At 56.0% G+C, this 41351-nt stretch carries 39 protein-coding genes and 2 pseudogenes (1 of these 41 only partly in view); 11 read left to right on the top strand and 30 right to left on the bottom strand.

The genetic code is table 11. The annotated features are described in order from the left end of the window. Positions 1-216: 216 nt before the first annotated feature. From QRN38_RS07310 to QRN38_RS07255, 11 genes and pseudogenes are all read right to left on the bottom strand, one after another. Positions 217-552: a hypothetical protein gene (locus QRN38_RS07310; protein WP_147466078.1), complete on the bottom strand. Its 336-nt coding sequence runs from the start codon at positions 550-552 to the stop codon at positions 217-219. An 88-nt stretch (positions 553-640) separates the two neighbouring features. After that, positions 641-892: a hypothetical protein gene (locus QRN38_RS07305; RefSeq protein WP_147466079.1), complete on the bottom strand. Its 252-nt coding sequence runs from the start codon at positions 890-892 to the stop codon at positions 641-643. Between the two features lie 566 nt (positions 893-1458). Further along, on the bottom strand, positions 1459-2775 hold the full coding sequence (locus QRN38_RS07300) for a zonular occludens toxin domain-containing protein (protein WP_057418010.1): 1317 nt from the start codon (positions 2773-2775) through the stop codon (positions 1459-1461). Position 2776: 1 nt separating this feature from the next. Next, on the bottom strand, positions 2777-3136 hold the full coding sequence (locus QRN38_RS07295) for a DUF2523 family protein (protein WP_081025360.1): 360 nt from the start codon (positions 3134-3136) through the stop codon (positions 2777-2779). Positions 3137-3143: 7 nt separating this feature from the next. Further along, entirely contained in the window at positions 3144-4418 is a 1275-nt protein-coding gene (locus QRN38_RS07290) for a hypothetical protein (protein WP_159420715.1), read from the bottom strand. A gap of 122 nt (positions 4419-4540) precedes the next feature. Next, positions 4541-4780, bottom strand: coding sequence for a major capsid protein (locus QRN38_RS07285; protein WP_057418012.1), 240 nt, complete (start codon positions 4778-4780; stop codon positions 4541-4543). 262 nt (positions 4781-5042) lie between these two features. Beyond that, complete coding sequence (locus QRN38_RS07280) at positions 5043-5336, bottom strand: propanediol utilization protein (RefSeq protein ID WP_081025361.1); 294 nt, start codon at positions 5334-5336, stop codon at positions 5043-5045. Positions 5337-5693: 357 nt separating this feature from the next. Continuing rightward, the gene (locus QRN38_RS07275; RefSeq protein ID WP_057418014.1) at positions 5694-5924 is read right to left on the bottom strand and encodes a hypothetical protein; all 231 of its coding nucleotides are present in this window, start codon (positions 5922-5924) and stop codon (positions 5694-5696) included. Further along, positions 5921-7048 carry a phage/plasmid replication domain-containing protein gene (locus tag QRN38_RS07270; RefSeq protein ID WP_057418015.1) on the bottom strand — a complete coding sequence of 376 codons (1128 nt, stop codon included), beginning with the start codon at positions 7046-7048 and terminating at the stop codon, positions 5921-5923. Before QRN38_RS07270 ends, QRN38_RS07275 begins: the two co-directional genes overlap by 4 nt. Positions 7049-7830: 782 nt before the next feature. After that, complete coding sequence (locus QRN38_RS07260; protein ID WP_044308059.1) at positions 7831-8088, bottom strand: hypothetical protein; 258 nt, start codon at positions 8086-8088, stop codon at positions 7831-7833. 321 nt (positions 8089-8409) lie between these two features. Then, positions 8410-8913: pseudogene (locus QRN38_RS07255) on the bottom strand (SDR family oxidoreductase); the annotation flags it as partial. 234 nt (positions 8914-9147) lie between these two features. On the opposite strand from QRN38_RS07255, the pseudogene QRN38_RS07250 reads away from it, so the two are divergent. The 5 genes and pseudogenes from QRN38_RS07250 to QRN38_RS07230 all read left to right on the top strand — a co-directional run. Continuing rightward, a pseudogene (locus tag QRN38_RS07250) lies at positions 9148-9249 on the top strand (4-amino-4-deoxy-L-arabinose-phospho-UDP flippase); the annotation flags it as partial. Positions 9250-9275: 26 nt separating this feature from the next. Continuing rightward, a complete protein-coding gene (locus QRN38_RS07245) occupies positions 9276-9491 on the top strand; it encodes a DMT family transporter (RefSeq protein ID WP_057418016.1) in 216 nt (71 codons plus the stop codon). After that, positions 9469-10863 carry a UDP-glucose dehydrogenase family protein gene (locus QRN38_RS07240; RefSeq protein ID WP_057418017.1) on the top strand — a complete coding sequence of 465 codons (1395 nt, stop codon included), beginning with the start codon at positions 9469-9471 and terminating at the stop codon, positions 10861-10863. Before QRN38_RS07245 ends, QRN38_RS07240 begins: the two co-directional genes overlap by 23 nt. Positions 10864-11171: 308 nt before the next feature. Continuing rightward, on the top strand, positions 11172-12002 hold the full coding sequence (locus QRN38_RS07235) for a phosphatase PAP2 family protein (RefSeq protein WP_057418018.1): 831 nt from the start codon (positions 11172-11174) through the stop codon (positions 12000-12002). 253 nt (positions 12003-12255) lie between these two features. After that, positions 12256-14652: a ricin-type beta-trefoil lectin domain protein gene (locus QRN38_RS07230; RefSeq protein ID WP_057418019.1), complete on the top strand. Its 2397-nt coding sequence runs from the start codon at positions 12256-12258 to the stop codon at positions 14650-14652. A gap of 227 nt (positions 14653-14879) precedes the next feature. Here the strand turns inward: QRN38_RS07230 and QRN38_RS07225 are convergent, their stop codons facing one another. The 5 genes from QRN38_RS07225 to QRN38_RS07205 form a co-directional block, all read right to left on the bottom strand. Continuing rightward, positions 14880-15899 (bottom strand): hypothetical protein, encoded by a 1020-nt coding sequence (locus QRN38_RS07225; protein ID WP_057418020.1) that lies wholly within the window; start codon positions 15897-15899, stop codon positions 14880-14882. A 320-nt stretch (positions 15900-16219) separates the two neighbouring features. Then, positions 16220-17824: a blue light-activated sensor histidine kinase gene (locus QRN38_RS07220; RefSeq protein ID WP_007243883.1), complete on the bottom strand. Its 1605-nt coding sequence runs from the start codon at positions 17822-17824 to the stop codon at positions 16220-16222. A gap of 141 nt (positions 17825-17965) precedes the next feature. Continuing rightward, complete coding sequence (locus tag QRN38_RS07215) at positions 17966-19108, bottom strand: hypothetical protein (protein WP_057418021.1); 1143 nt, start codon at positions 19106-19108, stop codon at positions 17966-17968. 2 nt (positions 19109-19110) lie between these two features. Then, positions 19111-20292: a UDP-galactopyranose mutase gene (gene glf / locus QRN38_RS07210; RefSeq protein ID WP_007243881.1), complete on the bottom strand. Its 1182-nt coding sequence runs from the start codon at positions 20290-20292 to the stop codon at positions 19111-19113. Further along, positions 20280-21464: a glycosyltransferase family 1 protein gene (locus tag QRN38_RS07205; protein ID WP_057418022.1), complete on the bottom strand. Its 1185-nt coding sequence runs from the start codon at positions 21462-21464 to the stop codon at positions 20280-20282. Before QRN38_RS07205 ends, glf begins: the two co-directional genes overlap by 13 nt. A 399-nt stretch (positions 21465-21863) precedes the next feature. Here QRN38_RS07205 and galE point away from each other — a divergent pair, with 399 nt between their 5' ends. Beyond that, entirely contained in the window at positions 21864-22892 is a 1029-nt protein-coding gene (galE, locus tag QRN38_RS07200) for a UDP-glucose 4-epimerase GalE (RefSeq protein ID WP_057418023.1), read from the top strand. A 20-nt stretch (positions 22893-22912) separates the two neighbouring features. Here the strand turns inward: galE and QRN38_RS07195 are convergent, their stop codons facing one another. Both QRN38_RS07195 and QRN38_RS07190 read right to left on the bottom strand, forming a co-directional pair. Beyond that, complete coding sequence (locus QRN38_RS07195) at positions 22913-23461, bottom strand: cupin domain-containing protein (RefSeq protein WP_005764330.1); 549 nt, start codon at positions 23459-23461, stop codon at positions 22913-22915. Between the two features lie 112 nt (positions 23462-23573). Beyond that, on the bottom strand, positions 23574-24338 hold the full coding sequence (locus QRN38_RS07190) for a gamma-glutamyl-gamma-aminobutyrate hydrolase family protein (protein ID WP_007243878.1): 765 nt from the start codon (positions 24336-24338) through the stop codon (positions 23574-23576). A gap of 127 nt (positions 24339-24465) precedes the next feature. Here QRN38_RS07190 and QRN38_RS07185 point away from each other — a divergent pair, with 127 nt between their 5' ends. The 3 genes from QRN38_RS07185 (at position 24466) to QRN38_RS07175 (ending at position 27600) form a co-directional block, all read left to right on the top strand. Beyond that, a complete protein-coding gene (locus QRN38_RS07185) occupies positions 24466-25368 on the top strand; it encodes a LysR family transcriptional regulator (RefSeq protein WP_057418024.1) in 903 nt (300 codons plus the stop codon). A gap of 147 nt (positions 25369-25515) precedes the next feature. Then, on the top strand, positions 25516-26580 hold the full coding sequence (locus QRN38_RS07180; RefSeq protein WP_057418025.1) for a Rieske 2Fe-2S domain-containing protein: 1065 nt from the start codon (positions 25516-25518) through the stop codon (positions 26578-26580). Between the two features lie 69 nt (positions 26581-26649). Next, positions 26650-27600 carry a PDR/VanB family oxidoreductase gene (locus QRN38_RS07175; RefSeq protein ID WP_007243875.1) on the top strand — a complete coding sequence of 317 codons (951 nt, stop codon included), beginning with the start codon at positions 26650-26652 and terminating at the stop codon, positions 27598-27600. Here QRN38_RS07175 and QRN38_RS07170 read toward each other — a convergent pair whose 3' ends face one another. The 4 genes from QRN38_RS07170 to QRN38_RS07155 all read right to left on the bottom strand — a co-directional run bounded on the left by QRN38_RS07170 (position 27601) and on the right by QRN38_RS07155 (position 32392). After that, positions 27601-28311: a GntR family transcriptional regulator gene (locus tag QRN38_RS07170; RefSeq protein WP_003379548.1), complete on the bottom strand. Its 711-nt coding sequence runs from the start codon at positions 28309-28311 to the stop codon at positions 27601-27603. A 75-nt stretch (positions 28312-28386) separates the two neighbouring features. Continuing rightward, entirely contained in the window at positions 28387-30357 is a 1971-nt protein-coding gene (locus QRN38_RS07165) for a putative bifunctional diguanylate cyclase/phosphodiesterase (RefSeq protein ID WP_024667109.1), read from the bottom strand. A gap of 303 nt (positions 30358-30660) precedes the next feature. Beyond that, entirely contained in the window at positions 30661-31353 is a 693-nt protein-coding gene (locus QRN38_RS07160) for a hypothetical protein (protein ID WP_044390054.1), read from the bottom strand. A gap of 139 nt (positions 31354-31492) precedes the next feature. Further along, positions 31493-32392, bottom strand: coding sequence for a LysR family transcriptional regulator (locus QRN38_RS07155; RefSeq protein ID WP_057418026.1), 900 nt, complete (start codon positions 32390-32392; stop codon positions 31493-31495). 144 nt (positions 32393-32536) lie between these two features. Between QRN38_RS07155 and QRN38_RS07150 the strand changes: the two genes are divergently transcribed. Further along, positions 32537-33880, top strand: coding sequence for an MFS transporter (locus QRN38_RS07150; protein ID WP_174518902.1), 1344 nt, complete (start codon positions 32537-32539; stop codon positions 33878-33880). Between the two features lie 19 nt (positions 33881-33899). Then, the gene (locus tag QRN38_RS07145; RefSeq protein WP_057418028.1) at positions 33900-35174 is read left to right on the top strand and encodes a glucarate dehydratase family protein; all 1275 of its coding nucleotides are present in this window, start codon (positions 33900-33902) and stop codon (positions 35172-35174) included. A 55-nt stretch (positions 35175-35229) separates the two neighbouring features. Here the strand turns inward: QRN38_RS07145 and QRN38_RS07140 are convergent, their stop codons facing one another. The 8 genes from QRN38_RS07140 to QRN38_RS07105 form a co-directional block, all read right to left on the bottom strand. Continuing rightward, entirely contained in the window at positions 35230-36063 is an 834-nt protein-coding gene (locus tag QRN38_RS07140) for an ABC transporter substrate-binding protein (protein ID WP_003379555.1), read from the bottom strand. A 63-nt stretch (positions 36064-36126) separates the two neighbouring features. Beyond that, on the bottom strand, positions 36127-36855 hold the full coding sequence (locus tag QRN38_RS07135; protein ID WP_003379556.1) for an amino acid ABC transporter ATP-binding protein: 729 nt from the start codon (positions 36853-36855) through the stop codon (positions 36127-36129). A 19-nt stretch (positions 36856-36874) separates the two neighbouring features. Then, a complete protein-coding gene (locus tag QRN38_RS07130; RefSeq protein ID WP_005764305.1) occupies positions 36875-37618 on the bottom strand; it encodes an amino acid ABC transporter permease in 744 nt (247 codons plus the stop codon). Positions 37619-37624: 6 nt separating this feature from the next. Continuing rightward, positions 37625-38326: an amino acid ABC transporter permease gene (locus QRN38_RS07125; protein WP_057418029.1), complete on the bottom strand. Its 702-nt coding sequence runs from the start codon at positions 38324-38326 to the stop codon at positions 37625-37627. Positions 38327-38447: 121 nt separating this feature from the next. Further along, entirely contained in the window at positions 38448-39200 is a 753-nt protein-coding gene (locus tag QRN38_RS07120) for an SDR family oxidoreductase (RefSeq protein WP_007243865.1), read from the bottom strand. A 130-nt stretch (positions 39201-39330) separates the two neighbouring features. Further along, positions 39331-40101 (bottom strand): LamB/YcsF family protein, encoded by a 771-nt coding sequence (locus tag QRN38_RS07115; protein WP_024667116.1) that lies wholly within the window; start codon positions 40099-40101, stop codon positions 39331-39333. 4 nt (positions 40102-40105) lie between these two features. Then, positions 40106-40513 (bottom strand): acetyl-CoA carboxylase biotin carboxyl carrier protein, encoded by a 408-nt coding sequence (locus QRN38_RS07110; RefSeq protein WP_005764299.1) that lies wholly within the window; start codon positions 40511-40513, stop codon positions 40106-40108. Beyond that, on the bottom strand, positions 40513-41351 hold the 3' portion of the coding sequence (locus QRN38_RS07105) for a 5-oxoprolinase subunit C family protein (protein WP_054096697.1). It continues 133 nt past the right edge of the window; the window shows 839 of its 972 coding nt (coding positions 134-972); its start codon lies off the right edge, out of view; its stop codon occupies positions 40513-40515. Before QRN38_RS07105 ends, QRN38_RS07110 begins: the two co-directional genes overlap by 1 nt.

Here is a 41351-nt window from a genome sequence, read left to right as displayed (position 1 = left end):
TCGATTCTGGCCGTTGGCCGCAAGTACCATAACGTCCACACATTATGCGTACCTACGGATACGCCTATGGAGACTTAGCGGCATGGTCTGCCTCGTATCCGCTCCGCGCTCTGAACCGAGCCGCTTGTCGCGGCGACGAGGCTTCAGAAAAGAAAAAGACAGAGGATTTAGATTGAATTTGACCATTAGCTGCGTCATGGCAACGACAAAAAACCATCAAGAAAATACGGCAAGAACCGTAAGTGCTGACACAGGAACATATTCATCATCTGAGCCATCCTTAGCCCTAAGGAGCAACTGAGACTCTATGCCATAACCTACGGCCCCCACTTGAAAGCCGATAACGACAGCCTCATACGATAGAAGCTGAGATGAGTATTCCTGCTCATGCTGGACGTAGACGTGCCTGCCGAGCAAAGCGGCAGGATCCAGACCTACGAAGGGAGAAAATGAACATGATATTTTTTCATTTTGAAGGGCAGAAATCAGAGCATGAGGCAATGAAGCAAACCCTGCAAAGGTAGGTGTTTCTGTAGAATAGATATTAGCCATTTTGATCCTCTCTCGATCAGGATGGTGAGCAGATAAGGGGAGTTGGCGCTCCCCTGATCTGCATTTAATCGGCAGAATTGCCGAAATATTAAAGAAGCTCTCCAGCAATAACAGAAGCGCGCATGTAACGTTTAAGTTCGCGAGAAACATTAGAATCGTGCTGCTTACAAATCTTTTCAAACTCTGCTTTAAGTCCAGAGTTGAGCTTGAAATTAAGAGTTGTATCTAAATCATCACCAATGGATTCAATACGCTTGTGTGCGGTTAAGCTTGAGCGATCATTACCTATTCGAGCAGAACGCTGCCGCAAATCAGCAATGCGGTCATTCTCTGAATTCATAACACACCTAGTAGTTACTGAGTAATTAAGCGGAAATTACACGACAGAAAGGTAGGTGTCAAGTAACTACCAAAGATATACCAAGAAGAAAGCCAAAGTGGAAGATAGGCACTTGATTCTAAAAGGAAAATAAAAAGGAAATCCGCAATACTGCGGAGATCCGCATGAAAGTGGGGGTGTAACAGCACCCCCACCCTGCCGGCCTGCGATCGCCAAGGCCGAAGCGACAAATCAGAACCAGGTGCTGCAGCAAGATGGAGTCGCCCAGGAGAGGCAGTGCTGCAAGGAAATTGCCTCCGGGACCCGACAACCGACTGTGCTGTGCGTTATGGGTCCGTTGCGGTAAAGCTGAGTGATCATGGCGCGAAGTGATCCTGAGGGGGGTCTCAGAGCCTCACACGCGATCAGAAGAGGGGTTGCCACGCATAATTGACGTTATGGGTAAATCGAACACCGGGGGGGCTGCGCAATCGTCCCGGTGATCGATTCTGGCCGTTGGCCGCAAGTACCATAACGTCCACACATTATGCGTACCTACGGATACACATCCTGCGTCGTTATGCTGATCAATTGATCGTGCGCGCTGTGCGGCTGCTGTCAGAAACCACGGTGAAACTGGCGCCTTTCGAGGCTGGCGTTTGTGTACCTGGGGTTGATGTGGACGAATGAACGGATGAAGGATTGGGTCCAGCGGCGGCGGCTCGTCGCTCTGCACCGAGCCACTTCTCGCCACCGCCGCTGGACGAAGAGCCAAGACAGGCAACGGTACGTTGCTCACCACGGTAATGCAGTTCAGCCACGCAGCCGCCATGTGGAAAAATGGCGTAGCCGGCCGAGAGCATGTCACGACTGGTCTGAGTAAAAGAGCGGTCGCCTTTAGATAGCTCGAAAACGAATATGGTGCCGCGAGTCTCACTAGTGATACTTCCCTTAATGACTATCTCATAACTTCCAAAAGGATCAGAAGTTACGCTAGGAAGTGGCACAACTTGCTTATTAGGTAAAATATCAGAAGCCACGTTAGGAGCTTTAGCAGGACCTTGAGAAACAGGAGCTTGAGAAACCGGCGCAACGGGCTTAGGAGATCCCACAGATAGCGGATTGCTGAAAGCACTAGCGCCGTTACGCCAGTAAATAGTGCCGAAAATAGCAACCAATACTCCGAGGAGAATAACAACGCGAGGCGATGCGAGCGCGTTTTTGCCCGCCATGGTGTCTCGATGTTGGCCGGTTGCTGTTGAGTCGTAGAGCTTGAAGACTCGTTTGTCAATTTTTCTGAGTGCAACGATGTTTGATCCATCTGTAGGCGCCCTATTCTCTTGAGCTGAATGCATGGCCTCCTTGTAGTCTTTGGCGACAAGGAACTTAAGCCACTTACCAAGCAACATCAGGTTGGAGTGCTGATAGGCGGCCTCAGAGGTCTGACGAATATCGGTGTGAACATACTTGATATTTGGAGTAGTTAGAATGATGTCCCAGTTCCAGTGGCGATGGCGTGTCCAGGCATCGAGAAAGTTCATAGGCCGATCAGCAGCCTTGGCAGCATCCATGCCACCGGGGAAATCAAAGCGGTCGAGAACCTTATCTGTCCACTTTTGAGGGAACAGGGTTTGTGCCTCATCGAAGATCATAAAGGCGTTTCGAGGCACCCAATGGAACCAAGTTCTAATGCGTTCCATGCCTTCTTGGGACTCGTGATCGATGTATAAAAGATCAAAAGTATCAGGAAGATCAGGAAACAAGCTGTGGAACTTTTCACTAGACATACCTCGGATATTAGTGACGATCATTCGACCGGCCTTGGCAGCAGGAACGGCGTCATCCCAAACAGCACCGGAAGTTTTGTATGAGCCATTAGGGCCGTGATGAATTTTGATAGCCATGTTAATTGGCTCCGGGAATAAACTTCATTGCCCAGCGAGCTGGGATAGCGGAAAAGATCATGGTTAAACCTTGAGGTATCTTGAAGAATGCAAGGGTAGATTGAATATCACCGGGGATACTTCCCCATGCAGATTTTACAAGTGCAACCACCCCGCTCTCTTCTGATATCTCTTTAACGACAGTATAAGCAATGTCAAGCATGATGACTTTGAATTGCAAGTAAGAATAGATAAGCGCTTTCGTTATGATAACGAGAGCATCCTTAAAGAACTGATAAATACCACTGGCCATGAAGTCCCAGATGTACTGGAAGAAGGTATTAGCACTATCAAGCCATGAAGCCAACCACGAAAGATCCATAAATCACCTATGCAAAGACAATAAATAGGGCGATAACAGCACACATAAATAGAACTGCTTGGGCTATCCAGTCAAGAGAGCCAGAGTATTTGTCAAGACAGAAACTTATACTTTTGCCGAGAACAGTAACCGAAGGTGGGCAGTAAAGACTTCCACCACCACCAAGAGAAAGATCACCAATAGGCGAAAATACACTTTTGAGCTTGTCTAAACCGTCCTTGATCTCATCTTTAGAATCGTCGATTTTCTTCTGCCATTTTTCATCCTCACCATCTAAAGAGCCTTGTTCGGGGGCTTTAAGCTTGGTTGTCGAGGGGCCATCACCTTCACCACAGTCGGAAGTACAAGTTCCATTACCACCGCCGCCAGTGCCAGAGCCGCTACCAGAACCAGAACCAGACCCAGAACCGCTACCTGATCCAGAACCGGTACCACTACCAGAGCCTGAAACAGTGCCAGAACCAGAACCACTACCTGAACCTGAACCAGAACCGCTGCCAGAGCCTGAGCCTGAGCCAGTACCAGAGCCGGAACCCGAACCAGAGCCAGAGCCGTTACCAGTACCTGTACCACCGCCTGAGCCGGTACCAGAGCCGGAACCAGTACCCGTGCCAGTGCCCGAATCTGATCCAGATCCAGTGCCAGGCGTAGGAGTAGTGCCAGTATCACCGCCAGAGCCAGTGCCGGTATCGGGGGATGGATTAGGAGCCGGGGCTTCATAGAGATCACCTGTAATAGTTACATCAGCAGTGCAGGTAAAACCTGCACCAGAGCCAGAGGCGCGACAGATTGCAACACCAGAAATACTTGTAGAACAACCACCTATATCAGGTGCTTGAGGAGTATCTCCAGATTGAGTCCAAGAGTAAGAAGAACTAACAGCACCCTTTGCATCTATACACTTCTGAGCAGGTGAAACATCACATATACCTGTAACAGAGTTATATGTTCCTGATTCGCAGGAGCTACCATATCGAATAAAATTAAATATAAATGGACGAGTTTGCGTTCCATCACCAACCAAAACAGTGACAGAACATGAACCAGAGGCAGAGGAACCGTCAGAAGAGGTGGTAACACCAATAGACTGTATAGTGAATGTATTATTAGCTCCTAAATATGAAGTGGAAGCCAACGCAATACAAGCTTGAGATGGAGTTGGGCGCTGGGTGTTATTATCGCCCCAAGTAAAGGAATAAGAAGGTAAAGAAAACAAAAATAGTAGTGAAAAAACAAATAGACGATAAAAAGGAATTCTAATAAATTTATAATGTATGAACATAAAAAAGCCCCGCAAACAGAAAGTAAACGGGGCGGAAGTCAAAGATATTCAGCGCACCGGATACCTGAAACCAGTGCGCTGGCCATAAGAACACCGACCAGCGCAGACCAGATCAAGGCTGATTAAACCTTACGGACGAGAGCGATGATGACACCGACAACGGCCAGGGCGCAGACAACACCGACAACAGTGCCACCAACGCTCTCACCGCCAGTCTGAGCGGTAGCCAGTGCAGCATTGGCATCAGCAGCAACGTCTGCGAAAGCAGCAGAGCCGATAAATGCTGTGACTGCGCCAGTGATGCCAACAACGGCGCGACGGAAAGATGGAACGGAACGGAACTTGGCAATTGCTTGTTTCATTGTGTTAACTCCGGCGAATTTTTCGCACTATAGAAATGATTAAGCCAGCAGAAAAGCCGACGATAAACAGCATTATGGTTCCCCAGAAAAACTGGAGGAATACGTCAGTGTCAAAGCCACCGTTAATAAGCAAATCAAGTTGAGCTTGCTGTTCAGGTGTTACAACATAAGTTTCCGACCAAGTCTGAGAGTCGCACGAAGTCACGCCTTCTGACGAAGTGGAAAAACGACTGCATACTAAAACTGACTGAGTCGGCACTTATTAACCCGCCTTATTCATTGCGGCTGAAAGAGGCGGAATATTCTTACGACGACCTTGACGAGGATCACAGGTGAACTCAAGACGGCCATCACGAACATCGGCAATGACATCGCACTCGTAAGTACCGGGCTGAGGAACTTCGGCCGGTGTGGAGGCATAGAAGTCAGTCTTCTGTGGATACGGAATGTGAGGCAAATGAACGAATGCCTGAAACATCGTATAAGGCTTTTGAGACTTGGCAGCAACGCCAGAACGCTGAATGCCGGTTACTTCGATAAGTAGTGTCATGGACATGGTAGAGCCCCTTACAGTGTAGGCAGCCGAGAACTTAGGCTCGGATTGCGATATGCCCAGCTGGGCGGAATTAGATTTGGTAAACGGCGAAACGTGAGAAACTGGCGCTTGGCTATTTGAGACTTGACCTGCTCAGCTGATGCAGCCTGTAGAAACAGACGCATAAGCGAGCTAGCGAAAGCACTATCATCAATGTTGCCAGAGTTAAAATTAGCAATCTCAGCCTCGACTGAATAACGAAGAATCTGGTATTGAGACTTGTCCATTATTTATCCACCATCAGATAAATGCAGATGACAACAATAAGTATCACAAAGAATAGAGCCAGTGGCGCATTAAAAGAGAGAGAAAAACGCATTAATAACCCATCCATTCAGCCATTGAGTAAGTGCCTTTTTCTTGGCGCTCTAAAAACCAGATTTTCTCAGGTTTAACGCCCTGTTCTTTCCTAACTTCGATAACAGCGAGTGTTTCAGTAACTTGCTGGGCGAGGACAGGGTTCATAAACTCACGAACGTGACGCTGATGATCGAACATGCGACGTTGCCCAGGTGAAAGCTGAATGCCTTGAAGGCTTACAGTCTTCATGCTGCAACCTGCAAATGGTTGGCGCGCTTATACCAATGCGGAACAGACAGGGACGACTTTTCAACCTCGCGACACTGACGAACAAAAACGGGGGCAAATCGACTGGTATCACATGCATTACGTATGTTAATGCCAATACGATTAAGCTTTGCAGCATGCTCATTAACTTGGCGCTTCTTGAAGTCAAATTGAGCACCATGCATCCACTCAAGTGCATAGCTTGCAGTTGTTCGGGCAGAACGAAGGGAATCGACAACGTTCTCAGCAATAAGCTGCTGGCTGATACTGGCTATGTCCATTGCAGTCACCTTTAACTTTTCGTCTATTCTTAAAAACTCTCGATGGAGTTGACCAAAACGGCCTTCATCAAACATGCCCCAATAACAGAGGCGCTCACGCTGGAGATATTCACTTTTAAGTTCCTGCTCTAATCGAACTACGCCTTGTTCAGAGCAATAATCACGGACTTGTAATACATAGGCATACTCTGGAGAGGAGTCACCATATAGGCGTTTAGTTTTCGGAATTAAATTCTGATCAAGTTCAAATGTCTTGTCATAGGCCTTTCGATACTGGAGACGACCGCCCTGACCATTACCCTTTGGAGTCCAAGATACTGTCCTGCCATTTGGATAAAGAAAACCAATGGAATGGCCTATACGCTGGCTAGAAACACCACGCAAGTAAGCGAGAACATTGCCACTACCAAGAGCAAAGTTAGTTGTCAGGTCAATACGTTCAATCTTTGTTCCGTCGGCAACGAGATCGCCAGACTTAGCGCCTGAGACGCCCTGACGCAACTCAACGCGAGTGCAACGGGTGAAAGGAGGAAGCCCGTACTCACGCAAAAGTGCGTTATAGACGGCAATACATTGGTCGATGGATGTGAAACCGAAAAGATTGTCAAGACGCCCTACTCTGCTTGGATTGCCCTCAACACGGACTTTTCGACCCTGCACATGAATAGTGACTGAGGTGGAATGACTTGCCTCGTGCTTAAAACGAGGTTGACGGGTGCTGAGGACCTCATTGGTGTTGGCGTCAATGGTGAGAGTGAAGACGTCGCAGACGACAGGCAAGTCGTGGTCGTGCTCCTGTGAAACTGAAAGCCAGTCGATCATCATGCAGAACGTCCTTACACATGCACACAAGTAACATATGACGCGAATGTACACATGTGGAACTGCACACGTCAATACATGTCAACGTGCACACATGTATTATCTGGAGGAAATTTGATGAACGGTGAAGGCATGGCCACAAACGTAAGACTGACGACAGCCGAACAGGAGGCTATTCGTCAAAAAGCTATAGAATTCAATAAGTTACTGATAAAGCAGGGTAAGCAGCCGCTACGAGATAGCGAATTGGTGCATAAAATCCTAGAAATATCAGTACCTTGCGCAAGGCTCACAGAGAGCGGAGACGTGATAATCGAGTGCAAGTGATGTGAAGAATTGCGGAGAACCGCATGAAAGTGGGGGTGTAACAGCACCCCCACCCTCGCCGCTCCAAAATCGCAAAAGGGCACACAGCATGGCAGACGCAAAATCGGTACGAATGTACGCAATCGGAGAAACGCTCTCAGAGGAGCTTTGGGAGTCGCCGCAAGATAATGTTCTGCGCAGGTTCGGGCAGGAGCTGATGAGCTTGAGCGGGATCTGCGTGCATTGCGGTGGCGAAGACGACGAATGCCAGGCTTGCGGTGGATCTGGAATCAGACGCGCCTGAGGGAGTGCTGCAAGTACGAGCCTCCGGGACCTGACCACCGAGGGGCTGTGAGTTATGGGTCCGTTGCGGTAAAGCAGAGTAATCAGTGATGGGATGGTGAAGCAAAGGAACGGTACCAAATCCGCTCCTGGGCAACGACCTCGAGACGCCGATCGGAAAAATCAGTGGTACCAAATCAATCAAGCAGATCTAGCTGGCCGGTTTTCTCAAGCAGAAGCGCGGCAGCAGATCGAGCACCTTCGATAACAGCTCTAAGGCGTGATACTTCATCCTTGAGTTGATCAATCTCAAGAACAGCCAAAGCATTAGCGGTGACGTACATGCCATAACACTCAGCGGCATGAGCATAGGCCTTAGCGCCGGTATTCTTGCTGGTAAGTGATTTGAGCTTTTCAACGAAGTCAGAATCAGCATCAGTGATTTTGATGAGCATTTTGGTACCACTCCAGTTAACCAGGTGAAGATCCTGGGCGAGTTAATGGTACCAAATCGTCTCGATAGAAAAAGTAGTTTGGTACCAAAAAAAGCGCCGGCTGTCGCACCAGGAGAAGCACAATGGTACCGATACGCATAATTGACGTTATGGCTAAATCGAACACCGGGGCTTCGCAATGATCCCGGCGATCGATTCTGGCCGTTGGCCGCAAGTACCATAACGTCCACACATTATGCGTAACAAGGTGTTACCAATTCAGAGCGCACCCCAGACGAATTTCAACTGGTACATCACATCACCTACGACACCGTTCTTGACTTACACCTGAGCGAAACCACCATCCACGAACCTTTCACTGCCTGTCATGAAACTGCTCTCATCTGACGTCAGAAATAATACTGCTGCGGCGACTTTCTCTGAACGCCCCATGCGCCCTGACGGCAGTTGCCCGACCATCGCATTGATGACTGCATCACGCGGGCCTGTACCTGCAAACGCAAGGTCCAGGCCTGGCGTCGAGACGGGTTCGGGTGAACGTACGTTGACGCGAATGCCGGTGCCTTTCAGGTCAAGGGCCCAGCTTCTGGCGAAGTTACGCAGCGCTGCCTTCGTGACGCTGTAGATGCTGGATGCATGAGTACCCATTGCCGCGGTTGTCGAGCCACAGAGCCACCACTGCGCATCAGCGGCAGCGCCTTTGGTACAGTAAACAGAGTACCTTTCACGTTGACACCAAAGGTACGATAAAGGATTCCTCGGTAATTGATCCGAGCGGCTGGAAATCACGAGGCCGGCGTTGGCGAACAGAATATCGATCCGGCCAAGCGAAAGTCGCATGATGACCGCTCCCTTGGTTAATCAGTAACATTAGGATTGACAGAAGCATATCCCCTGCCCTCTATATATAGCTACCCTGCTATAACTCAACTAAAGAGACATTTAGTTGAGTTATATTCAAACGCCCTGAAAGCCCGATATTTTAATCCCCTCACCTACGCACCCACCGCTGCAGCCTGACACATAACCCTCGACGTAACACACGCCATGTCAGCCTGGTTGCTGGGTCACAATGTTTTCAAAGAGCCGGTCGACACCCACCACTGGCTGGGCGTCACGCTTATTCTTGTTGGTTTGCTCCTGTTGGGACAGCAGGCATGACCCGCCGCTGCGCGACGATATGCGCCATGGCCAGCGTTGGGCTGGTCAGCTCGGCGCAACGGGGCATGGGCTGGAACATGACCCGCCTGCCCTCACCCGCGCAACTTTTCCATGAGACGTTCATGGTATCGAAAACTGTGGGTGTCACGCTGATCGTGGCAGGTGTCTTGACCATCAACCTGCGACGCATCCACAACCCACCACTTCAGGATTTTTCCCATGAAAATCAGCGTTTTCGGTAGCGGATACGTAGGCCTGGTACAAGCAACCGTACTTGCCGAAGTCGGCCACGACGTTGTCTGCATGGACATTGATCGAGCCAAAATCGACCAGCTGCGCCTGGGTCAGGTGCATATTTACGAACCGGGGCTGGCCAACCTGGTGCGTGAAAACCTCGATCACAAACGCTTGCTCTTCACCACTGACGAGCAACTGGCGGTAGAGTATGCCGATGTGCTGTTCATTGCCGTAGGGACACCCTCCAGAGAGGACGGATCGGCTGATCTGAGCGGCTTTTTTGCGGTGGGTGAAGCCATCGCTCGACATCGCTGTGAGCCGCTGATCATCGTCGAGAAGTCCACCGTGCCGGTCGGCAGTGGTGACGCCTTGCGGGGGCATATCGACAAGGCGCTGCGTCAGGCTGGCCGGCTGTTGCAGTTCGATGTGGTGTCCAACCCGGAGTTTCTCAAGGAAGGGTCGGCCGTCAACGATTGCCGACGCCCGGACCGCATCGTCATCGGCTGTGACAATGAAGCGGTGCGCAAAGTCATGCGCGAGCTGTATGCACCCTTCAACCGCAACCATGACCGGATCATGTTCATGGACCTGCGCAGCGCCGAACTGACCAAGTACGCTGCAAACTGCATGCTGGCGACCAAGATCAGCTTCATCAACCAGATCGCCGAACTGGCCGAGCACCTCGGCGCGGACGTCGAGTCTGTGCGTTTGGGCATCGGGGCCGACTCACGCATCGGTTACGACTTCATTTATCCCGGTTGCGGTTATGGCGGTTCGTGCTTTGGCAAGGACATCCGCGCGTTGATCCACAGCGCCAAAGAGGCCAACTGCTCGAATGATCTGCTGTCGGTGGTCGAGGCGATCAACGAGCGGCAAAAGAACAAACTGTTTGAAAGGGTCAACGCGTTCTACCAAGGCGACCTGCGGGGCAAGACTTTTGCGTTGTGGGGGCTGGCGTTCAAACCCAACACCGACGATATGCGCGATGCGCCAAGCCGGGTGCTCATGGAAGCACTCTGGGACGCTGGCGCGACCATTCGGGCATTTGACCCCGAAGCCATGCAGGAAACCCAGCGCATCTACGGTCATCGCAAGGACCTGGTTCTGATGGGCACACCAGAATCGACGCTCAACGACGCCGATGCACTGATCATCTGCACCGAATGGCAGCAATTCAAGGCGCCAGACTTCGAGCTGATCCAGCAGCGCCTGGGCGCGCCGGTGATTTTCGATGGGCGTAATCTGTATGACACCGAACGGCTGGCAAAACACGGCTTCCACTACTTCCCTATCGGGCGTGGTGAGTCCTGCGACCTCCCGATCCCGCAGAAACAATGGATGCCTTACAAGCCGCAGGTTAGCAGCCAGGTCGTATAGCGAGTTATCAGTTGCTCGTGGCCACGGGAGCCTGATTGACGCAATAGTAGATCCGCTCGCCGACCTTGACGCTGTCCACGATGCGCAGCGGTGAGTTTGGCGGCGCTGTCTTTTGTCGGCGACAAGGTTGATCAGCGGAACGTTGTTGCCTGGTCAACAAGACGTGAAAAAAATGCCCAACCTGAATGAAATGGTTTTCATGATTGTCCCGCTAGAAATCGACCAGGCTGCTACGTATATTCAGTCTCGCAAACGGCTTTAACACCGCGAACTGAACTCACAACGCAAACGACGATGGAATAAAAAGAGTGCACAGCGAAAAATCAGGATTTTATGCGTGGAACTTTGGCTTGCCGATTGCAATAGCGCTGTTGACCTTTGTCGTTTTCGACCTTACCTCGCTCGACGTAGCCATCAGCAACTGGCTTTATTACCCGCTCCAGGTATTTCCGTTTGAGCACGATCGCCTGTTTGAAAACCTGACCCACCGATGGCCGCGAATCATTCCGGACTGGACCGGAGAAGCCGCAGTGATCGGACTGGTGTTGTCCTTCATCTGGCCATTACTGAAACCCGGGCGCAACGACCGAATGATCGGTCTGCTTGAAACGGTTCGGGTAGCTCCCCTGCTGCGCTTCACCGCCGGCCATCGCCGCGACCTTTTGTTTATCGTGGTGTCCTTCGCTGTGATCACCGGCATGATCCACTTTTTCAAAAGCCATACGAGCATCTACTGTCCGGTGGAAACCACACTGTATGGCGGCACAATGGAGAAAAAGGAGTGGTTCGAAAACTTCAGCCTGTTCCATGAGGCAGGCGCAGGTCGATGCTGGCCCGGAGGTCATGCTTCAGGTGGGTTTACCATGGTGGCGCTGTACTTTGTTGCGCGTCGTTATCGTTGGCGACATGCAAAAGCGATTCTTTATGCATCAACGGTATTAGGGGCTGTCTACGGAACGACACGAGTGGTTCAGGGCTGGCACTTCATGTCGCATACGTTCTGGGCCGGCGTGATTGTCTGGCTGAGCGCCCTGCTTGTTGCGCTGGCTTTTTATGGCTGGCGGCAATTGGCGCAACCGCTGGATATGGCGACTGCACATGAGAAAAGCTTGGCAAAAAAGTCACCTGTGAGCACCTGACCTGGCGCAGATCCACAGTGGCCGAAGACGCGTCCGACATTTCGGATGCGACCAGTAATCGGGCAAAACTAAATCGCTTCGCAGGTCTACTAATCTCACAGATAAGCCAACCTGGCGCAGGTCATGCCCAAGCATGACCTGACCGGTTGGCCAATCCTGTGTTAACCGCGAACTTTTTTTCAGGAATAGTTTTAGAGCACACAAACTACAGACGGCGCAAGGGATGCGCCAACACCACGCAACAGGGAGAGTTATGAAAACAATGCCGGCTTTCACGTACGTGTTTTTCCTCGGTTTCTTTCATTCAAACGCCTTCTCTGCAGAGATGAACCCTTATGAGAAGATTATCAGCACTGCGTCAGGTGAGCAGGTCTGTTTAACGCTGGACAGTGAGTCAAATGCTGTGTCACTGCTGAAATGCGTTAACACTGATCATCAACAATGGATCTTTGTGTCAGAAGGATCCATGTCGTATATAAAAAACAAGGCGCTAGGCGGATCGGCACAACCAATGTGTTTGTCGGCGTCGAACCCAAGTAGCGTCAGCATGAAAACCTGCGCCAGCGCCAACAGCAACGACTATGAATCCTTGCGACTCTGGAGCAGGGACGGTGACAATCCCAGCTTGTTATCAAATCAATACATCAAGGATTTAGGGTTTGATAACTATCTGCTCAGCAACGGAAGCGAGCAGTTGGTGTTTGGCAAGGCAGAGGCGGCTTTGTCGAAATGGACAATCACTCAACCTCTTTACGAAGAGATCATCAGCACAGTGAGTGGCCTCGACACCTGTTTAACGGTGGCGGGTGACATGACCAGCGTGGTACTGCAAAAGTGCCTGGGCAGGGACAGCCAGCAATGGACGTTTACGCCAGAGGGGACAAGGCTGTATATAAAAAACAAATTGCTGGCCAGCTCAGTGCCAGAAATGTGTTTGTTTGCTGCGAACTCAAACAGTGTGAAAATGGCAACGTGTGACAGCGTTGACGGCAGCGACTATCAGACCAAACGACTATGGAACAGGGACGGTAACGCACCCAGCGTGCTGTCGAACAAATATATCAGTGATCTGGGAAAGGCTAACTACCTGCAAATCAATGCCAGCGAGCAGTTGATATTTGGCAGCAAAGAGCAACGCTCGGCGAGCTGGGGTATCGCCAAGCGCTATGGGTACATCAGGAACGTTGAAAAAGGGCAGGAAACTTGCCTCGCGTTGTCTGCTGATGAAGTCAATGTCGAGTTTTCTCCCTGCAAGAGTGTGGCCGGACAAGATTGGCGAATGTCCATGATCGCACCGGGATATGATAAATTGACCAATCGCGCGCTGCTTGATAGGGATGCAGAAAAGTGCTTAGGGCCAGACAGTAAAATAATCAATTGTCAAGGCACTGGGTACACTTCGCAACGCTCCTGGAGCTACAGCAGGAACTTTGTTCCGCCCGCAGAAGGTTTTACCCTGGCCAATAAGTATCGCAACGACCTTGTGGTTGATAATGAGGTTCTGGGCTTTTCAGGCAATACTGTTCAGATGGTGCCGGAATCACGGTCGAATGCGGTGACGTGGAACTTTGAACTGGCGATACCTAAAATCCCCAGACGCCCCGTCGTAGGCGACAGAAAAGTTCTCCTGCTGCATACCCAATACAGTGACAGACCCGAAACCGACTTCGTCGAGGTTCAGCGAGGTTTTTTTGGAAGTCCAAATGATAACTATTCATTCATCAACGCGGTTCACCGCGCCTCTGATAACAACCTGCATTTTACAGGCGATGCAGTGACCGGTCTTGACCTGGGTCCAAGACCTTCGGATTGCCCGTCAACTGAACTGAGGAACAAAGCGATAGACCTCGCACGGGCTAAAGGATTCGACAGTAATAACTACGATTATGTCGCCTTCGAGATTCCCTCTACTTCGTGCTCCTGGGTTGGCCTTGCTGCGGTACCGGGCTGGTGGGCCATGGGAAATAATACGGGACACAAGCCGTGGATGTGGCAACACGAATTTGGCCATAGTCTCGGCGGCCCGCACGCAAAATCGCTGGAACGCTGCCCGTATGACAATCGAGAAGTGGTGCAAATCGGTGGCAGCGGGTGCGCAGTCACCGCCGCGGGCGATCCATCGGATACCCTTAATGGCGGAGGCTCACGCCTTTACCCCATTCCTTATCTGTACTACGCAGGCTGGCTCACTGATGAGCAATTCCCTGAAGTGATAAAAAATGGCACCTATGAAATTGCACCCTTGTTTAGAAAAGCCAATGCCACAGTTGTCAGAGGTTTACGCCTGTTTCGTAGCGATGGCAGTTACCTTACTCTGGAATTGCGCAAGCCTTCACCGGGCTTTGAAAACTGGCCAACTGATGATCCATTCGTCAATGGCGTGATTGTGAGAATCGCACGATTTAGCGTTAACTCCGTTTCCAACACGCTCGTGGACACAACGCCAACAGGCATACATGGCATGAAAGACGCCCCCTTGCAGCCAGGTGCGTCGGCAGATGACGTGTTATCAGGGAAGCGAATCACCGTTAGCCATATCGATGACTCAGGGGCTACCGTCGAGATCAGCGATATTCCAAGTAGCTTGCTTTTTGAACGCTCCCCTGTTGAGCGGCCGGTACAGCAGGACGAGCAGGTGGTGGAAGATTAAGGGTCTGCAGGATTGAAACTTTAATCAGAACTGTCCACTGCATCGGCATTCAATGTGCGCCATAGACCTCCTCTACTGCACGATGAGATCGTATGGCGCGCTTGACACTTTATTGCCACTCAACGCTTGCTGCATCAGCCCTGTACATCGTGAAATAAAAACGGGGAGCGATAGACACTCCCCGTTTTTTATATTCAGCTCAAGTCTCACTGCATTGCATCAGAGCATCAGATCGCAGCAACAACCTTGGCTGGCGGCTGAGTACGACGACCCAGTACACCTGCACCGGCCGCTACCAGACCCGAAATCACCAGAGTAATCAGCAGAATCCACGCACCTTGCGAAACACGCTTGGCAGTGACTTCAGCCGCTTCACGTGCTTTTTGTTCAGCCTGAGCTTTCAGTTCCTGATACTTGGCATAAGCCTGACGATAGCTGGCTTGAGCCTGATCAACGATCTGATTGGCTTCAGCATCAGTCTTGTTGCCGCGTGCCTTGATCAGGTTAACCAGCGCCTGACGGTCAGCAGCGTCCCAAGCCTGGTCGCCTTTGGCTTTGATGCGATCCATCAGGCCGCCCAACTGCTCGTCGGCTTGCTGAGGGTTCTGTGCGCTTTGTTTAGCCGTGTTTTGTGCGTCCTGCTGGGTAGCCTGGGCTTCCTGCTTGACGTTGTCCGGGTTCAACTCGGCTTTACCGGTCTGACGCATGGCGGTTTCGATTTCACCCTGAATATCGTCCAGGTTGAAGTCGATGCCCTGTGCACGCAGTTGGTCCTGGATCTTGCTGCCCACTGCCGGAGCAACCTGAGCGATGCCGCTGCCCAGCGCCGACATGCCGCTGCCTGCCAGATTAAGACCGCCGCGCACCACACCGGTGACTGCGCTGGAGACCAGGTACACAGTGATGAGCGATACCGTCGCCCAGACCAGCAGGCCATGGAATGCACCTTCGCGTTGAGCCAGACGACCTGCAGCCCAACCGCCAACGAACAGCGAAATCACCGAGCTGACAACCACCCAGATACCAGCGCCTGTACCAATACCGGACAACGGATTGGCTTCTTGCATCGGATCAATGCTGGCGCTGCCAATGGCAGTGCCTAAAAGGTTAAGCAAAAGCGAAACAACCATGGCCAGTACAGCACCGGCCAGAATCGCACTCCAGGAGATTCGTTTAAGCAGCGGTGCCGTCGCATGAGTTTCTTGATACACGGGAGCACCGGGGGCGATACGGTCGTCTCTAATCATAATAATAGTCCTTTGATCATTGGCAGTTGACGCTAAATTGTTTGGCGTACAAATCAATGACCCAAGCGACACTCAAGAAGTTTAAAACTTTTATCCACTTTTTTTCAGGCATCAAAAAAGGCGGACAAAAGGTATTCAAACGACTGCACACCCATGGAACGGAACGTTACGTCCGCGCTCCAAGCGCGTTACAACTCGCGTCTGATCTCAAAACTTTTTAATGTGCAATCAAAGTTGTCTGATGTCTGTTAATGCTTAAGGCAATAACAGACAGCGACAACTCCTGAACTGTAAACGTATTGAGTGGAGTGTGCCTACCGTCAGGCAATGCCGTTGGGGCCATCCAGCACCTGTCGAACTTTTCTGGCCAGGTCATGGGGCATGCAGGGCTTGGATACCACATCAAACTCTGAACCGCCGATATCCGTCCGCTCGATCGAGCTTTCCGCATAGCCGGTGGTCAACAGCACCTTGACCTTGGGATACCTGCGCCTGACTTCGCGCGCGAGCATCACACCGTTCATGCCGCCCGGCATGATCAGATCGGTGAACAGCAAGTCATACATATTGCCGGATTCAAACTTCTTCAGGGCTTCGCGAGCATTCAACACGATCTCCGAGACATAGCCGTAGTCATCGAGGACCATTTTTGCAAGCTCGGCCACATCCGGCCGGTCTTCGACGATCAAAATCCGCTCGCTGCTGCCCAAGCGTCTATCCGATGCCTGAGGTGACTCTGTATTGGTCAGCCCCGCTTCATCCACAGGAAAATACAGGCGCAATGTGGTGCCTACGCCTTCTTCGGTATAGATACGCGCCGCGCCGCCCGACTGCTTGGCAAAACCGTAGACCATCGACAGGCCAAGCCCGGAACCCTTGCCCTCCTCCTTGGTAGTAAAAAACGGGTCCATCACCCGGTCGCGAATACTCGCTGGCATGCCGATGCCATTGTCGGTCACAGCGATGCTCACGTAGCGGCCGGGTAACAAGCCGTCGTAAGACATGTTGGCCAGTTCATCAACGAGCAGGTTGCGTGTCTCGATGAATACCTTGGGGTTTTCTCTGCCAATCAATGCATCCCTGGCATTGATAAAGATGTTCAGCAGGGCAACTTCTGCCTGAGTCGGGTCGATACGGCAGTTCTTCAGTGCCGGTTCCAGGTCGGTTTCAATGGCCACTTCCGGCCCAAACGTACGCTCGATTAAAGGCTCAACGATGGAAACCAGACCGTTGAGGTTGAGCACGCGCCCCTGAAGTTTTTGCTTGCGGGCAAACGCCAGCAGTTGCTTGGTCAACGTGCTGGCGCGCTCGACGGCAGACTTTGCATGGTAAACACTGCGCTGGACGCGCTGTACGTCAATGACCGGTTTTTCGGCGGCACTGCCGATCAGATCAATGTAACCACCCATCACCTGCAACAGGTTGTTGAAATCGTGAGCAATGCCACCGGTGAGCTGCCCCAGCGCTTCCATCTTCTGCGCCTGACGCAGTGCTTCTTCAGCGTCTTTGCGGCGACTGATGTCCAGCTGAGAAGCGAAAAAATAGATCAAATCACCCGCGTCGTTATAGACCGGAGAAATAAACAACGCATTCCAGAACGAAGAGCCATCCTTGCGGTAGTTGATGATTTCGGCGGAAATATCGTTACGTTGCGCAATAGCGTCGCGAATGGACTGCACAACAGCGGGATCAGTGTCCGGCCCCTGAAGAAACCGGCAATTGGTGCCAAGGATTTCTTCGGCCGTATACCCCGTCATTTCCAGAAAAGCCCGGTTGGAAAAAATGATCGGATTGTCCGGACGATTGGGGTCGGTGACGATCATGGGCATCCGTGTCGTTTCTACCGCCGCGAAAAAGATATCCTTTCCCTGATGCTGGATATCTCCCGTCGCCGCGTTGTCGACACGGGTCTTGTTTTCCGACACTTCAGAAACTCCACAAATAATAGTTGCGACAGCCGCACGCTCTAAGGGCTAGGACCGATCAACCCTGTCAAGGGTTCTCGGGTATCTGACAAAAAGTGGATTATATTCATTTGAAGGTTCAAGCATCCCGGAATCCATCATTTAGATGGGCATATTTCCGTCGTTCTGTCGAATGAGGGTATCGAATTCACTCGCGCGGTCACACAGCGCCTTGTGCAAAGGGTGAAAGGCAGCGCGCTGGCCCTGGTTATCCGCGTAACCCAGCAAGCCCGCCGGGCAATAACGGGCGTCATCCCAGCCGGGATAATCAAGGATGGGGTACCAGCAGATGCCTTGTACGGGTACGCCCGCCATGACTGCCTTGCTGACCTGGGCACAGATGTAATCGAACCAGGGCAGACGCTGATCATTTTCGGCACCCGTCTCGGAAATCAACAGCGGCCTGGCATATCGCGCATGCAGCTCACTCAACATGCTTTGAAAGGGCCTGTATTGCGGGTCGTTCTGCGTGAGCTTTCGACCGTTGAGCTGCCACTGGTTGTGCGGATAAAAGTTGACGCCCAGCACATCCAGATACTCGGGACTACCGCCCAGCCCTGGCCATTGCCGTCCGGACAACAGATCCCAGGCTTCGAACTGCGCCTGCCGATAACATTCTGCAGCTGCTGTTTCTGCGCTGCGCTTCGTGGCCGACACCACATGAATCAACGGCTCGGCCTGAATAAAGCGCGCGTTGGGCTCTATTGCACGTATCGCGTCTATTGCCGCAATACTGGCCCGAACCAGTTGTTGCTTGAGCTCCATGCCACGCTGCTGGCTGCCGGGATTGAAATAGGCGACCTCTCCGCCAGCCCAGCTCCAGAACGAAATCTCATTGATCGGTGCATAGAAAGGTACGCTCTGCCCCTCGTCCTTGACGACCTGGGCTGCCGCAGCGGCAAAGCGCGCAAAGCGCTCCACGAACTGTGGCGTCCAGATATCCAGGTCATCGGGGTATCCGTAATGGCACAAGTCCCAGATCACCTGTGTGCCCTGATGCTGCGCAGCTCGCAGCATGGGCAGAAAACTGCTCCAGTCGTAACGGTTCGGGCGCGTTTCAATCAAATGCCAGCGCAAGCCGTCACGCACCGTACGTATTCCGCACGCAGCCATTGCGGCAAAGTCTTCCTGTGGCCAGCGGTCATGTCCGGTTGAATGAAGCAGATCGAGCCTTACACCGTCCTGTCGACGATGGCTGGCACACTCGAATCCGCCCAGGAAAAAACTGTCGAACAGGCCTCTCATGCTCAACCTCGCGCAGGCCGTTCAACTGCCTCGGGAATCCGCTCCGGCAACCCTTGGCGCAGGCGCTGGTAAAGCGCCAATGCCTGACCGACGACCTGATCCATGTTGTAGTACTTGTAAGTGCCCAGGCGGCCAACGAATGTGACCTCATCCGATTGATCAGCCAATGCCTTGTAGCGCTTGTACAACTCCGCGTTTTCCGGTCGGGGGATCGGGTAATAAGGGTCGCCCTCGGCACTGGGAAATTCATGACTGAGACTGGTGCGGGCATGCTGTTGACCCGTGAGGTGCTTGTACTCAGTGATGCGCGTATGAGGAACGGTCTCATCCGGGTAGTTGACCACTGCCACGGATTGAAACCGGGCCTGATCAACAGTCGTGTGCTCGAACCGCAGTGACCGATACGGAAGACGCCCGTAGCAATAATCGAAGTATTCATCGATCGGCCCGCAATAGATCAGATGCCGATACTGCGCCACCTCACGCACATCGGCAAAACCGACCCCCAGCGCGATGTCGATAAGCGGGTGATCCAGCATCCGTTCAAACATACGCGTGTAGCCATGCAGCGGCATTTTCTGAAAAGTATCGGTGAAATAACGACTGTCCGAGTTAGTGCGGGTCGGCACCCGCGCGGTGACCGCCCTGTCCAGTTGCGACGGGTCCAGGCCCCACTGTTTGCGGGTATAGCCTCGAAAGAATTTTTCGTACAGCTCGCGGCCGACCTGATTGATCACAACGTCTTCAGAAGTTTGTATCGTTTCCACGGGCTCGGCTCGGCTGGCAAGAAACGCTTCGGCTTCCCGCTCGTTCATCTGCAGCCCATACAGGCTGTTGAGCGTATCGAGGTTGATCGGGATAGGCAGCAATTGACCGTCTACGCTGGCAAGCACACGGTGTTCGTAGTCGCGCCATTCGGTAAATCGCGAAAGGTATTCCACAATACGCGCGGCATTGGTGTGGAAGATATGCGGCCCATACTGATGAACCAGCACACCGGCGCCGTCCAGATGATCGTAAGCGTTACCTGCAATATGGGGACGTCGGTCGATCAACAGAACGCGCTTGTCCGATCCGGCCGCCAGTCTTTCCGCCAGCACACTGCCCGCAAAACCCGCGCCGACAATCAGATAGTCATAGTGCGCACGTTCAAGCGTGGCTGATTCAAGGGTTATCCGAGGCATTCGATTTGCTCCCTGATGGCCAACAGGCTGATTTGCGCTTTCATGGCCGCGCAGGTGTTGTCCCAGGATTCGCCGGCGAGCACAGCATCGGCCTTGCGTAAAAAGTCCACAGCGCCTTTGTGCTTCAGTGCCTCGCGAATCGCCCGTGCAAACGCCTCTGCATCATCGGCAATCGCGACGACACCGGACTCGGCATAGGTTCTGACAACATCGGTAATCCGAGTGGACACCACTGGGCAGCCGCCGGCCAGGTATTCCGGCGTCTTGGTCGGGCTGATGAAGCGTGTCGATTCATTCAGGGCAAACGGCATCAGCGCAACGTCCCAGCCAGACAGATAAGCCGGCAAGTCGTCATAGGACTTGCTGCCCAGATAATGCACATTGGGCAGGTGCGGCAGGCATGCCGGGTCAATCTTCACCACTGGGCCGATCAACACGATTTGCCAGTCGGGCTGCGCCTCAGCCAGCTCCCGGATCAGGTCGATATCAAAACGCTCGTCAATGACGCCAAAAAAGCCGAGCCGCGGATAAGGAATGTACTGTTGATCAGCCGGATCAGGCTGCACGCTGCGAGCGGCGGCAAAATGCCCGATATCGACACTGCTGGGCATGGCGTGCGCGTTGGCATGCTGCAGTCGCTTGGCCTCCCAAAGGCTGAAACCACCGGTGAAGACAACATCTGCACGTTTCATCAGCGCGCGTTCCTGCTCGACAAGCTCTGGCGGCGCACCTTTGAACGCAGACAGTTCGTCCATGCAATCAAAGATCGTCACCTGCGCATTGAGGTGGTCGGTGAACGCCAGGCTCATCGGGGTGAAATACCACAGCAGCAACTCACCGAATTGCTGCGCCTCAATGAAACCATTCAGTAGCCTGCGCTGCGCCGCTGTCACCTCATCGGGCGGCATCTGCCAGGGCAGGTGTGGCACCAGTACGGTAACGCCACACGCTTGGGGCCGCTGTTCAAGCGAGATGCCGAAGGCGTCCGACCGAACGGGCTCCTCAAGAAACACCACCTGATAATCCTGCGCCATGCGCGACATGATGTGCTGTGGGCGCTGATATACAAAGCCCCACCGCAGGTGAGACAGGCACAGCAGCAGAGGCCTGATTGCAGGCTCGACTCTGGCCAGGGGTGACGTCTCGGAATTAATTGCCTGAACACCGTTCATGAAGTTTCCCTTCTGTTAAAAGTCCTGGATGAAACTGAAGGGCTCTTTAGAGGGCTGAACTTCGACGGCATTCATGATGAGGATGAGCGCTGGCTGCTCCCGGTTACAGGGAGCAGCGCTTGGCACGGTCATGATTTTCGAGCGTCAATCCAAACATCTCGTTCAGTGATTCCGATAAAGGGTATGCACCGTCGGGAGTCAAACGTTGAACTCGCCCGAAGGATTACGCCCCTAGTCTTGAGCGAATGTTTTTTGGCACCTGCAGTGCATGTTCCACACACGGTGATCTGGTTCTGATTTTCGCAAGCAAGGCTCTTCTGTCGTCCGGTTGATAAAGGCCGCGACGTCGAGCCATCAGCTTGTCTCTTGCCGAGACGGCGAAAATTCAGGGAGAACATCATGATTCTGGTGACCGGTGGTGCGGGATATATTGGCGCTCACATAGCGCTGCAGTTGCTTGAAAGTGGCCGGGATGTAGTCGTGCTCGACAACTTGTGCAACAGTTCGCGAGACGCGTTGGGCCGAGTGGAAAGGCTCGGCGGGCGGCGTTTGAATTTCATCCACGGCGATGTCCGCAGCAAAGCGACGTTGCACCGGTTATTCACCCGATACCCTGTGGAGGCTGTGGTGCATTGCGCCGGCCTCAAAGCCGTGGGCGAAAGCGTTCGCGAGCCGCTGCGCTATTTCGACACTAACGTGAGCGGCAGTGTGAACCTGTGTCAGGCGATGGCCGAGGCAGGCGTGTTCGACCTGTTGTTCAGCTCGTCAGCGACCGTCTACGGCGATTGCGAGCGGATGCCGCTGGATGAAAATTGCCCTCTGGGTCTCCCGACCAATCCTTACGGACATTCCAAATTGATGGCCGAGCATGTGATGAAAAGCGTCGCCCACTCGGATCCGCGCTGGTCCATCGGGTTGCTGCGCTACTTCAACCCCATCGGCGCACACCCTTCAGGTTTACTGGGTGAGGTGCCCTGCAACACGCCAAACAATCTGCTGCCGTTCCTGCTGCAGGTTGCCAACCGGTTGCGCCCTGCCCTGCACATTTTTGGCAATGATTACCCGACGCCGGACGGTACGGGTGTGCGTGATTACCTTCACGTCATGGACCTGGCTGACGGTCACTTGAAAGCACTGGACAGAATACACAGCGAGCGTGGCGCATCCGTATGGAACCTGGGGACCGGGCAGGGTTATTCGGTGCTTGAAGTGGTTCGTGCTTTTGAGCGCATCTCAGGCAAAGCCGTGCCGTTGATCTATGAACCGCGCCGGCCCGGAGACGTCGCGGCGTGCTGGTCGGATCCGGCAAAGGCGTTGCGTGAGTTGCAGTGGAGCGCCAGGCTCGACCTTGATTCGATGCTCGCCGACGCCTGGCGCTGGCAATGCATGAACCCACAGGGCTATGCGCCGGCAGCGCTGGTCAGTTGAGTGACGTTCAGGTGTGTCAGTCAGAAGTTCGCTGGCGTATTGGAACTGATAATCTCTGCCTCATCCTGCCCGATGTTGCGGAACCTGTGCGGCAAGGTGGTCGGGAAATAGTAGCCGTCGCCGGGGCCGAGAATATTGACCTGGCCATTGATGGTCAGCTCGACAGTGCCGCGTGTCACCAGCCCGCACTCCTCGCCTTCACTGTGGACGATAGGCTCTTCGCCGGAGTCCGCCCCTGGCGCGTACTGCTCGCGCAGAAAACGCATCTGCCGGCTTGGCAGGGTTGCACCGACCAGCAGCAGGCGTACGCCGTTGCGCCCCAGATCAGGCTGGTCACCGGCACGGAACACGTATTGATCCTGCCCGGGTGGCTGATCGAAGGTGAAGAAATCTGCAAGCGTCATGGGGATGCCTTCCAGCAACTTCTTGAGCGAGCTGATCGAGGGGCTGACACGGTTCTGTTCAATCAGGGAAATCGTGGCATTGGTCACACCACTGCGTCTGGCGAGCTCGCGTTGCGACAGCTTGTAGCTTTCACGCACCAGCTTGAGTCGTGCTCCCGTATCCATAGTGGCCTTATGCGAAGAAATATCCGGTGAATGAGACAGCGTCCCGGCGCAATGAATTGTCCATTACCCAAGGCCGCAAAGCCGGATATTAAATCACGTTTGCCGGCAACACTCAGCCGCTGATCGCATCACCGCGCCTGCGCGCATAGGTCTGGCAGGCCTGGCGAAACGCGCTGAACAGGCTCAATGACACGGGATTGTCCCTGAACGCCCATTCCGGATGCCACTGCACACCCAGCACAAACCCCGGCGCACCGGGCAGCGAAACCGCCTCGACCAGACCGTCAGGCGCCAGTGCTTCGGCGCGCAGAGCCAATGCCAGCCGGTCGATCCCCTGACTATGCAGGCTGTTGACCTCAAACCCCGGCGCCAGACCGAGCGAATCCAGTAACCCGCCAGCCTGCACCCTTACCGCATGCTGCGGCGCGTACTGCACCGACAACACCTCACTTTGCGGCTCGCGGTGGTCCAGATAACCCGGCAGATCCTGCACCCGCTGATGCAGGCTGCCGCCCAATGCCACATTCAACTCCTGAAAACCACGGCAGATGCACAACACCGGCACGCCCTGAGCAATCGCGGCCCTGAGCAGCGGCAGCGTCATTCGATCGCGAAACACATCATGGGCGGTACCTTCCAGGCTTGGAGCGCCTTGGTAATGGTGCGGCTCGACATTGGATGGCGACCCTGTGAACAACAAACCGTCCAGCGAGGCCAGCAGATGCGCAGGCTCTGTGGGCATTTCAAGCGCTGGCAGGATCACGGGGATGCCGGCAAACCCGGCGGCTTCGACATATTTATCGCCCGCCGTGTGGGACGAGTACTTGCCCAGTTGTTGGCGGCATGCAGTGACACCGATCAAAGGGAGGCGCGGCATAGAGAAGTCCTGTGTGAAATCGAACAACCGGGCAGCGCAGACCTGGCTATCCGGCACAGATAAATCCAGTTTAGGATAGTCATTGGCGCAACAGACATGGGCATTATGGCAAAGGAACTATGCAGCGATGCAATATATAGCCACGCAATACGAGATCAACCATGCCGACCTTGCTCTGGTGCTGGCACTGGTTCGCGGCAGAACCCTGGCGCGTGCTGCCGAACTGCTGCAGGTCGATATTTCCACCGTATTTCGCTCCATCCGCCGCCTTGAAGCTTCACTTGGCGCAGCACTGTTCGAAAAGAACCGGCGTGGCTACATCCCCACCGACACCGCCCAGGCAATGGCCGAACAGGCAGAACACGCCGAACTGGCCCTCGCAGCAGCGCGGGTTGCCCTGCAACAAGGTGAGCATGTGATCAGCGGCACGGTTCGCCTGACGTGTACCGATGCCGTGCTGCACAGCCTGCTGTTGCCGGCGCTCGCCGAATTCATGCCCCAGTACCCTGCCCTCACCCTGGAGCTGGCCACCTCCAATGCCTTCGCCAACCTCAGCCGTCGGGATGCCGATGTTGCGCTGCGCCTCACCAATACGCCGCCAGAACACCTGATCGGGCGGTGCCTGGGGCGTGCCGAATACGTGATCTGCGGTCGCCCCGAGTTCCGCGAGGCGCTGGAGCACAATCCCGCTTCGGCTCCCTGGATCAGCCCGGACGACTCGATGCCGGATCACCCCTCGGTGATCTGGCGCAAGCAGGTTTTCCCCGCCGTGATCCCGCGTTATCGCTGCAGCAACATGTCGGCCGTGTCGCAGCTGGTCGCGGCTGGACTGGGCGTGGCGGCACTGACCGACTTCACCGCCAGAGGTCTCGTCGGCGTCGAGCACCTGAGCGAGCCGTTGCAAGGCTGCAGCACCGACCTGTGGCTGCTGACCCGCCCTGACTGTCGCGCACTGCGCTCCGTACAGACCCTGATCGAGGCGCTCGCGCCCCTGTTGCGGGCAGCGCTGGCAGCCGAGCAAGCTCGCTGAAAAACTCGCCATGGATCCATTAAATATTAGTTAATTAAATTAATCATTGGCTAAATCGCGCTCCTATGGCATTAATAATCACGAGGAAAGCAAAATGCACAAGCCTGTGGATCCATAAGACCAATAACCGAACCGTGGAGAACCCTCATGCACCCGAAAAACGTATGGTACGTCGCCTGTACAGCGGATGAAGTCGCCGACAAGCCGCTTGGCCGGCAGATCTGTAACGAGAAGATGGTGTTCTATCGCGACCAGAACCAACAGATCGTCGCCGTCGAGGACTTCTGCCCGCACCGCGGTGCCCCGCTCTCGTTGGGTTACGTCGAAAACGGCCAACTGGTGTGCGGCTACCACGGGCTGGTAATGGGCGGCGATGGCAAGACGGCCTCCATGCCGGGTCAGCGTGTTCGCGGTTTCCCCTGCAACAAGACCTTCGCAGCGATCGAGCGTTATGGTTTTATCTGGGTCTGGCCGGGCGAACGGGAAAAAGCAGACCCGGCGCTGATCCATCACCTGGAGTGGGCGGTCAGCGACGAATGGGCCTACGGCGGTGGCCTGTTTCACATCCAGTGCGACTATCGCCTGATGATCGACAACCTGATGGACCTCACCCACGAAACCTACGTGCACGCGTCGAGCATCGGCCAGAAGGAAATCGACGAAGCGCCGCCAGTAACCACCGTCGAAGGCGAGGAAGTCATTACTGCGCGCCACATGGAAAACATCATGCCGCCGCCGTTCTGGAAGATGGCCCTGCGCGGCAACAACCTGGCCGATGATGTGCCGGTGGATCGCTGGCAGATCTGCCGCTTTACCCCGCCCAGCCATGTATTGATCGAAGTGGGTGTGGCCCATGCCGGCAAAGGCGGCTATCACGCCCCTCATGAATTCAAGGCATCGAGCATCGTGGTCGATTTCATCACCCCGGAAACCGACACATCCATCTGGTACTTCTGGGGCATGGCGCGCAATTTCAAACCGGCTGATGAACAACTGACGGCCACCATTCGCGAAGGCCAGCACAAGATCTTCAGCGAAGACCTGGAAATGCTCGAGCGCCAACAGCTGAACCTGCTTCAGCACCCGCATCGCAACCTGCTCAAACTCAATATCGACGCAGGCGGCGTGCAGTCACGAAAGATTCTCGAGCGCCTGATCGCCGCTGAACAAGCCGACACGGCTAACCAGATCCCTGTGGCGGCGGTTAAATAAACCTCGCCTCGCTGAAACGTTTGAAAACAATCAGAAGTGGCCCTTGTCGAGGTCGCCCGAGGAAACATCATGATCGACGTGACCGTCTTATCGCGTAACGACGAAGCACTGGGTATCTGCAGTTTTGAGCTGGCGCGCCCGGACGGGCAGCCACTGCCGCCCTTCACCGCTGGCGCACACATCGACGTGCACCTGCCTGACGGGCTGATTCGGCAATACTCGCTGTGCAACGCGCCGAACGAGCACCATCGCTACCTGATCGGCGTACTCAATGACCCCGCATCACGTGGCGGATCGCGCGGGTTGCATGAGCAGATAAAGCCCGGCGCACAATTGCGCATCAGCGAACCGCGCAATCTGTTTCCACTGGCGGAAAACAGTCGTCGCACACTGTTGTTTGGCGGCGGCATCGGCATTACGCCGATCCTGTGCATGGCCGAGCAGCTCACGCTGGAAGGTGCGGATTTCGAGCTGCATTACTGCATTCGTTCCGCCGAGCGCGGTGCCTTCATCAAGCGGCTCAGACAATCGCCTTTTGCAGAACGGGTCACCCTGCATCTGGATGAGCAGCCTGACACCGCACTGGACGCCCCCAGAGTACTCGCCAATCCAGACGCCCAGACGCACCTGTATGTGTGCGGCCCAGGTGGTTTCATGCAACACATCCTCGACAGCGCGCGGGCTGCCGGCTGGGTCGAGGACAATCTGCATCGTGAGTATTTTTCGGCCGAGCCGGTGGACACCAGCAACGACGGCAGTTTTTCGATAGAAATCGCCAGTACCGGCCAGGTGATCGCCATTGCGGCCAACAAGACTGTCGCTCAGGTGCTGGAAAGCCACGGTATCGATATTCCCCTGTCGTGCGAGCAAGGGGTATGCGGCACATGCCTGACCCGCGTCTTGAAGGGCGTGCCTGACCATCGGGACCTGTTTCTGACCGAGGAAGAGCAAGCGCTCAACGATCAGTTCACACCTTGCTGCTCGCGCTCTAAAACCCCTTTGCTGGTGCTCGATCTCTGATCAGTCCGGGCGCTGAATGACTTTCATGCGCTCGTGCACGCCAGCGCCGAAAATGTCGGCGTAACGCAGGGTCGCATTGGCGTGCTCGCGCATGAGTGCCTCGGCGCGGGCACCCTGCCCGTTGATCAACGCATCCACCACCGCATGGTGCTGCATGTGCGCGAAGTTGAAGCGTCGATACTCTCGAATCAGATTGTGGCGATCCACCGCCAGCGCCGTGACTGACGCAAACGGCAGGTGGTCGTTGCGCGCCAGTGCATCGGCAATCGCCCGATTACCGCTGCCCGCCACGATCACCTGATGCAGACGCATGTTCATGTCGTGATAGACCTCAAGGTCATCTTCGGTGACATAGCCCTTGTCGAACAGGGCATCGCCCTGTACCAGGCAAGCCTCAAGCGCGTCGCGCGCGTCCTGCGTCAACCCGCGCTCGGCCATCTGCCGCGCCGCAAGCCCTTCCAGAACGCCACGCACGTCGACCGCCCCGGCGATCTCCTGCGGGCTGATCGAGCGCACCTGAAAACCGCGCCCGCCGAACGGCACCAGCAGGCCTTCCTGTTCCAGCGTGCGAAACGCCATGCGCACCGGCATGCGTGACACACCGAACAATTCGGCGGTCGGCACTTCCATCAAGCGCTCGCCAGCCGCCAGCTCGCCTGATGCGATCATCTTGCGCAGCGCAACGAGAATGGTTTGACCGGGTTTGCTCATGAACAGGATTCCGTGGGGATCAGATGATGCATCTTACCCCACGTACACGCTGGTGAATGGCCTGTGCGCGCCCCGTCAGATACGGCACGCGGCTGCATAACCGAACGCACGCTCGTGATCCGGCGTTTCAAGCCAGGCCAGCGTCTCGGCAAAACTGATCGGCGGGCTGTAGAAGTACCCCTGCACCATCGTGCAACCGAGGCTGGTCAGTGCGTTGAGCTCATCCTGGGTCTCGACGCCTTCGATCACACAGCCAAGTGACATATCCAGGCTCAAGGCAACCAGCGATTTGACGATCTTGTAACTGGCCGGGTTGTCATGCACGCCGGTTACAAAGCTGCGGTCAATCTTGAGCTTGGTCAGCGCCAGCGCATGCAACTGGCTCAGGCTTGAAAAACCGGTGCCAAAGTCGTCCAGCGAGATGCCACACCCCAGTTGCCGGAACTGCGCAATGGCTTGCTGTACCTGGGCGATATCCTGCATCACGGCCGTTTCGGTGATTTCCAGATCAAGCCGCGAGGCATCGAACCCACTGTTTTCGATGATTTCGACAATCGTGCTGACGCTCTCCCACGTCGCGCAGTCGTGGGCCGACAGGTTGAACGACAGCCTGATGGGCGCCGGCCACGATAAGGCCATCTGCAGCGCGTGAGTCAGCAAGGGCGCCGTCAGTTTGTTGATCATGCCGATTCGCTCGGCAATCGGAATGAAATGCGCCGGAGACACCGCCCCCAGTTCCGGGCTGTTCCAACGCGCCAGCGCCTCGAAAGCCACCGTTTCGCATGTACAGCTTTCAATGATCGGCTGAAACATCACATGAAACTCGGTCTCAAGATTGGCTCGGCGCAATGCCTGCTCGGTCACACCATCGGTGTGCAACTGCTCACGGTGGCTGGCAGAGAACAGGCAGGTGGTTCCCGGGTTATGATTCTTGCCTTGATACAGCGCGTAATCGGCAAATTCAAACAGCTGAGTCGCGTTATCGGCGGTGGCCGGAAACGTTGCCATGCCCAGCGTCGCGCCGATCTGGATCGGCATGTCGGACAGCTCGAAACTTTCGTGCATCAGGTCGCACAGGTGTTTGCCCAGAGCAAGCAACGCCTCGTTGCTGATATCACCCTTGATGACCAGCGCAAACTCGTCGCCGCCCAGTCGGGACACATGCACCGTGTCGCTTGCCACACTGTTCAGGCGTTCGGCGACCAGCATCAGCAGGCGGTCGCCGGTGCGGTGGCCATAAAGGTCATTGACCGGTTTGAACCCGTCCAGATCCAGCACCCCCACTGCCAGCTTGCTACGCAGTGCCAGCGCCTCGCTCATGGCGGCGTCCAGGGTCTGAAAGAACTGCCGACGGTTTGGCAGGCCGGTCAGGCTGTCCTTATTGGCCAGCAACAGATTTTCATTGCTCAGTTGCTCGGTGCGCACCTGAACGTCCACCAGGCTGGTGAAGTCGCGGTACTGGTGATGGAGAATGATCAGCATGCCGATCGACACCAGAACGATGTTCACCGCCGTGGCGATAAAGATGAGGTTGTGCGTCGAGGCGAAGAAAATAACGAACGCCGTGTTGACCACCACCGCCGTGGTCAACGCCGCAGGCCGCAGGTGCATCATGCAGAAGATGCAGACGATCACCGTAATACCCATGAAAAACGCCACATGCGCCTGAGCATAGGGGCCGCCATAGGGGTAAAGCGACAGTGACCACGCAGCAAAACCGGCGGCTATGACGCCAGCCAGGCTGTTGGTGCCGCGCAAGGTCGCCAGAATGGTTGCCGCAGCGGGCGGCGGACGGTTAACCGTGAGCAGCCACTTGCGGGCACGAATGCCGCAAATGACCGTGAGCAACACCGGCACCAGCAGCGTCAGCCACACAGGCGCAGTTTCGCGGTGGGTGAAGGCCAGCGCCCAGGTGTTGACCAGCAACACGAAGTACATCAAAGGCAGTTGTCGGGACAACGCGACGTATTGGGCCTCAAGCAGCCTGGGGTTATCAGCAGGCACAGACATCAGGGTGCGCAAGGCACCCGCTAGTTTTTTCAGCATCGCAAGGCTTCTCTGTTACCACAGTCAAAGCACACGTGGCTTACTGCTCATTCTGCAAGCCCGATATTAATCAGCTCGCTTGTCAGGCTCTCGGCGGATGTGATTAATTCTTTACGGTAAAACCGAGCCGTGCATCGGTTTAACTGAAATAAATCGGCAGTATGCTGTTCGAGCGCATGCTCGACCTGCCCTCGGGGCTGGGGTATATCAGCGGCTCTTACACCGTTTTCGTTCAATCACACGTCTTCAATCCACCTGTAGCCAGGAAGCACTGATCAGGGTGTGTCTTTCAGCAGTAACCGTTCAGTTCGCCGCCACCTGGGCCCGGTCAGCCTGCATCACCAGTGCCTTGAGCGACGCATCGAACTGTTTCAGGGCGTTCACTTGCAGGTCACGTTGCTGATCGATCTGCGCGGCGATCTCCGGGGCGGCCTTGCCCTGCACCCAGACCGAAGTCATTTCCCTGACCACTTCGCCCTCGGCCTTGCCGATGTATTGCAGGTCAGTGTCATAGAATCGCGCCATGAAACGCGCTTCGACCTGACTGTTACGTTTGCTCACCAGACGGTTGTAGGTGTCGAGCATCACAACCACGTCAGGTCGCGCCCGCATCAGTGCATCCAGATTGTCGTAAACCGTTACCGACGCGAATTCTTTCTTCAATGAACCGATCAGCCAGTCGGTCGCCAATTTCGGGTCTGAACTGCTGATGAATGCATTGCGAATCCGCGAATCCAGAGCGCCGTTCTGGCCGCTCCTGAGCGCTACCGAGTGGTAGTTGTTCAGGTACTGCAGGTTGCTAACGGTGTTTTCGCTGTACATCACCCCCACTGATTGAGTGTGCTGAAGACTGGCTGCACTATCGGCGACGGGTGCGAAATGGCAGACCTGTTCAGAGGCTGCAGAGACAGACGAGACGGCAGCGCTGGCTGGCGTGGTGAAGACCATGCTGGTGCTTAATACGGCAGCAAGCGTCAACAGATTGAACATTCTCATCGCGTCGTCTCCCTTTGGAGCAAGTGGCTATGACGCCATCCTCCTCCTTTGCCGGAAAAACAGAACTTGCCTTGCTTGATGATGACTATCGACTGAACAGATGATAGTTGATGCCAGCCACCTGCAAGGCGTTTCAGACTTATTTTTCATCAGACCTGACGGCGGCGCGGATCGCCTCCAGCAGCATCCTGCAGGCCGGGTTGTCGTTGTCTGCGCGCCAGACCAGATGCAGTTCGCTCTGCACGCCCTCCCCCAGATCAATGTCACGAAACACGACATCCCTGAACACCACATTGGTCGCGCAACGCGGCACCAGCGCCAGCCCCATGCCGGCATTGACCAGAGCCAGGATGGTCAGCGATGACCCAAGCCATTGGACATACTCCGGCGCAACGCGTGCCGAACGAAACATGCCGGTCAGCAGTTCGTTGAACGGCGGATAGGCCGAATGCGAATACATCAGAAACGGCACGCCATCCAGATCTGCCACGCCGACCGTATCAGCAACTGCCAGAGGATGATTGCCTGGCACCGCCAGCACAAAGGGCTCGCGCACCAGGCATGCACTCTCGTAACCGGGCTGAAACAGCGGCGCTCGTGCGATGCCCAGATCGATGCGCCGCGCCCTGAGCGCCTCATGCTGTTGGTAAGTGTTCATTTCAGTCAGGGAGATCTTCACCTGCGGCTGCTTGAGCCGCGCCTCGGCGATCACCCTGGGCAGAAACTCGTACACCGCGCTGCCGACAAAACTGATAGTCACCGAGCCAATATCACCCTGCGCAAAGCGCCGGGCGGAAAGTGCCGCCTGCTGTGCGCGCTCCAGCAACGTCTGCGCTTCGATGAAAAAGGCTCGCCCGGCGGCGGTCAACGCCACGCTGCGCGTACTGCGCGTGAACAGTGCAACGCCGAGGCTGTGCTCCAGCAACTGAATCTGTCGGCTCAGCGGTGGCTGAGTCATGTTGAGCCGTTCGGCAGCGCGACGAAAATTCAGCTCGGTGGCCACCGTGGTAAAGCAGCGCAGTTGAGAAAACTCGAACATTGATTCACTCCCGATATCAATCAAGTCACTAACTGGATTGGACGGGAATAATACACCCACTCATGATCGACTCATCCCCAAAAAAACAATGAAATGAATGGGAGTCACCTCTTGAATACCGTCCCTAGTGCTTCGGACCCCACGGTGCTTGCCCGTGCGGCCACCAAGGTGAAACGCCACGTGTTGCCACTGTTCGTGGTGATGTTCATCGTCAACTATATCGACCGGGTTAATATCGGCTTTGTGCGCAGCCATCTGGAAACCGATCTGGGCATTGGCGCGGCGGCCTACGGGCTGGGCGCGGGTCTGTTTTTCGTCGGCTATGCGCTGTTTGAAGTGCCTTCCAACATGCTGCTGCAACGCTACGGCGCCCGTGCCTGGCTGACGCGCATCATGTTTACCTGGGGCGCGGCGGCGATGGCCATGGCGTTCGTGCAGGGTGAAACCAGTTTCTACGTGCTGCGTTTTATCCTCGGCGCAGCGGAGGCCGGCTTCTTTCCAGGCATTATTTATTACTTTACCCAGTGGCTGCCGTCGAGTGATCGCGGCAAGGCCATGGCGCTGTTTCTCAGCGGCTCGGCGATTGCTTCGGTGATCTCCGGCCCGGTGTCGGGCGCACTGCTGGGTGTCGAAGGGCTGAATCTGCACGGCTGGCAGTGGATGTTCCTGATCGAGGGCTTCGCTTCGATCGTGCTGTGCGGCGTTGCCTGGTTCTGGCTGCAGTCACATCCGCACGAAGCGACCTGGCTCAGCAATGAAGAAAAAACCGCGCTGACCACCGCCATTGCCGAAGAGCAACGCCAGCGCGAAGCCACGCAAACTGTCCGGCCTACGCTGTTAAGGTTGCTGGCGGACCGGCAAATCATGCTGTTCTGCTTCATCTATTTTTCGATAGCGCTGACCATTTACGGTGCAACCTTCTGGCTGCCGAGCATGATCCGCAAGATGGGCAGCTTCAGCGACTTCGAGGTCGGGCTGTTCAACTCGGTGCCGTGGATCATCTCCATTGTCGCCATGTACGGTTTTGCTGCCCTCGCGGCGCGCTTCAAGCACCAGCAAGCCTGGGTTGCCGTCACGCTGGTGATCGCCTCGGTCGGCATGTTCATGTCAACCAACGGCGGGCCGGTCTTCGCCTTTGTAGCCATCTGTTTCGCCGCGATTGGCTTCAAGGCCGCTTCGGCACTGTTCTGGCCAATCCCGCAGGGTTATCTGGATGCACGCATCGCCGCAGCGGTCATTGCGCTGATCAACTCCATCGGCAACCTGGGCGGCTTCGTCGCGCCCACCACCTTCGGTTTTCTGGAACAGACCACCGGCTCGATTCAGGGCGGCCTGTATGGGCTCGCCGCAACCTCGCTGCTGGCGGCCATCGTGATTTTCTTCGCCAGTACCACGCCGCGCGGTGACCAGCGCGGCCCGGCCAAGGCTGAGCCGGTTGCACGGCACACCGCCGCCCCGCTCGGCAGCCCTTCCAGCCTCAAACCCTGACCTCTTGGGAGACCGCCTTTTGAAAATCATCCGTGTGACCGTGACCCCCATCGCCTTTCGCGACCCGCCGCTGCTCAACGCCAGCGGCATCCACGAACCCTTTGCCTTGCGCTCGATCATCGAGATAGAGAGCGACAACGGTTATATCGGCCTCGGCGAAAGTTACGGCGACGCGCCAGCACTGGCGATTCAGCAGCAGGTACAGAACCAGTTGATCGGCATCGACCCGTTCAACCTCAATCAATTGCGCAGCATCGTTCAGGCCACCGTTGCGGCACACAAGCCCGCCAGCCTGGCCGGTGCCGAACTCGCGCCGGGCTCGCATGCCAGCAAGGCGGTGAGCAATGCCTATTCGGCATTCGAGGTGGCGTTTCTGGACCTGCAGGCACGCTCCATGAACCTGCCACTGGTGGACCTGCTGGGTGGTGCGATTCGCGAGCGTATTCCGTTCAGCGCCTACCTGTTCTTCAAGTACGCGCAGCACATCGACACGCCCTACCCACCAGACAGCTGGGGCGAGGCGCTGAACGAAGAACAGATCGTCGCCCAGGCCCGACGCATGATCGAGGCCTATGGCTTCAAAAGCATCAAGCTCAAGGCCGGCGCGCTGGACCCTGAACACGAAGTGTCGTGCATCAAGGCCTTGAAAAAGGCATTCCCCGGCTACCCGCTGCGCATTGATCCCAACGGCAACTGGTCGCTGGAAACCTCGATTCGCATGGCGCAGCTGCTCGGCGATGACTTGCAGTACTACGAAGACCCTACGCCGGGCCTGGACGGCATGTCCGAACTGCACAAACGCACCGGGCTACCGCTGGCGACCAACATGGTGGTCACCGACTTCGACGAATTTCGCCGCAGCGTGGCCCTGAACAGCGTGCAGATCGTGCTCGCCGACCACCATTACTGGGGCGGCCTGCGCGACACCCAGGCGCTGGCGAAGATGTGCGACACCTTTGGCCTTGGCGTGTCGATGCATTCCAATTCCCACTTGGGCATCAGCCTCATGGCCATGGCGCATGTGGCCGCCTCGGTACCCAATCTGGATTACGCCTGCGACACACATTACCCGTGGCAGGAAGCGGACGAAGAAGTCATCAAGGGCGGCAAACTGCCGATTGTCGACGGCTGCGTCAGCATCACCCGCGCGCCTGGCCTGGGCCTCGAACTGGATTACGACCAACTCGGCAAGCTCAACGACCAGTACCACAGCTGCGGCATTCGTCAGCGCGATGATGTGAGGCAGATGCAGAAGTACACACCGGACTGGAAGGCCGTCAAACCGAGGTATTGAGCGAGGGGCCGGACAGGCACAGAGCCTGTCCGGCGTCGGGGAACCCGCCCTGTGATCAAGGCAGTGGATCGAACTTCAACGCGCTCAGGCTTTGCACCTTGTCTTCACGGGTCATTTTGTATTCGGTATTCGGGCCGATCCAGTGCGCCCAGATCGCGTCGATTTCGCCTGCGGCTTCCATTGCGTAAAGCGACTCGTTGACCTTCGCCAGAAACGCCGGCTCACCCTGACGCATGCCAGCGCCGATAGGCTCTAGTGCCATTGGCTCCTTGGCAATTGCCAATTCCACGCCGCTGGCTTTGGCCTGCCCTACCAGCTTGATGGCGGTCATGGTGTTGGTCACCAGGCCCACCACCTTGTTCTGTTGCAGCGCCATGTACGCAGAGCCGGTGTCCTGGAAAGTCACCGGGGTTGCGTCAGCCAGGCGAATCGACTGCTCGGAGGTAGAGCCCTTGGTCGAACTGATGCGTTTGTCCTTGAAAAACGATTTGGGCTGATCGGCGTTCGCGGCGCGCACCACCAGTGTTTCCTTGGCGATGTAGTACGGGTCGCTGAACTGGATCTGATCGGCGCGGCTCCTGGTGTAGGCCAGGTTGGCGAAGATCACGTCCACCCGACCCATTTTGACTTCTGGAATCCGCGCTTCGACCGACAGCGGCTTGAGCTCCAGCTCGACGCCCATGTGCTTGGCCAGCGCCTTGCACAGGTCCACGTCCATGCCGACCAGTTCCCGGGTTTTCGGGTCTGGCGCCGAGAACGGCGGCACATCGGCATAAACGCCACAGCTCAGGCTTTTCTTGCTCATCACATCGCTGAGCTGGTCCGCATGGGCAACCGCAACAGCCAGTGGCGACAACGCCAGTGCAGCCAGCAAAGACTTCATACGCATGGGGAGACTCCTGGAAATGAATTGAGGGATTCACTGAAACATTCGTTAAAAAAGGGCCTGCGCTCAATGGCTGCGCAGGTCGGAAATGAAGCGTTGTGCACGCGGGTGTTCAGGCTGCTGAAAGAATGCCTCCGGGCTGGATTTTTCGAGAATCTGCCCCGCATCCATGAACCAGATGGTGTCGGCCACTTCACGGGCGAAATTCATCTCGTGGGTAACGCACATCATGGTCATGCCCTCCTTGGCCAGGCCTTTCATAACGCTGAGCACTTCGCCGACCATTTCCGGGTCAAGGGCGCTGGTGGGTTCGTCAAACAGCATCACCGGCGGCTCCATCGCCAGCGCACGGGCAATCGCCACGCGCTGCTGCTGGCCGCCGGACAACTGCGCCGGATAGGCACCGGCCTTGTGGGCCAGCCCGACGCGGTCGAGCAATTCCATGGCCCTGGCGCGCGCTTCACTGCTTTTGAGGCCGCGCACTTTGGTCGGGGTCAGGATGATGTTGTCGAGTACCGACAAATGCGGAAACAGATTGAAGCTCTGGAACACAAAACCGACGCGACTGCGCAAACGGTTGACGTTGGCATCGGTGCCATTCACATCGTGGCCGTCGAACAGAATCTGGCCCTGTTGCACGTCTTCAAGACGGTTGACCGTGCGGATCAGTGTCGATTTACCCGAGCCGGATGGCCCGCACAGCACCACCACTTCGCCGCGCTGCACCTCGGCGGTGATGTCGGTCAGGGCCTGGTATTCGCCATACCATTTGTTGATCCTGGAAAACATGATCATTGGATGCATGGGGCAACCCTCACTTATCGGTAGTCAAAGGCCGCGCAACAGCTTCAGGCGACACAGTGGTGCCCTCGCGCTTGCGGGCAATTCGCTGTTCCACGACGGCGGCGAGCCGGGTCAGGCCGTAGCACAGCACGTAGTAGGTGATTGCCAGAATGAAGAACACCTGAAACGGCTTGGTCAGCAGTTGGTTGTTGATCTGATTGGCGGCGAAGGTCACTTCCTGGACGTTGATCACGTAACCCAGCGAGGTTTCCTTGATGATCGAAATGAACTGGCTGATCAGGCTGGGCAACGCGTTATAAAGCGCCTGCGGCAAAATCACCCAGACCGTGGTGCGCAGATAGCCCATGCCCAGCGCACGGGATGCTTCGTACTGACCGGTCGGCAGCGCCTGAATGGCCCCGCGAATGATTTCGCACAGGTACGCGCTCTGATAAACCACCAGCGTGCAGAGCATGGTGGTAAAGCCGGTAATGTTATGGCCGATCAGCAACGGGACGAGAAAGTAGGTCCAGAAAATCACCATCAACAGCGGAATGCCGCGCATCACGTAAACCCAGACCGTCGCCGGGTAACGCAGCCAGCGCCACGGCGAAACCCGCGCCAGAGACAGCAGCAAGCCCAGAGGGAACGCCAGCAACAACGCCAGCGCAGCCAGAATCAGCGTTGAAACCAGCCCGCCCATCGGCCCATGAGGGTACTGACCGACCAGCAGCAGGGTCCAGTTATCGCGGACAATCGTGAACACATCTAACATCGCCGACTACCTCGCCATGGCTTTGCTGAAGTGCCGGGCCAGCAACGCACCCAGGCCCATCAACATCAGAGAAATGGCCAGATAGACCACGGTTGCGACCAGATACGCCTCGAAGGTACGGAAGGTGTAGTTCTCGACCTCACGGGTGGCATAGGTCAGCTCGACCACACCGATGGCCATGACCAGGCTGGTGTTCTTGAACAGCAGAACGGTGTGGTTGATCAACGACGGCAGGCAGTTGCGCACGCCCTGCGGCAAGATCACGTAGCGCATCGAACGTACATAGCCCAGGCCCAGCGCCCGGGACGCTTCGACCTGCCCGGCCGGAATGGCGCGCAGCCCGCTGCGGATGTCTTCACTGAAGTAGGCGGCTTGGCAAAGCCCCAGAGCGATCACCGAAAACAGGTACTCAGTGCTGTAACCGGACAGCCAGATCTGCGTGCTCTCGGACAGCAATGTCGGAATACCGAAATACCAGAGCATCAGTTGCACCAGCGTCGGCACGTTGCGGTGGTAGGACACATAACCCGCGACCAGACGCTCGGCGTACTTGTTGCCAGTCAGGCGAATCGACACCAGCAACAGGGCCACCGCCATGGCCATGCACCAGGCGACAAAAGCCAGTTGCATGGTGGTTTCTATGCCCTTGACGATCAGCTCGGCGTACTCGCCCTGCAGGATCGCCGAAAGATCGAAGTCATTCGTCATGGTTGTTCCCATCGACATTCAGTCAGGGCAGAAGCAAGGCACCGGTTGCGCCGGCGCAGGTGTTGCCTGGCGGCTGGTGCCGCTCTCGTGATAGATGCTGCTCTTGCGGTTGGCCGCTGTTTCAGCCTTCATAGTCCTGCGGGCGTGCAGTGGACAGCCCACCGGGCACCTGCAAAGTCGGAGTGATTTCCATGTGCCCGATATTCACCGCGATGGGCGCGGCAATCACGTAGGCGATGGCGTCGGCAATGTCCTTGGCCACAGGCAGCTCATAACCCTCGATAAAACGCTTGCGCACTTCTTCGGAGTCGCCATGCACATGGGCAAAAATGTCTGTCGCAACACGGCCCGGGCAGATTTCAGTCACCCGCACCCGCTTGCCGAAGGCATCGATACGCAACTGGCGAGAGAGCATGCTCACTGCCGCCTTGGTGGCGTGGTAGGTCGAATTGCCGCCGAAGTTGTAGGCGGCGGCAATCGAGCTGATGTTGATGATGTGCCCACAGTCACGCTCGACCATGCCGGGCAGCGACAACCGGGCGATCTGCAACACGGCGCGCAGGTTCACATCGATCAGCAGATCAATACCCTCGGCATCCGCCTTGAGCAGCGAGCCGGGCCGGTCAACCCCGGCATTATTGACCACCACATCAAACCGCTGAGCCTCGAACAAGGCCGTCAGGCCAGCCAGATCAGTCACATCAATAGCGTGCGCGATGCAACCGGTACGCTGCGCCAGCGTCGCCAGTTTGTCCGCACTGCGTGCCAGCGCATGAACCTGCAGGCCTTCGGCACACAGCCGTTCGACCACAGCTTCGCCAATGCCGGAGGAAGCGCCGGTGACCAGCGCGGTTTTGTAATCGGAAAAAGGCATGTCGGGGTTTCCTTTAGAATCTTCGATCAGTCGCGTCGCTATCAGCGGATGCGGATCGCCTTGTACTGGACTTTAACGAGCGTCACGGGCAGCGACCAAGACGCAATGGTTGTGTGGCGATAAGGTGCGCTTATGACCCAAGCAACTGCGAAACAGGGGTGATGACGCCGCCCTGCTCTTCGATGCTGTGCCGGATGCTGCGCGCAAGCTCCACCGCGCCGGGCGTGTCGCCATGCAACAGAATCGACTGGGCGTTGACCGCGACACGCTTGCCGCTCAACGTGGTGACGGTGCCGTCCTGCAACAGTTGCGCGACCCTGGCGCGGACCTGTTCCGGGTCCTTGACCACCGCCCCGGCAATGCCACGCGGCACCAGCAGGCAGTTTTCGTCATAGGCGCGGTCGGCCAGAAAGGTCGTCGCCACTCGCAGGTTGCACGCTTGCGCCGCCTGCTCGATGGCCTCGCTGCTGGAAGAACTGATGATCATCTGCGGGTCAAAACGGGCGACTGCCTTAACCAGCGGCCCGGCCAGTTCAGCGTCAGCGGCGGCCATATTGCCCAGCGCACCGTGAAAGCTCATGTGTGTCACGCGATAACCGGCAGCGGTCGCAATGCCTGCCAGCGCGCCCAGTTGATACACCACAATGGCGCATAACTCCTTGAGTTCGATGTTCATTCTGCGCCGCCCGAAACCCTGCAGATCAGGAAAGCCGACATGCGCACCAAGATCGATGCCCAGCGCTTTGGCGCAGCGTACGGTGCTGTCCATGATCAACGGATCACCCGCATGAAAGCCACAGGCCACATTGGCCGAGGAGATCAACTGCATCAGTGCTTCGTCCTCGCCCATGGTCCATGCGCCGAAGCCCTCGCCCAGATCGGCATTCAGATCGATACGCATGCGGTCATTCCTCCAGTTCAATCAGCGGCTGGCCATAACCGACCCGTTCGTGCTCGGCAGCCAGAAAACGTACAACGCGTCCCGCCTGGCTGCTGCGCACCGGCAGATAAAGCCGGCCAATGCGCAGCAGGCCCAGCAATTGCCCGGCGGCAACGCGATCGCCAGGCTTCACGTAACTGTTTTTTTCATCGGGGTGGCTCGATACGAATACGCCGGGGTTGTCGGCAGCTATTACACAGGCAGCGGCTTGCGGCTGTTCCGCTGCGGTCTGCACATCGGTTGGCGACGCCTGAGTGTCCGCACGCACACCGCGCCGGATCAACAGCTCGAACCCCGGCCGTTTCAGTTCCAGAACCGTGAGCCCTGCGTCACGAATCCAGCCTGCCAACTGGCGAATCTCATTGATGTTCATCAGCGATGTCCTTGCAGGCCGCGCAGCGCAAGCAAGCGCCGAGCGTCTTCGATGAAGGCATGATTGGTGTCCAGCGCCTCGACGGCCTGCTCGTAGCTGCATTGCACGAAACGCACCTTGCTGCCGATGGGAGCCTGACCGAGACGCCAAAGGTCGGCTTCGATGACCGTGGCAAACTTGGGGTAACCGCCGCTGGGCTGCGCATCGCGCATTTGCACAATCGGCTGGCCGCCGTGGGGCACCTGAATCACGCCGGGCACGATGCCGTGAGAGCGTATTTCCAGCGCTTCCCGCGCCAGCAGAGGCGTGCCTTCCATGCGGTAGCCGTAACGGTTGCTTTGCGTGGTGATCTTCCATTCGCCGGCAAAGAAGGTGTCCTGAGCCTCGACGCTGAAACAGTCGAATTCGGCCGCGGGCAGTACCCGTATGGCGGGTAGCCCATCCAGCATCAACGGCAAGCCCGCCACGGCAGATTCCAGCCCGAAATCACCGGCGCGCTGTTGATTCGCGGCGCCTGCAGGGATCACGTCACCCTGCTGCAAGGCACGGCCCTGCCAGCCGCCAAATGCGCCGCGCAATTGCGTGCTGCGCGAACCCAGCACCGGCGGCACGTCTACACCACCGGCCAGGCACAGGTAGGCGCGACTGCCTGTGGTCGGATAACTGAGCTTCAGCACTTGACCCTTGCGAGCCTGGGCAGCCCAGTTGCCCGGCAGCCGCTCGCCATCCAGTTTTGCAGAACAGGCAGCGCCGGTGATTGCAAAGGTGCAGTCTTCGACAAAGCGCACTTCAAACGGGAACAGCGGTATTTCAATACCCGCTGCGTCTTCGGCATTAC

Origin of the sequence: Pseudomonas sp. CFBP2511, from assembly GCF_030209255.1 — a bacterium.
Taxonomy (GTDB): Bacteria; Pseudomonadota; Gammaproteobacteria; order Pseudomonadales; family Pseudomonadaceae; genus Aquipseudomonas; species Aquipseudomonas avellanae.
The sequence above is the reverse complement of the archived record's forward strand: the minus strand, read 5'-3'. Positions and strand labels throughout refer to the sequence as shown.

Bases quoted from the DNA above. Each gene is read 5' to 3' on its own strand.
- QRN38_RS07125 (WP_057418029.1), bottom strand. From the start codon at position 38,326: ATGACGAATGACTTCGATCTTTCGGCGATCCTGCAGGGCGAGTACGCC.
- QRN38_RS07130 (WP_005764305.1), bottom strand. From the start codon at position 37,618: ATGTTAGATGTGTTCACGATTGTCCGCGATAACTGGACCCTGCTGCTG.
- QRN38_RS07140 (WP_003379555.1), bottom strand. From the start codon at position 36,063: ATGCGTATGAAGTCTTTGCTGGCTGCACTGGCGTTGTCGCCACTGGCT.
- QRN38_RS07285 (WP_057418012.1), bottom strand. From the start codon at position 4,780: ATGAAACAAGCAATTGCCAAGTTCCGTTCCGTTCCATCTTTCCGTCGC.
- QRN38_RS07175 (WP_007243875.1), top strand. From the start codon at position 26,650: ATGATCGACGTGACCGTCTTATCGCGTAACGACGAAGCACTGGGTATC.
- QRN38_RS07300 (WP_057418010.1), bottom strand. From the start codon at position 2,775: ATGGCTATCAAAATTCATCACGGCCCTAATGGCTCATACAAAACTTCC.
- QRN38_RS07230 (WP_057418019.1), top strand. From the start codon at position 12,256: ATGAAAACAATGCCGGCTTTCACGTACGTGTTTTTCCTCGGTTTCTTT.
- QRN38_RS07215 (WP_057418021.1), bottom strand. From the start codon at position 19,108: ATGAGAGGCCTGTTCGACAGTTTTTTCCTGGGCGGATTCGAGTGTGCC.
- QRN38_RS07310 (WP_147466078.1), bottom strand. From the start codon at position 552: ATGGCTAATATCTATTCTACAGAAACACCTACCTTTGCAGGGTTTGCT.
- QRN38_RS07270 (WP_057418015.1), bottom strand. From the start codon at position 7,048: ATGATGATCGACTGGCTTTCAGTTTCACAGGAGCACGACCACGACTTG.
- QRN38_RS07295 (WP_081025360.1), bottom strand. From the start codon at position 3,136: ATGGATCTTTCGTGGTTGGCTTCATGGCTTGATAGTGCTAATACCTTC.
- QRN38_RS07165 (WP_024667109.1), bottom strand. From the start codon at position 30,357: ATGCTGAAAAAACTAGCGGGTGCCTTGCGCACCCTGATGTCTGTGCCT.
- QRN38_RS07205 (WP_057418022.1), bottom strand. From the start codon at position 21,464: ATGAACGGTGTTCAGGCAATTAATTCCGAGACGTCACCCCTGGCCAGA.
- QRN38_RS07115 (WP_024667116.1), bottom strand. From the start codon at position 40,101: ATGCGTATCGATCTGAATGCCGATCTGGGCGAGGGCTTCGGCGCATGG.
- QRN38_RS07180 (WP_057418025.1), top strand. From the start codon at position 25,516: ATGCACCCGAAAAACGTATGGTACGTCGCCTGTACAGCGGATGAAGTC.
- QRN38_RS07160 (WP_044390054.1), bottom strand. From the start codon at position 31,353: ATGAGAATGTTCAATCTGTTGACGCTTGCTGCCGTATTAAGCACCAGC.
- QRN38_RS07290 (WP_159420715.1), bottom strand. From the start codon at position 4,418: ATGTTCATACATTATAAATTTATTAGAATTCCTTTTTATCGTCTATTT.
- QRN38_RS07225 (WP_057418020.1), bottom strand. From the start codon at position 15,899: ATGATTAGAGACGACCGTATCGCCCCCGGTGCTCCCGTGTATCAAGAA.
- QRN38_RS07195 (WP_005764330.1), bottom strand. From the start codon at position 23,461: ATGGATACGGGAGCACGACTCAAGCTGGTGCGTGAAAGCTACAAGCTG.
- QRN38_RS07185 (WP_057418024.1), top strand. From the start codon at position 24,466: ATGCAATATATAGCCACGCAATACGAGATCAACCATGCCGACCTTGCT.
- glf (WP_007243881.1), bottom strand. From the start codon at position 20,292: ATGCCTCGGATAACCCTTGAATCAGCCACGCTTGAACGTGCGCACTAT.
- QRN38_RS07280 (WP_081025361.1), bottom strand. From the start codon at position 5,336: ATGTCCATGACACTACTTATCGAAGTAACCGGCATTCAGCGTTCTGGC.
- QRN38_RS07135 (WP_003379556.1), bottom strand. From the start codon at position 36,855: ATGATCATGTTTTCCAGGATCAACAAATGGTATGGCGAATACCAGGCC.
- QRN38_RS07190 (WP_007243878.1), bottom strand. From the start codon at position 24,338: ATGCCGCGCCTCCCTTTGATCGGTGTCACTGCATGCCGCCAACAACTG.
- QRN38_RS07110 (WP_005764299.1), bottom strand. From the start codon at position 40,513: ATGAACATCAATGAGATTCGCCAGTTGGCAGGCTGGATTCGTGACGCA.
- QRN38_RS07155 (WP_057418026.1), bottom strand. From the start codon at position 32,392: ATGTTCGAGTTTTCTCAACTGCGCTGCTTTACCACGGTGGCCACCGAG.
- QRN38_RS07245 (WP_057418016.1), top strand. From the start codon at position 9,276: ATGGCCAGCGTTGGGCTGGTCAGCTCGGCGCAACGGGGCATGGGCTGG.
- QRN38_RS07305 (WP_147466079.1), bottom strand. From the start codon at position 892: ATGAATTCAGAGAATGACCGCATTGCTGATTTGCGGCAGCGTTCTGCT.
- QRN38_RS07260 (WP_044308059.1), bottom strand. From the start codon at position 8,088: ATGCTCATCAAAATCACTGATGCTGATTCTGACTTCGTTGAAAAGCTC.
- QRN38_RS07240 (WP_057418017.1), top strand. From the start codon at position 9,469: ATGAAAATCAGCGTTTTCGGTAGCGGATACGTAGGCCTGGTACAAGCA.
- QRN38_RS07170 (WP_003379548.1), bottom strand. From the start codon at position 28,311: ATGAGCAAACCCGGTCAAACCATTCTCGTTGCGCTGCGCAAGATGATC.
- galE (WP_057418023.1), top strand. From the start codon at position 21,864: ATGATTCTGGTGACCGGTGGTGCGGGATATATTGGCGCTCACATAGCG.
- QRN38_RS07275 (WP_057418014.1), bottom strand. From the start codon at position 5,924: ATGAAGACTGTAAGCCTTCAAGGCATTCAGCTTTCACCTGGGCAACGT.
- QRN38_RS07120 (WP_007243865.1), bottom strand. From the start codon at position 39,200: ATGCCTTTTTCCGATTACAAAACCGCGCTGGTCACCGGCGCTTCCTCC.